The 55897-nt window shown below is 74.3% G+C and carries 57 protein-coding genes (2 of these 57 running past the window's edge); 31 read left to right on the top strand and 26 right to left on the bottom strand.

From position 1 onward, the window contains the following. Positions 1–13 carry the 5' end (the start) of an ATP-binding protein gene (locus OG617_RS08915; RefSeq protein WP_405100339.1) on the bottom strand. It extends 770 nt beyond the left edge of the window, so the window shows 13 of its 783 coding nt (coding positions 1–13); its start codon is at positions 11–13; the stop codon falls past the left edge of the window. Continuing rightward, the gene (locus OG617_RS08910) at positions 13–1011 is read right to left on the bottom strand and encodes an SDR family oxidoreductase (protein ID WP_405100337.1); all 999 of its coding nucleotides are present in this window, start codon (positions 1009–1011) and stop codon (positions 13–15) included. Before OG617_RS08910 ends, OG617_RS08915 begins: the two co-directional genes overlap by 1 nt. A gap of 191 nt (positions 1012–1202) precedes the next feature. Between OG617_RS08910 and OG617_RS08905 the strand changes: the two genes are divergently transcribed. Continuing rightward, positions 1203–2405 carry a glycosyltransferase gene (locus OG617_RS08905; protein ID WP_405100335.1) on the top strand — a complete coding sequence of 401 codons (1203 nt, stop codon included), beginning with the start codon at positions 1203–1205 and terminating at the stop codon, positions 2403–2405. Between the two features lie 62 nt (positions 2406–2467). On the opposite strand, the gene OG617_RS08900 is transcribed toward OG617_RS08905, so the two are convergent. The 4 genes from OG617_RS08900 to aroA form a co-directional block, all read right to left on the bottom strand. Further along, entirely contained in the window at positions 2468–3334 is an 867-nt protein-coding gene (locus tag OG617_RS08900; RefSeq protein WP_405103586.1) for a hypothetical protein, read from the bottom strand. 59 nt (positions 3335–3393) lie between these two features. Further along, entirely contained in the window at positions 3394–4242 is an 849-nt protein-coding gene (gene hisN / locus OG617_RS08895) for a histidinol-phosphatase (protein WP_405100333.1), read from the bottom strand. A 62-nt stretch (positions 4243–4304) separates the two neighbouring features. Beyond that, entirely contained in the window at positions 4305–5456 is a 1152-nt protein-coding gene (rsgA, locus tag OG617_RS08890; protein WP_405100330.1) for a ribosome small subunit-dependent GTPase A, read from the bottom strand. After that, positions 5426–6727, bottom strand: coding sequence for a 3-phosphoshikimate 1-carboxyvinyltransferase (gene aroA, locus OG617_RS08885; RefSeq protein ID WP_405100328.1), 1302 nt, complete (start codon positions 6725–6727; stop codon positions 5426–5428). The genes rsgA and aroA overlap by 31 nt, the downstream gene beginning before the upstream one ends. A 103-nt stretch (positions 6728–6830) precedes the next feature. On the opposite strand from aroA, the gene OG617_RS08880 reads away from it, so the two are divergent. The 5 genes from OG617_RS08880 to rsrA all read left to right on the top strand — a co-directional run bounded on the left by OG617_RS08880 (position 6831) and on the right by rsrA (position 10251). After that, positions 6831–7538, top strand: a complete 708-nt coding sequence (locus tag OG617_RS08880; RefSeq protein WP_405100326.1) for an SOS response-associated peptidase — start codon at positions 6831–6833, stop codon at positions 7536–7538. A gap of 199 nt (positions 7539–7737) precedes the next feature. Continuing rightward, the gene (locus OG617_RS08875) at positions 7738–8130 is read left to right on the top strand and encodes a WhiB family transcriptional regulator (protein ID WP_396676886.1); all 393 of its coding nucleotides are present in this window, start codon (positions 7738–7740) and stop codon (positions 8128–8130) included. 117 nt (positions 8131–8247) lie between these two features. Next, positions 8248–8865, top strand: coding sequence for an alpha/beta family hydrolase (locus OG617_RS08870; protein ID WP_405100324.1), 618 nt, complete (start codon positions 8248–8250; stop codon positions 8863–8865). 272 nt (positions 8866–9137) lie between these two features. Then, positions 9138–9962 carry a sigma-70 family RNA polymerase sigma factor gene (locus OG617_RS08865; RefSeq protein ID WP_405100322.1) on the top strand — a complete coding sequence of 275 codons (825 nt, stop codon included), beginning with the start codon at positions 9138–9140 and terminating at the stop codon, positions 9960–9962. 1 nt (position 9963) lies between these two features. Continuing rightward, positions 9964–10251, top strand: coding sequence for a mycothiol system anti-sigma-R factor (gene rsrA, locus OG617_RS08860; RefSeq protein ID WP_161685402.1), 288 nt, complete (start codon positions 9964–9966; stop codon positions 10249–10251). Positions 10252–10383: 132 nt separating this feature from the next. On the opposite strand, the gene OG617_RS08855 is transcribed toward rsrA, so the two are convergent. Further along, positions 10384–10458, bottom strand: coding sequence for a 50S ribosomal protein bL37 (locus tag OG617_RS08855; protein ID WP_386988480.1), 75 nt, complete (start codon positions 10456–10458; stop codon positions 10384–10386). A gap of 284 nt (positions 10459–10742) precedes the next feature. On the opposite strand from OG617_RS08855, the gene OG617_RS08850 reads away from it, so the two are divergent. Together OG617_RS08850 and OG617_RS08845 are read left to right on the top strand one after the other, a co-directional pair. Continuing rightward, positions 10743–10958, top strand: a complete 216-nt coding sequence (locus tag OG617_RS08850; RefSeq protein WP_405100319.1) for a biotin/lipoyl-binding carrier protein — start codon at positions 10743–10745, stop codon at positions 10956–10958. Beyond that, positions 10955–11476: a GNAT family N-acetyltransferase gene (locus OG617_RS08845; protein WP_405100317.1), complete on the top strand. Its 522-nt coding sequence runs from the start codon at positions 10955–10957 to the stop codon at positions 11474–11476. Before OG617_RS08850 ends, OG617_RS08845 begins: the two co-directional genes overlap by 4 nt. A gap of 38 nt (positions 11477–11514) precedes the next feature. Here OG617_RS08845 and OG617_RS08840 read toward each other — a convergent pair whose 3' ends face one another. Then, entirely contained in the window at positions 11515–12111 is a 597-nt protein-coding gene (locus OG617_RS08840) for a TetR/AcrR family transcriptional regulator (RefSeq protein ID WP_405100315.1), read from the bottom strand. A 77-nt stretch (positions 12112–12188) separates the two neighbouring features. Here OG617_RS08840 and OG617_RS08835 point away from each other — a divergent pair, with 77 nt between their 5' ends. Beyond that, positions 12189–13784 (top strand): MDR family MFS transporter, encoded by a 1596-nt coding sequence (locus tag OG617_RS08835; RefSeq protein WP_405100313.1) that lies wholly within the window; start codon positions 12189–12191, stop codon positions 13782–13784. A 96-nt stretch (positions 13785–13880) separates the two neighbouring features. Here the strand turns inward: OG617_RS08835 and OG617_RS08830 are convergent, their stop codons facing one another. Next, positions 13881–15710: a tetratricopeptide repeat protein gene (locus tag OG617_RS08830; RefSeq protein ID WP_405100311.1), complete on the bottom strand. Its 1830-nt coding sequence runs from the start codon at positions 15708–15710 to the stop codon at positions 13881–13883. A 257-nt stretch (positions 15711–15967) separates the two neighbouring features. Between OG617_RS08830 and OG617_RS08825 the strand changes: the two genes are divergently transcribed. Beyond that, the gene (locus OG617_RS08825; protein WP_405103583.1) at positions 15968–16999 is read left to right on the top strand and encodes an SIS domain-containing protein; all 1032 of its coding nucleotides are present in this window, start codon (positions 15968–15970) and stop codon (positions 16997–16999) included. 25 nt (positions 17000–17024) lie between these two features. Next, complete coding sequence (locus OG617_RS08820; RefSeq protein ID WP_405100309.1) at positions 17025–18683, top strand: histidine kinase N-terminal domain-containing protein; 1659 nt, start codon at positions 17025–17027, stop codon at positions 18681–18683. Positions 18684–18842: 159 nt separating this feature from the next. Here the strand turns inward: OG617_RS08820 and OG617_RS08815 are convergent, their stop codons facing one another. Then, positions 18843–20378 (bottom strand): glycosyltransferase family 39 protein, encoded by a 1536-nt coding sequence (locus OG617_RS08815; RefSeq protein WP_405103581.1) that lies wholly within the window; start codon positions 20376–20378, stop codon positions 18843–18845. A 404-nt stretch (positions 20379–20782) separates the two neighbouring features. Here OG617_RS08815 and OG617_RS08810 point away from each other — a divergent pair, with 404 nt between their 5' ends. The 4 genes from OG617_RS08810 to OG617_RS08795 all read left to right on the top strand — a co-directional run bounded on the left by OG617_RS08810 (position 20783) and on the right by OG617_RS08795 (position 24318). Beyond that, positions 20783–22495, top strand: a complete 1713-nt coding sequence (locus tag OG617_RS08810) for a nitrite/sulfite reductase (protein WP_405100307.1) — start codon at positions 20783–20785, stop codon at positions 22493–22495. A 76-nt stretch (positions 22496–22571) separates the two neighbouring features. Next, complete coding sequence (locus tag OG617_RS08805) at positions 22572–22730, top strand: hypothetical protein (protein ID WP_396676876.1); 159 nt, start codon at positions 22572–22574, stop codon at positions 22728–22730. Then, entirely contained in the window at positions 22727–23488 is a 762-nt protein-coding gene (locus tag OG617_RS08800) for a phosphoadenylyl-sulfate reductase (protein WP_405100304.1), read from the top strand. Before OG617_RS08805 ends, OG617_RS08800 begins: the two co-directional genes overlap by 4 nt. Next, on the top strand, positions 23470–24318 hold the full coding sequence (locus OG617_RS08795) for a sirohydrochlorin chelatase (RefSeq protein ID WP_405100302.1): 849 nt from the start codon (positions 23470–23472) through the stop codon (positions 24316–24318). Before OG617_RS08800 ends, OG617_RS08795 begins: the two co-directional genes overlap by 19 nt. Before the next feature lie 134 nt (positions 24319–24452). On the opposite strand, the gene OG617_RS08790 is transcribed toward OG617_RS08795, so the two are convergent. Both OG617_RS08790 and OG617_RS08785 read right to left on the bottom strand, forming a co-directional pair. Then, on the bottom strand, positions 24453–24710 hold the full coding sequence (locus tag OG617_RS08790; protein WP_161685375.1) for a WhiB family transcriptional regulator: 258 nt from the start codon (positions 24708–24710) through the stop codon (positions 24453–24455). 447 nt (positions 24711–25157) lie between these two features. Continuing rightward, positions 25158–26108 (bottom strand): diacylglycerol/lipid kinase family protein, encoded by a 951-nt coding sequence (locus tag OG617_RS08785; protein WP_405100300.1) that lies wholly within the window; start codon positions 26106–26108, stop codon positions 25158–25160. A gap of 43 nt (positions 26109–26151) precedes the next feature. Here OG617_RS08785 and OG617_RS08780 point away from each other — a divergent pair, with 43 nt between their 5' ends. Then, positions 26152–26538: a hypothetical protein gene (locus OG617_RS08780; protein ID WP_405100298.1), complete on the top strand. Its 387-nt coding sequence runs from the start codon at positions 26152–26154 to the stop codon at positions 26536–26538. A gap of 24 nt (positions 26539–26562) precedes the next feature. Here OG617_RS08780 and OG617_RS08775 read toward each other — a convergent pair whose 3' ends face one another. The 3 genes from OG617_RS08775 to sodN all read right to left on the bottom strand — a co-directional run bounded on the left by OG617_RS08775 (position 26563) and on the right by sodN (position 27948). Next, the gene (locus OG617_RS08775) at positions 26563–26970 is read right to left on the bottom strand and encodes an ATP-binding protein (RefSeq protein ID WP_405100296.1); all 408 of its coding nucleotides are present in this window, start codon (positions 26968–26970) and stop codon (positions 26563–26565) included. A 31-nt stretch (positions 26971–27001) separates the two neighbouring features. Further along, a complete protein-coding gene (locus OG617_RS08770) occupies positions 27002–27481 on the bottom strand; it encodes a GNAT family N-acetyltransferase (protein ID WP_405103579.1) in 480 nt (159 codons plus the stop codon). 62 nt (positions 27482–27543) lie between these two features. After that, on the bottom strand, positions 27544–27948 hold the full coding sequence (sodN, locus tag OG617_RS08765; protein ID WP_405100294.1) for a superoxide dismutase, Ni: 405 nt from the start codon (positions 27946–27948) through the stop codon (positions 27544–27546). A 25-nt stretch (positions 27949–27973) separates the two neighbouring features. On the opposite strand from sodN, the gene OG617_RS08760 reads away from it, so the two are divergent. The 3 genes from OG617_RS08760 to OG617_RS08750 all read left to right on the top strand — a co-directional run bounded on the left by OG617_RS08760 (position 27974) and on the right by OG617_RS08750 (position 30754). Next, positions 27974–28378: a S24/S26 family peptidase gene (locus OG617_RS08760; RefSeq protein WP_405103577.1), complete on the top strand. Its 405-nt coding sequence runs from the start codon at positions 27974–27976 to the stop codon at positions 28376–28378. A gap of 159 nt (positions 28379–28537) precedes the next feature. Further along, a complete protein-coding gene (locus OG617_RS08755) occupies positions 28538–29716 on the top strand; it encodes an NADP-dependent malic enzyme (RefSeq protein WP_405100292.1) in 1179 nt (392 codons plus the stop codon). A gap of 75 nt (positions 29717–29791) precedes the next feature. After that, positions 29792–30754, top strand: a complete 963-nt coding sequence (locus OG617_RS08750) for a zinc-binding dehydrogenase (protein WP_405103575.1) — start codon at positions 29792–29794, stop codon at positions 30752–30754. 39 nt (positions 30755–30793) lie between these two features. Here the strand turns inward: OG617_RS08750 and OG617_RS08745 are convergent, their stop codons facing one another. The 3 genes from OG617_RS08745 to OG617_RS08735 all read right to left on the bottom strand — a co-directional run bounded on the left by OG617_RS08745 (position 30794) and on the right by OG617_RS08735 (position 33445). Then, on the bottom strand, positions 30794–31762 hold the full coding sequence (locus OG617_RS08745; RefSeq protein WP_405100290.1) for an alpha/beta hydrolase family protein: 969 nt from the start codon (positions 31760–31762) through the stop codon (positions 30794–30796). 64 nt (positions 31763–31826) lie between these two features. Continuing rightward, entirely contained in the window at positions 31827–32384 is a 558-nt protein-coding gene (locus OG617_RS08740) for a nucleotidyltransferase domain-containing protein (protein ID WP_405100287.1), read from the bottom strand. A 62-nt stretch (positions 32385–32446) separates the two neighbouring features. Continuing rightward, positions 32447–33445, bottom strand: a complete 999-nt coding sequence (locus OG617_RS08735; RefSeq protein WP_405103573.1) for an alpha/beta hydrolase family protein — start codon at positions 33443–33445, stop codon at positions 32447–32449. Positions 33446–33611: 166 nt separating this feature from the next. On the opposite strand from OG617_RS08735, the gene OG617_RS08730 reads away from it, so the two are divergent. Then, positions 33612–33788 carry a hypothetical protein gene (locus OG617_RS08730; protein WP_396684053.1) on the top strand — a complete coding sequence of 59 codons (177 nt, stop codon included), beginning with the start codon at positions 33612–33614 and terminating at the stop codon, positions 33786–33788. A gap of 138 nt (positions 33789–33926) precedes the next feature. Here OG617_RS08730 and OG617_RS08725 read toward each other — a convergent pair whose 3' ends face one another. From OG617_RS08725 to OG617_RS08695, 7 genes are all read right to left on the bottom strand, one after another. Further along, positions 33927–35045, bottom strand: coding sequence for an acetate/propionate family kinase (locus tag OG617_RS08725; protein WP_405100285.1), 1119 nt, complete (start codon positions 35043–35045; stop codon positions 33927–33929). Beyond that, positions 35042–37111 carry a phosphate acetyltransferase gene (gene pta, locus OG617_RS08720; protein WP_405100283.1) on the bottom strand — a complete coding sequence of 690 codons (2070 nt, stop codon included), beginning with the start codon at positions 37109–37111 and terminating at the stop codon, positions 35042–35044. The genes OG617_RS08725 and pta overlap by 4 nt, the downstream gene beginning before the upstream one ends. A 67-nt stretch (positions 37112–37178) precedes the next feature. Continuing rightward, positions 37179–37358, bottom strand: coding sequence for a DUF6104 family protein (locus tag OG617_RS08715; protein ID WP_091078681.1), 180 nt, complete (start codon positions 37356–37358; stop codon positions 37179–37181). A gap of 118 nt (positions 37359–37476) precedes the next feature. Beyond that, positions 37477–41235, bottom strand: coding sequence for a multifunctional oxoglutarate decarboxylase/oxoglutarate dehydrogenase thiamine pyrophosphate-binding subunit/dihydrolipoyllysine-residue succinyltransferase subunit (locus OG617_RS08710; protein WP_405100281.1), 3759 nt, complete (start codon positions 41233–41235; stop codon positions 37477–37479). 267 nt (positions 41236–41502) lie between these two features. Further along, positions 41503–42327, bottom strand: coding sequence for an ABC transporter permease (locus tag OG617_RS08705; RefSeq protein WP_405100279.1), 825 nt, complete (start codon positions 42325–42327; stop codon positions 41503–41505). Beyond that, positions 42324–43262 (bottom strand): ABC transporter ATP-binding protein, encoded by a 939-nt coding sequence (locus OG617_RS08700; protein ID WP_405100277.1) that lies wholly within the window; start codon positions 43260–43262, stop codon positions 42324–42326. The genes OG617_RS08705 and OG617_RS08700 overlap by 4 nt, the downstream gene beginning before the upstream one ends. Positions 43263–43446: 184 nt before the next feature. Next, positions 43447–44103 carry a hypothetical protein gene (locus tag OG617_RS08695; protein WP_405103571.1) on the bottom strand — a complete coding sequence of 219 codons (657 nt, stop codon included), beginning with the start codon at positions 44101–44103 and terminating at the stop codon, positions 43447–43449. A gap of 134 nt (positions 44104–44237) precedes the next feature. On the opposite strand from OG617_RS08695, the gene OG617_RS08690 reads away from it, so the two are divergent. The 7 genes from OG617_RS08690 to OG617_RS08660 all read left to right on the top strand — a co-directional run bounded on the left by OG617_RS08690 (position 44238) and on the right by OG617_RS08660 (position 51876). Further along, positions 44238–45113, top strand: a complete 876-nt coding sequence (locus tag OG617_RS08690) for a DUF4097 family beta strand repeat-containing protein (protein ID WP_405100275.1) — start codon at positions 44238–44240, stop codon at positions 45111–45113. Beyond that, entirely contained in the window at positions 45110–45721 is a 612-nt protein-coding gene (locus OG617_RS08685) for a PadR family transcriptional regulator (protein WP_405100273.1), read from the top strand. The genes OG617_RS08690 and OG617_RS08685 overlap by 4 nt, the downstream gene beginning before the upstream one ends. An 85-nt stretch (positions 45722–45806) precedes the next feature. After that, on the top strand, positions 45807–46508 hold the full coding sequence (locus tag OG617_RS08680) for a response regulator transcription factor (protein WP_396684071.1): 702 nt from the start codon (positions 45807–45809) through the stop codon (positions 46506–46508). After that, positions 46505–48061, top strand: coding sequence for a sensor histidine kinase (locus tag OG617_RS08675; RefSeq protein ID WP_405100271.1), 1557 nt, complete (start codon positions 46505–46507; stop codon positions 48059–48061). Before OG617_RS08680 ends, OG617_RS08675 begins: the two co-directional genes overlap by 4 nt. A gap of 62 nt (positions 48062–48123) precedes the next feature. Beyond that, entirely contained in the window at positions 48124–49707 is a 1584-nt protein-coding gene (locus OG617_RS08670; protein ID WP_405100269.1) for a trypsin-like peptidase domain-containing protein, read from the top strand. A 242-nt stretch (positions 49708–49949) separates the two neighbouring features. Continuing rightward, entirely contained in the window at positions 49950–50621 is a 672-nt protein-coding gene (locus OG617_RS08665; RefSeq protein ID WP_405100267.1) for a BON domain-containing protein, read from the top strand. A gap of 196 nt (positions 50622–50817) precedes the next feature. Next, the gene (locus OG617_RS08660; RefSeq protein WP_405103569.1) at positions 50818–51876 is read left to right on the top strand and encodes a glycosyltransferase family 4 protein; all 1059 of its coding nucleotides are present in this window, start codon (positions 50818–50820) and stop codon (positions 51874–51876) included. A 61-nt stretch (positions 51877–51937) separates the two neighbouring features. Here OG617_RS08660 and OG617_RS08655 read toward each other — a convergent pair whose 3' ends face one another. Continuing rightward, on the bottom strand, positions 51938–53467 hold the full coding sequence (locus OG617_RS08655; protein WP_405100265.1) for a serine/threonine-protein kinase: 1530 nt from the start codon (positions 53465–53467) through the stop codon (positions 51938–51940). 154 nt (positions 53468–53621) lie between these two features. Between OG617_RS08655 and OG617_RS08650 the strand changes: the two genes are divergently transcribed. The 4 genes in view from OG617_RS08650 to OG617_RS08635 are tightly spaced (at most 47 nt apart) and all read left to right on the top strand, a layout consistent with a single transcriptional unit that may run on beyond the window. Then, positions 53622–54455 (top strand): patatin-like phospholipase family protein, encoded by an 834-nt coding sequence (locus tag OG617_RS08650; protein WP_405100263.1) that lies wholly within the window; start codon positions 53622–53624, stop codon positions 54453–54455. Next, a complete protein-coding gene (locus OG617_RS08645; protein WP_405100261.1) occupies positions 54455–55477 on the top strand; it encodes a 1-acyl-sn-glycerol-3-phosphate acyltransferase in 1023 nt (340 codons plus the stop codon). The genes OG617_RS08650 and OG617_RS08645 overlap by 1 nt, the downstream gene beginning before the upstream one ends. A 9-nt stretch (positions 55478–55486) precedes the next feature. Continuing rightward, positions 55487–55807 (top strand): divalent-cation tolerance protein CutA, encoded by a 321-nt coding sequence (cutA, locus tag OG617_RS08640; protein WP_405100259.1) that lies wholly within the window; start codon positions 55487–55489, stop codon positions 55805–55807. A gap of 47 nt (positions 55808–55854) precedes the next feature. Further along, on the top strand, positions 55855–55897 hold the 5' end (the start) of the coding sequence (locus OG617_RS08635) for an SCO7613 C-terminal domain-containing membrane protein (protein WP_405100257.1). It continues 3686 nt past the right edge of the window; 43 of the gene's 3729 nt are visible here — the first part of the coding sequence; the start codon lies at positions 55855–55857; its stop codon lies off the right edge, out of view.

Genomic DNA, 55897 nt, shown 5'->3' with positions numbered 1-55897 from the left:
CGGGGCGGTTCATCAGCGGTCCGTCCGGGCTCGGCGGTTCATCGCCGCCATCGTGCCGACCGCGGTGCCGGCGGCGGCGAGCCCGAACGCGGCGGTCATCCGGACGAGTTGCCGCCGCCGGCCGTGCCACCCACCTTCCCGCTCGGCCGCCGCGTCGGCGGTGAAGACGTTGCCGGTGCTGTCCGGCCGCCCGGCGGGCCCGAACTGGGTGCGGTGGGCGTACCAGCCGAGGGCCCGCTCGGCCAGCGCCGGGGCGAGCCGCCACTGCGCGCCGACCAGCCGGGCGGCACCCCCGGCGTACGCCTCCCGGCGGGGCCGGCGCAGCACCCGCACGATGGTCTCGGCCACCACCTCCGGCGGGTAGACCGGCGGCGGCGGCACCAGCTCCCGGCCGGTGTGGTTGGCGGCGTGCCGGAAGAACGGGGTGTCGATGCTGGCCGGCAGCACCGTGCAGACCGAGACGTTCCCCCGCCCGGTGACCCGCAGCTCCTGCCGGACCGTGTCGGCCAGCCCCCGGATCCCGTGCTTGGTGGCGTTGTACGCCGACTGGTAGGGCATCGCCACCTCGGCCAGCACGGAGACGTTGTTGACCAGCACCCCGCCGCCGGCCGCGTCGAGGTACGGCAGGGCCGCCTTCATCCCGTACGCGGCGCCGAGCAGGTTCACCTCCAGCACCCGGCGGAACTCCCCGGCGGGGATCTCGTCGAAGAGGCCCACCGCGCTGACCGCCGCGTTGTTGACCCAGGCGTCGATGTGGCCGAACTCCTCCGCCGCGCGGGCCGCGAGGCGTTCGACGGCCACCGGGTCCGTGACATCCGTGGGTACGGCCAGCGCCCGGCCGCCCAACTCGCGGCAGCGGGACGCCACCCGCTCCAGCGCCTCCTCGCTGCGCGCCGCCAGCACCACGGCCGCGCCGCGGCGGGCCAGCGCGTACGCGGTCGCCGTGCCGATGCCGCTGGAGGCACCGGTGAGCACGATGCTCGCGTCATCGAGACTGCGGGTGAGAGGCATTCTTCGCCCGTACCCTCGACGGGCCCGCTCATGCCATCGGCCCTGGTCGGATAGCAGCCGCGCCCGGTCACGCCCCCGGCCAGACCGGTCGTACGTTTCCGACTTGCCAGGTTTCGCACCCGGGGGTCGCGGTTAATGGGACCCTCTGACCGGGAGGAACCACCAGCTCGGGAAACGCGTGGAGGTGACCCATGCGCGTCGGCCTAGTGTGCGCGCACTCCGGACCGTCGCGGCCCATCGACGGTCCGGTCGTCGGCACGCGCGAGCACATCGCGCGGGTCGCCGCCGAACTGGCCGGCCGGGGCCATGACGTGCACGTGTACGAGCGCCGCGACGATCCGGCGCTGCCGGCGACGCTGGAGCTGGACGGCTACCGGGTGGAGCGGGCCGCCATCGGCCCGGCCGCCCCGACGCCCACCGCCGAGCTGGTGCCGCACGTGGCCGAGTTCGGCCGCTGGCTGGCCGACCGGTGGTCCGGCGAGTGGACGCCGGATGTGGTGCACGGGCACTACTGGGTCGGCGGGCTGGCCGCCGCGCAGGCCGTACGGGAGACCGACATCCCGGTCGTACAGACCTTCCACTCCCTCGGCGTGGAGCAGCTTCGCCACCTCGGCCCCCAGTACGACGGCCCGGGCACCCGGATCCCGCTGGAGCGGGCCCTGACCCGGGCGGTGGACATCGCGGTCGCCCAGTGCAACGACGAGGTCGACGAGCTGACCCGGATGGGGCTGCAACGCACGTCGGTGGCGATGGTGCCCGCCGGGGTGGACACCGAGCAGTTCCACCCCGACGGGGAGGCGGCCCCGCGCGACCAGCGCCACCGGATCCTCTCCGTCGGCGGTCTGTCGGCCGGGCACGGGCAGGAGGACCTGATCCGCGCGATGCGGCTGGTCGGCGACGCCGAGCTGGTGATCGCCGGCGGGCCGCCGGTCGACCAGCTCACCCACCACGTCGAGGCCCGCCGCCTGCGTGAGCTGGCCGAGCGCACCGGCGTGGCCGACCAGGTGAAGCTCGTCGGCGCGGTGCCGCACGACCAGATGGCCACCTGGTACCGCTCGGCCGACGTGGTGGCCTGCACCCCGCACTACTCCTCGGCCGGCCGGGTGTCGCTGGAGGCGATGGCCTGCGGCGTGCCGGTCGTCGGGTACGCCATGGGCGGCATCGCCGACGCCGTGGTCGACGAGGTCACCGGGAGGTTGGTGCCCCCCGGCGACGTCCGGGCCCTGGGGGTGACCCTGCGCCGGTTGCTCGCCGACAACGCCGGCCGGTTCGCCTACGGGCACGCCGCAGTGGACCGGGTGCGGTGCAGCTACACCTGGGAGCGGACGGCCGGCGCGCTGGAGCGGCTCTACGAGCGGGTGGTCGGCCGACGCCGGCCGGTCGAGGCGGCGTAGCGGCGGCTCAGTGGCGACGGCCCAATGGTGGCGGCCCAGTGGCGGCGATTCGGCGCGGCGGCTCAGCGGCGGGGGTGGGCCGGGGCGCCGGCGGGCAGTATTTCCCGGTCGCGTTCCCGGACCACCTCGTGGTGGTGCTGTGGCTCGGCGTACCTGGTCAGGCCGATCACCGCGGCCAGCGTGGTCAGGAAGCCGAGTGCGGCCAGCCACTCCCGGCCGGGCCAGATCTTGTCGTTGAGCAGCAGCAGCCCCACGATCGCGGCGGGCACCGCCCCGGCCGCGTCCATCGCGGCGACCGCCGCCGTGGTCGACCCGCGCTGCATGGCCAGGCCGAGCAGCAGCTGGCCGACCACCGAGTGGGCCACCAGCAGGTAGAGCAGCGGGTCCCGGACGAACCCCTCCACGCTCGTCACGGCGGCCAGCGGGCGGGCGGCCACCGCGGCGGCGGAGAAGGCCAGCCCGGCCAGCGAGCCGAGCGCCACCGACCCGGGTGCGCCGTGCAGCCGTACCGCGAAGAAGCCGACCACGGCGATCACCGCCAGCGCCACGGCGAGCGCGACCAGCCCGGCGGTGCCGAGCGGCCCGGACTGGGCCGGCTGCGCCGACAGCACCAGCCCCGCGATCCCGGCGAAGAGCAGCACCAGCAGCGCCACCTCGGCGGTGGGCAGCCGCCACTTCAGCACCAGCACGCCGAGGATGGCGGTCACCCCCAGCCCGGCCGCCACGCTCGCCTGGACCAGGAACAGCGGCAGGTCCCGCCGGGCCAGGAAGGCCAGCACGAAGCCGGCCACCTGGCAGCCCAGCCCGATCAGGTACGTGCGGTGGCCGGCCAGCCGCAGCAGCAGCCCGGGATCGAAGTTGTGGTGCAGGGTGGTCCGCGCCGCGGCGACGGACTGCAGAAGGTTGGCGATGCCGTACGCGACGATCATCGCCGCGAGGAAGCACCAACCGGAGGACACCACCTGGCGAGGATAGAGGCTGGCGGCGCTCAGCGCGCGGGGGGCCGACCCAGCCTCGCGAGGACGTCGGCGTGCAGCCGGCCGTTGCTGGCCACCGCGCTGTGCTCCCCGGACGCGTCGCCGCCGGACGCGTCGCCGCCGGACGCGTCGCCGCCGGGGGCGGGCCGGCCGGCCAGGTCGGTGAATGTCCCACCCGCCTCGGTGACGATCGGCACCAGCGCGGCGACGTCCCACAGGGACAGTTCCGGCTCGACCATCACGTCCAGCGCCCCCTCGGCCAGCAGCATGTAGCCGTAGAAGTCGCCGTACGCCCGGCTGCGCCAGGTGTCCCGCATGAGCTGGAGCACCGGCTCCAGCAGCCCGGCGTCCTCCCAGCCGGACAGGGACGAGTAGCAGAAGCTGGCGTCGGCGAGCCGGCCCACCCCGGAGACCCGGATCGGGGCGCCGTGCGCGGCGTCCGGGCCGGCGTACGCGCCCTCGCCGACCGCACCCCACCAGCGTCGGCCCAGCGCCGGCGCGGAGACCAGCCCGAGCACCGGACGGTCCTCCTCCAGCAGGGCGATCAGGGTCGCCCAGACCGGCACGCCCCGGACGAAGTTCTTCGTCCCGTCGATCGGGTCGACCACCCAGCGACGCCCGTCCGGCCCGGCGGCGGGCTGCTCGCCGTACTCCTCGCCGAGCAGGCCGTCGCCGGGGCGCCGCTCGGCCAGCAGCGCGCGGATCTCCCGCTCGACGGCCGTGTCGGCGTCGGAGACCGGGGTCAGGTCCGGTTTCGCCTCGACCCGCAGGTCGAGGGCGCGGAACCGGGCCGCCGAGATGGCGTCCGCCCGGTCGGCGAGCAGGTGGGCGAGGGCGAGATCGTCGGCGTACCCGGTCATGCCGCAGACGGTAACGGCGGCCGGGTCGGCCCCCGTCGCGCGGGTCGCGCCCGGCTCGCGGCTCACGACCCGGCGAGCGGGTCGCCGGGGTTGCGCTGGTCGGGCTCGCGCGCGTCGCCGTCCCCGGACCGGGAGGCCAGCAGCCGGCGGTACGAAGCCAGCCGGCGGGCGTCGGCCTTGCCGGCGGCCACCCAGGCGTCCAGTGCGCAGTCGGTCTCGTCGGCGGTGTGCTGGCAGTTCGCCGGGCAGTCGACCGTCCCCTCCACCAGGTCGGGGAAGCCGTGCAGCAGGCTGTTCGCCGAGACGTGCGCCAGCCCGAAGCTGCGCACCCCGGGGGTGTCGACGATCCAGCCCGTGGCGGCGGCAGACGCGCCGGACCGGAGTGCGCCCGGGCGGGGCAGCAGCCGCAGGGCCACCGCGCTGGTCGAGGTGTGCCGGCCCCGGCCGATCGCGCTGACCACGCCCACCGCCCGGTCGGCGTCCGGGACGAGGCGGTTGACCAGCGTCGACTTGCCCACCCCGGAGTGCCCGACCATGACCGACACCCGGCCGGCCAGCAGGTCGCGCAGCGCGTCGAGGTCGGAGTCGGGCCGGATCAGCACGTACGGCAGCTCCAGCTCGGCGTAGTACCCGAGCACCTGCTCGGGGCCGGCCAGGTCGGCCTTGGTCAGGCAGAGCAGCGGCTCGATGTCCGCGTCGTACGCGGCCACCAGGCAGCGGTCGATGAACCCGGTGCGCGGCGGCGGGTCGGCCAGCGCGCTGACGATCACGAGCTGGTCGGCGTTGGCCACCACGACCCGCTCCAGCCGCCCCTCGGCGGTGGTCTCGTCGTCGTCGGCGGTGCGCCGCAGCACCGAGCTGCGCTCGGCGATCCGGACGATCCGGGCCAGCGCCCCGGACGCCCCGGAAGTGTCGCCGACCAGGCCCACCCGGTCGCCCACCACCACGGACTTGCGGCCCAGCTCCCGGGCCCGCATCGCGGTGACGAGCGGGGCGTCCGGGCTGGGGTCGGGCAGCACGCAGGTGTAGCGGCCCCGGTCGACGGCGATCACGAAACCGTCGACGGCGTCGGCGTGCAGGGGCCTCGTCCGGGTGCGTGGGCGCGAGGACTTCCCGGGCCGGACCCGCACGTCGTCCTCGTCGTACTCCCGCCGTTTGGTCGCCAGGACGTCCCCCCGCCGTGTCAGCTCTTTCCGGTCACCATCGCCGACCATAGCGCCGGAAACTCCGGCATGGTCTTCGAGGTGCACGACACGTCGTCAAGTTCGACGCCGGGTACGGCGAGCCCGGTCACCGCGGCGGCGTGCGCCATCCGGTGGTCGTGGTAAGTGCGGAACATCCCGCCGCGCAACGGGCGGGGGCGGATCTCCAGCCCGTCGTCGGACTCGGTGATGTCCGCGCCGAGGCCGGCGAACTCGCGGGCGAGCGCGGCGATTCGGTCGGTCTCGTGCCCCCGGATGTGCGCGACGCCGGTGAACCGGGACGGCGAGTCGGCGAGCATGGCGAGCGCGGTCAGCGCCGGAGTCAGCTCGCTGACCTCGGAGAGGTCGGCGTCGATCCCGTGAACGGCGCCGGTGCCGCGCACGGTCAGGCCGGTGGTGGTGAGGGTCACCTCGCCGCCCATCCGGGACAGCAGGGCACGGAGCTGCTCGACGGGCTGGGCGCTGCTGCGCGGCCAGCCCCGCAGCGTCACCTCGCCGCCGGTGATCAGCGCGGCGGCGAAGAACGGCACCGCGCCGGAGAGGTCCGGCTCGATCTCCCAGCCCCGCCCGGTCAGCGGACCCGGCTCGACGACCCAGACGTCTGGGACGCTGTCGTCGACGGCAGCCCCGGCGGCCCGGAGCATCTGCACGGTCATCCGCAGGTGCGGCGCGGACGGGACCGGCGGGCCGACGTGCCGGACCACCACGCCCCGGTCGAAGCGGGGCGCGGCCAGCAGCAGGCCGGAGACGAGCTGGCTGGAGGCGGACGCGTCGATCACCACCTCGCCGCCGGTCACCCGGCCGGCGCCGAACACGGTCAGCGGCAGGCTGTCGGTGGTCGGGGTGTCGACGCGCACCCCGAGGGCGCGCAGCGCCCCGATCAGCGGGCCGAGCGGCCGGGTGCGGGCGGCCGGGTCGCCGTCGAAGGTGACCCGGCCGTCGGCGAGACCGGCGACGGGCGGCACGAACCGCATGATGGTGCCGGCCAGGCCGACGTCGACGTGCGCCGGGCCGGCCAGCGGGTGCGGCCGGACCAGCCACCGGTCGTCGTCCGCGATCGACATGTGCGCGCCGAGCGCCCGCAGCCCGCCGGCCATCAGCTCGGTGTCCCGGGCCCGCAGCGGCCCGGCCAGCGTGGAGGGGCCGCTGGCAAGCGCGCTGAGCACCAGCGCGCGGGCGGTCATCGACTTGGAGCCGGGCAGCCGCAGCGTGGCCACCACCGGGTCGGACGCGGTCGGAGCGGTCCACGGCCGTAGCGGCCGGGTCGCGGTCGGAATCCCCACGGGTCACATTCTGCCGCGTCCCGCCCCCGATGTGACGGGCCGGCGGGTCCGCTCCCGGTTGGCGGGACAGCCGAACGCGCCGAGGGGCGTTAGCGTGTGCCCCATGTGCGGGAGGTACGCGACGACCCGGAGCGCGGGTGACCTGAGCGGGCTGTTCGAGTCGTACGACGAGACCGACGACCGGGTCCGGTCGAGCCACAACGTGGCGCCCACCTCCGCCGTGCCGCTGGTCCGGCTCTCCGCCGAGGGGCACCGTGCCCTGTCCGCCGGCCGCTGGGGGTTCCTGCCGCCCTGGTCGCGTTCGCCGGGCGAGGGGGCCCGGATGATCAATGCGCGGGCCGAGACGGTGGCCACCAGCCGGGCGTACGCGCCCGCGTTCGCCCGCCGCCGCTGCCTGGTCCCCGCCGACGGCTGGTACGAGTGGGTCCGGCGGCCGGAGGGCGGCCGGCAGGCCTACTACATGACCCCGGCCGACGTCTCGGTGCTCGCCCTGGCGGGCATCTGGACGACCTGGGAGGGCCCGGCCGGGCCGGTGCTGACGTTCAGCGTGCTGACCACCGCCGCCGTCGGTGAACTTGCCGAGGTGCACGAGCGGATGCCGCTGCTGCTGCCCCGGGAGCGCTGGGCGTCCTGGCTGGGGCCCGTGGACGACCCGGCCACGCTGCTCACCCCGCCCCCCGCCGGGTGGCTGGCTGGCCTGGAGATCCGGCCGATCGGGCCGGCGGTCGGCAACGTGCGCAACGACGGGCCGGAGCTGACCGCCCGGGTGCCGGCACAGATCGCGCCGACCGGGGACATGACGCTTTTCTGACAGTCGACGAAGCGCATTGTCGCGTACTGATTCGCCAGGGTTGCGGTGAATCGTCGCCCGCTGTTTAGGCCTTCTTCACGCGAGGCCCTTGTCCCCGTGTCCCAAAGTGCGATACAACACAGCGCCGGTAGTGGACGACGATTCGCACGGTGCGAACGGCGTTCATCGATCATGCCGGTCCCACGGGGGAGGTGGGTGGATGACACGGGCGCGTATGCCCCGCCCGCATGAGGTGGCCGCCGCACGACGCGATCCGCGACTGCTGCGGGCGTTGCGTGAACGGCAACAGGACGAAGCCTGGCGAACCAGAGGGACCTGCCAGAGCGTGGACCCGGAGACATTCTTTCCGGCGCCCAACGAACCGGCCGACGCGGCGGTGGCCCTCTGTCGCAGTTGCGATGTGCAGGGGCCCTGCCTGGCCTGGGCGTTGGATGTCGGCGACTGCCACGGCGTCTGGGGCGGCACCACGCCGCGCGAGCGCCGGGCGATGCTGGTCGCCTGGCGCAGCGAGGTGGACCCGGACCCGGACGCGGTCGACGAGGCCGGCCCGCCGGTGCGGGACCGGCTGCTCACCCTGGTCCCGCTGAGCTGACCCCGCCGGCCGTCCTCCCGCCCGGGTGGGAGGACGGCCGCGCTCGGCGTACGGGGCCGGGGCGGGATCCGGGGCGGTCCCCGGGGCCGCCGCCCAGTGGACCCGCAGAATGGGCCCGTGCGGCATGACGAGGAGATCGGGACACCACGCGGGCCGGCCCGGGTCGACACCGACCTGCCGGCCGGTCCGCCGTTCGCCCTGCTGGTGCTCGGGCACGGGGCGGGCGGCGACGTCGACGCACCCGACCTGGTCGCGGTCCGGGACGCGGCGGTGGCCGCCGGGGTGGCGGTGGTCCGGGTGACCCAGCCGTACCGGGTGGCCGGCCGGCGTGCCCCGGCCCCCGCCGGGCACCTCGACGAGGCGTGGACGGCGGTCGTGGCCGAGGTGCGCCGGCGGCACCCCGCCGGGCCCGCGCTGGTGGTCGGCGGCCGGTCCAGCGGCGCCCGGGTGGCCTGCCGTACCGCCGTGGCCGTCGGCGCCGACGCGGTGCTTGCGCTGGCCTTCCCGCTGCACCCGCCGGGTCGGCCGGAGCGTTCCCGGGCGGCGGAGCTGGCCACCGGGCTGCCGACGCTGGTGGTCAACGGCGACCGCGATCCCTTCGGCGTGCCCGAGGCGGGCCCGCCGGTCCGGGTGGTGGTCCGCCCCGGCGAGCGGCACGACCTGCGCGACGATCCGGCCGGCACGGCTGGCGTGGTGGTCGACTGGCTGCGCGGGCGGGGCTGGGCGTCTCCCTGACCCCGCAGCCCCGGTCGCGGGCCGCGCCCCGGCCGCGGCGGGCGGGGCCGGGCGCGGCCCGTGACCGGGGTGCGGCCCGCGTCGTTGTCTCCGGTGGTGTCGGGTGTCGATCCGGGCGACCGACGCCGTCCCGCCCAGGCCCTTCCTGGTCCCAGCGCCGGCGTCTGCCGGGGCCGGGGCCAGGAATGGGGGCCGGTCGGCCGGAATGCCGGGCCCGGCGGTCCGCGTTACCTCCCATGGACGAAATTTCTGCTTCAGGGGGGGTGTGACCGGTGCCGACCGAGACACGGAGCCGGGAACGGGACGAACGGGAGGCCGGGCACCTCAGACGGCTGCTCGACGCACCGGAGTGGCCCGCCGCGGCGCGGCCGGACGGGCCTGCGGCGGTGAGGACCAGCACACCGGCCGGAACCGAATCTGCGCCGGGGTCCTGGCGCGTATCCTCGGCGGGAAAGCATCCGACGCGAGGGGATGTGCGGTTGACCACCGAGAAGACGGACGAACGCAGGGCCCGCTTCGAGCGGGACGCGATGCCCTTCGTCGATCAGCTCTACGCCGCCGGGCTGCGCATGACGCGCAATCCGGCGGACGCGGAGGACCTGGTCCAGGAGACCTACCTGAAGGCGTATGCGGCCTTCCACCAGTTCGAACAGGGCACCAACCTGAAGGCCTGGCTGTACCGGATCCTGACCAACACCTACATCAACTCCTACCGCAAGCGGCAGCGCCAGCCGATTCAGGCGCCCACTGAGGAGATCACCGACTGGCAGCTCGCCGCGGTCGAGTCGCACACCTCCAGCGGGCTCCGCTCGGCCGAGACCGAGGCGCTGGACAGACTGCCCGACAGCGACGTCAAGGAGGCCCTCCAGCAGTTGCCGGAGGAGTTCCGGATGGCCGTCTACCTCACCGATGTCGAGGGCTTCTCCTACAAGGAGGTGGCCGACATAATGGGCACCCCCATCGGCACGGTGATGTCGCGGCTGCACCGCGGCCGACGTAATCTGCGCAAGCTGCTCGAACGGTACGCCGGCGAGCGCGGCTTCTCCGCCGCGCAGCCGGCCAAGGGTTCGACCGCCGCCGCCGGCCGGGAGGTGTGACGTGAGCTGTGGGAAGCCGCACAGGACGGATTGCCGTGAGGTGCTCGCCGAGGTCTACCTCTACCTGGACCTGGAGTGCGCCGAGGAGCGTCGCCTGCTGATCAGGCATCACCTCGACGAGTGCGGGCCCTGCCTGCGCGAGTACGGCCTTGAGCAGGAGGTGAAGGCGCTGGTGGCCCGGTGCTGCGGCAACGAGACCGCGCCGGAGCAGCTGCGCGAACGGCTGCGGGTCCGCCTCACCGAGCTGGTCGTCTTCGAGACGAGCGAGTCGCGCGAGCTGGCCGACTGACCCGGCGGGGTACGCACGCAACGACACGACGGTGGCCCGGGTCGATCGACTCGGGCCACCGTCGTTCTCCGCCCCCCGCGCGGCGGGTCGGACCGGGCCGCTGGACGGTCGGCGGACAGGCCGCCGCGCCGGTCAGGAGTTGGGGCGCTTGCCGTGGTTAGCGTTGCTCTTCTTCCGGGCCTTCTTCTTCCGGGACTTCTTCGCCATGTCGACCTCCTCAGGTGCTGTGGTCACTTCCGCCCGCGCGAGAGCACGGCGGTGGTCGGATGCCGGCCCTCGGGCATCAGCGGGCCGACCCGCTGATGCTAGTGCGGGCGGCGTCCGCCGTGGTCCGCCGGGGCGGTGCTGGCGCCGCGCCCGTCCGGGCCACCCCCTGTTTCGTCGACTCGGCGTGCCGCGTGTCGCCCGCTCACGCCCGCTCCGGCCCCGGGACGGGCCGGTACATGATTGGATACCGATCGCAGAGACGCCGGTGGAGAGGGAGGGCCGACATGGCCGAGGAGATCCGCGCCGAGATGGTGGCCAACGTGTGGAAGATCGTCGTGTCGACCGGGGACGCCGTGTCCGAGGGAGACACGCTGGTGATCCTTGAGTCGATGAAGATGGAGATCCCGGTCGTCGCCGAGTCCGACGGTGTCATCGAGCGGCTCGCGGTCAACGAAGGCGACGTGGTGCAGGACGGCGACCTGATCGCGGTGATCGGTTGACCGGCCTGCTGGTCCGGCGGGCCGCCGCGGCCGACTTCGCGGCGGTGGCCCGGCTGACCGTGGCCGCGTACGAGGCCGACGGGCAACTCAAGGGGGAGAGCGGCTACGCCGTCGCGCTCGCCGACGTGGCGACCCGGGCGGCGAGCGGCGAGGTGCTGGTCGCCGTGGACGAGGCCACCGGCGGGCTGCTCGGGTCGGTCACGTTCGTGCTGTCCGGCACCCCGTACGCCGAGCTCTGCGGCCCCGGCGAGGCCGAGTTCCGGATGCTCGCGGTGGACCCGGCCGCGCAGGGCCGGGGCGCCGGCGCGGCGCTGGCGCGGGCCTGCCTGTCCCGCGCCGCCGAGCTGGGCTGCTCGGCGGTGGTGATCTGCCGTCGCGACGGGTTCGCCGAGGCCGGCCGGCGGCTCTACGAGCGGCTGGGCTTCGTCCGCACGCCGGAGCGGGACTGGTCCCCGCTGCCCGGGGTGGAGCTGCTCGGCCTGCGCCTGGAACTGCCCGTGGCGACCTCTGAGGGTTGATCCGCGACTGTCCGCCCGACGGGCTCGGGGCTGCGCGCTCAGCCCTCGCCGATCCTGGCGAGCAACTCGTCGGCCACCTCCAGGGCGAGCTTGCGCCGCTCGGCGTCGGTGACCTGCGGGCCGCGGATCGCGAACCAACTGCTGTGTACGGCGAACAGCGCCACCACGGCGCGTAGCTGGGCGCCCGGTGAGTCGTCGCCCCGGGCCAACGCCTGGGCCAGCCGCATCATCCGGTCGCGCATCCGCTGCCCTGCGGTGAGGCTCTTCAGCACGGTCTGGTTCTGCTCGAAGAAGCGCATCACCGAGTACTCCTCGGTGGCGAACATCGTGTCGGCGTACCGGGCGATCAGCTCCTGCCGGGTCGCCAGCGTGGCCGGCTGCCCCTCGGCCCAGGCGATCAGCGCGTCCATCCGGTCCAGCCGGTCGTGGACGAAGCTGCTGACGATCTCGTCCTTGCTCTTGAAGTGGTAGTAGAGGGCGGCTTTGGTCACGTTGAGTCGTTCGGCGATCTCGCGCAGCGACGTCTTCTCGTACCCGTGCTCGGTGAAGAGTTCCAGGGCCACGGTCTTGATGCGCTCCCGCGTGCCGCCTGTGCTCTCTTTCACCGGTTTACCACCCAACTCGCTTGACGTCATATCGCCGCCCAACCTACCGGGCGGCTAGTAAGCTGACCGGCCGGCAAGTAAGTCGGTCACACTCGGGGAGCCTACTGATGATTCAGGCGCACCAGCAGACTGCGGAGCGACAACCCAACATCCGGGTGGTGCTCTTCGGCCTGATGATCGCGATGATGCTCGCGATGCTCGACAACATGATCGTCAGCACCGCGCTGCCGCGGATCGTTGGCGAGTTCGGCGGGGTGGACCACTTCACCTGGGTGGTCACCGCGTACGTGCTGGGCACCACGGTCTCCACCCCGATCTGGGGCAAGCTCGGCGACATCTACGGCCGCAAGATCGTCTTCCTGACCTCGGTGGTCGTCTTCCTGGTCGGCTCGGCGCTGTGCGGCATGGCCGGCTCCGGGCTGTTCGGCGGGGCGGACAGCGGCATGATCGAGCTGATCGCCTTCCGGGCGGTCCAGGGCCTCGGCGCGGGCGGGCTGATGGTCGGCGTGATGGCGATCATCGGCGACCTGGTCCCGCCCCGGGAGCGGGGCCGCTACCAGGGCATGATCGCCGGCATCATGGCCATCGCCATGGTCGCCGGCCCGCTGGTCGGCGGGTTCATCACGGACAACCTCTCCTGGCGCTGGGCGTTCTACGTCAACCTGCCGCTCGGCGGAGTCGCGCTGGTGCTGCTCGCCGCCACCATGCACCTGCCGAAGTACCGCACCGAGCACCGGATCGACTGGCTCGGCGCGGGGCTGCTCTCGGTCGGCATCACCGCGATCGTGCTGATCACCACCTGGGGCGGCAACTCCTACGACTGGGTCTCCCCGCAGATCCTCGGCCTGGCGGCGCTGGCCCTGGTCACCCTCGTCGTGTTCGGCCTCGTCGAGCGCCGCGCCCCCGAGCCGATCCTGCCCCTGAAGCTCTTCGCCAACCGCAACTTCGCGCTGATCTCGGCGATCGGTTTCCTGCTCGGCTTCGCCATGTTCGGCGCGATGAACTTCCTGCCGCTGTACCAGCAGACCGTCCAGGGCGCCTCGGCCACCAACAGCGGCCTGCTGCTGCTGCCACTGATGTTCGGCATGCTGGTGGTCTCGCTGGGGGTCGGCCGGGCGATCACGAAGACCGGCCGGTACCGGATGTTCCCGATCGTGGGCGGCGTGGTGATGACCGCAGGCCTGCTGCTGCTGACCCGCCTGGACGTCGGCACCGGCAAGGTGGAGTCCTCGCTCTACATGATCGTCCTCGGCGTCGGCATGGGCTTCCTCATGCAGACCTCGATGCTGATCGCGCAGAACAGCGTCGAGCAGAAGGACCTCGGCGCGGCCAGCGGCGCGGCCACCTTCTTCCGCTCTATCGGCGGCTCGTTCGGCATCTCGCTGTTCGGCGCCATCTTCGCCAACCGGCTCGCCGACTCGCCCGCCGGGTCCGCGTTCAGCGGCGGGGGTGGCGAGGGTGGCCAGCTCGACCTGGACAAGCTCAAGGAGCTGCCGGCGCAGTCCCGGGAGCTGGTGCTCGGTGGCCTCTCCGGCGCCATCTCGCACGTCTTCTGGTGGGCGGTGCTGTTCACCGTCCTGGTGCCGGTGCTCGCCTGGTTCATCCGGGAGGTCCCGCTGCGCTCGACCAACGACACCCCGCCCGCCGGGGCCGCCGGGGAGGAACAGGCCGAGGTCGCCCTCGGCCGGGCCCCCGCGGCCTGACCACCGTCCGCCCGGCCCGGCCGCGCCCACCCTCCGGGGTACGGCGCGGCCGCGCCGCCGGCGGCCAGTCGTGGCCGGGCGGGCGAGCCGGGTCGGTCAGGGGCGCCGTCGGGACCGGGTGAGCCGGGCCCAGAGCCGGCGCAGCGGTCCCGGCCGGCGCGGTCCCGGCCGGGAGATCAGCTCGCCGGCCAGCGTGGCCGTGCCCGCGTCGAGGGCCGGGGTGGCCAGCGCCAGGTACGCCAGTGACACCGCGATCGGCACCGGCCGTTCCCGGGCCACCGCCGCCGCGTCGGCGAGCCGCTCGGCCACCACCCGGGCCACGTCGGCCCGGACGAGTGGGTCCACCCAGGCGGCGGTGACCAGGGCGAACAGGGCCGCCTCGGTGATCCAGTCCTCCACGCCCCAGACCAGGTCGACCAGCACCCGACGGCGGGTGGACTCCGGCCACGGCTCGTCGGTGCGGTGGTGCAGCAGGCCCAGGCACGCCCAGACCTGCACGCAGCGCACCCACAGCGACGGGTCCTGGCCGGCCAGCACCCGGCCCATCCCGGTGGCGGGCACCGCGGGCGGGTGCACCAGCAGCCCGAGCAGGTCGGTCAGGCTCAGGGTGGCCAGGCCGACCGCCGTGTCGTACGCCGCCGGGGGGTGCGGCCAGGCCGGGTGGGCGAGCTGCCGGATCCGGTCCGCGGCCTCGGCCGAGGGCGCCGGCACCGTCGGGGCGGGGACCGTGCCGTCCCAGCGCCACAGCGGCCGGTCGCTGGCCCACCGGGGCTCGCGCGGGTCCGGGTCGCCGACCGCGGCCACCTCGACCCGCAGCCCGGGCGCGGCCGTCGCCACGGTACGCATGGCGCTCGGCGGCTCCAGCGTCTCCAGCCGTACGGTCGCGCCGCGCCCGCGATTCTCCTCGGTGAGGGCGTGGCGCAGTACGGCCACCGCCGCCCCGGCGGCCGGGGTGATCTGCCCGAGCCAGGGCCGGCTGCGGCAGCCCTCGGCGAGGTCGCCGTGCTCGTGCGAGTCGTCGGGGTGGTCGCGGACGAAGTCGGCGAGCGCCACCAGGTGCGCCACGTCGCCGTCGCGCTGGAAGCGCAGCCGGTGCGCGGTGTGCACGGCGCAGTCGAAGGTGGGGTCCCGGGCCAGGGCCCGGTCGATCCAGTCCAGGGCCTCGTCGAGCCGGCCGTTGTCGGCCAGCGTGCCGGCGAGGTCGGCGTACACGGCGAGATCTGTCGGGTCGTGCTCGACGGCCCGGCCGAGCGCCGCGAGGGCGTCCCGGGTCCGGCCGGCGCTGCGGTAGGCGTACCCGAGCCAGACCTCGCCGAGCTTCGACGGCTGGACGCGTACCCCCCGGCTGGCCCAGTCGATCGCCAGCGTGACCTCGCCGAGGCGCCGGGCCAGCGCGGACGCCGCGCCGAGCAGCAGGCCGTGGTCGGGGTGGACGGCGATCGCGTTGCGGGCCAGCACGAGGTACGGCGACAGCGGCCCCCGGTCGGCGCGCGGCACCGGGTCGCCCACGGTGGCGCAGACCTGCATCAGGACCCGGGCGACGCGCTCGGGGTCGAGCCGTTCGGGCAGCTCGGGGGAGATCACCCAGGGCACCCCGGCCCAGTCGGCGCGGGGGTCGTGCCCGGTGGCGGCGGCCAGCAGCTCCAGCCCGTCGTCGGGCCGCCCGGTCGCGGCGAGCAGGTGCGCGCGGGCCACCACGACGCCGACGAAGGCGCGCTGGTGCAGCGGGAACAGGTCGACGCCCCCGCCGCTGGCGGCGGCGAGCCGGGCCAGCGTCTCGTGCACCTCGGGCAGGGTGGGCGCCCGGGTCAGCGCGCCGGCGACGTGCCCGGCGGCGTGCGACAGGTCGCCCTCGTCCAGCGCGAGCCGGGCCAGGGCCAGCTCCTCCTCCGCCGACAGCGGGGGATCGCCCCTTCCCTCGGACACGTGGGCCTCCCGCTCGTAGGTGCCTCGCCCGCCGGCGGGTTCGTCCGCGCGCAGGGCGCTCGCCGGAGGTGGGCGGGCCCCGCTCGTCGGTGCGACGCCGGGCTGGGCAAGCGTAGGTGATGTTGCGGCGACATGGTGATCCACTGCGCAATGCTGCTCGTTGGATTGCTCATGCCAGAAGAAACCTGCAAGACTGAGCAGGAAACGCGCGGCTATCGCGCAGGGATGGGGTATTCGTGACACGTGCAGGGGCCGGGATGGCCACCGACATCAGCGAGCAGCCGGCCGGCTACGAGCGGCTGCTCTCCGCCGAGCACGCCGGGGCGATCGCCCGGGTGGCCGCCGCCGTCGCCCAGCGCCGCCCCCGGCACGTGGTCTTCACCGCCCGGGGCACCTCCGACCACGCCGCCCTCTACGCGGCGTACCTGACCGAGATCCGGCTCGGCCTGCCCGCCGGGCTCGCCTCGCCCAGCGCGGTTACCCTCTTCGGCGCCCGGCCCGACCTGTCCGACGCGCTCGTCGTCGGGGTCAGCCAGAGCGGCGGCTCACCCGACCTGGCCGAGGTGCTGCGCAGCGCCCGCGCCTCCGGCGCGCTGACCCTCGCCGTCACCAACAACCCGGACTCCCCGCTGGCCGAGGTGGCCGAGCTGAGCGTCGACATCGCCGCCGGGCACGAGCGGGCGGTGGCCGCCACCAAGACGTACACCGCCGAGCTGCTCGCCCTGCTGATGCTCGTGGAGGGCATCCGGGCCGGCGACGGCGCGCTGCCCGCCGAGGAGCGGTCGGCGCTGGCCGCCCTGCCCGAGCTGGCCACCCGCACCCTGGCCGACACCACCCCGGCCCAGCTCGCCCCGCGCTACCGGTTCGCCGCCCAGCTCGTCACCACCGGCCGGGGATACGCGTACCCGACCGCCCGGGAGGCGGCGCTGAAGCTGATGGAGACGTCGTACCTGCCGGCGCTAGCCTTCTCCGGCGCGGACCTGCTGCACGGCCCGCTCGCCATGACCGACCCGGACGTCCCGGTGCTGGCCGTGGTCGGCTCCGGCCCCGGCGGCCGGTCGATGGGGGAGGTGCTGCCCCGGCTCGGTGAGCGCCGCGCCGACGTGGTGGTGGTCGGCTCCGCCGACGTGGAGGGGGCCACCCGGATGGCCGTCCCCGAGGTCGACGAGCGGTACGCCCCGCTGCTGGACATCCTGCCGTTGCAGCGGCTCGCGCTGGAGCTGGCGCTGGCCCGGGGCGAGGACCCGGACGCCCCGCGGGGCCTCAAGAAGGTCACCGCGACGATGTGAGATCCAGCGTGGCAGGCTGGTCAGCGTGTCCACGCTGCGCGACCTCGCCGAGGAGCACACCCAGCTCCGCCCCGCCGACATCGACCACCTGCACCGGATTGCCGGAGACTGGCAACTGCTGTCCGACCTGTCCTTCGCCGACCTGCTGCTCTGGGTGCCGGTGGACGCCGAGGGCAGCTTCCTCTGCGTGGCCCAGGTCCGCCCGACGACCGCCCCCACCGCGTACCAGGACGACCAGGTGGGGCGGATCGTCGGCGGGCCGGAGGTGTCCCACCTGGACGTCGCGTACGGGCAGGGCCGGATCTGGCGGGAGGGCGACCCGGTCTGGTACGGCGACGTGCCGGCCCGGCACGAGGCGATCCCGGTCCGGCTGCGCACCGCCGACGGGGAAGCCGGCGAGGTGATCGCGGTGGTCGGCCGGGACACCAACCTCTCCACCGCCCGCACGCCCAGCCAGCTCGAACTGAACTACCTCACCACCGCCGACGACCTGGCCCAGATGATCGCCGACGGCACGTTCCCGCCGCCCCGGCATCCCGGGGAGACCACCTCCGCGCCCCGGGTCGGCGACGGCCTGGTCCGGCTGGACGCGGGCGGCAAGGTCACCTACGCCAGCCCGAACGCCCAGTCCGCGTACCGGCGCCTCGGCTACGCCTCGCACCTGGGGGGAGAGGACCTGGCCAAGCTGCACCGCCGGCTGGCCGGCGACCCGCTGGAGGGCACCGACGCCGGCAACGCCATCCTGGCCGCGCTGCGCGGCGAGGCGCCGCCCCGGCGGGAGATCGACGCCCGGGGCGCGACCATGCTCACCCGGGCGCTGCCGCTGATGCCCGCCGGGGTGCCGATCGGCGCGCTGGTCCTGGTCCGCGACATCACCGAGGTACGCCGCCGCGACCGCGCCCTGATCACCAAGGACGCCACCATCCGGGAGATCCACCACCGGGTGAAGAACAACCTGCAGACCGTCGCCGCGCTGCTGCGACTCCAGGCCCGCCGGGTCTCCATGCCGGAGGCCCGGATCGCCCTGGAGGAATCGGTGCGCCGGGTCGCCTCCATCGCCCTGGTGCACGAGACGCTCTCCATGTCCAGCGACGAGGCGGTCGAGTTCGACGGCATCGTCGACCGGGTGGCCAGCGCTGCGACCGAGGTCGCGGCGACCGAGCAGACCGTCGGGATGCGCCGCCGGGGCAGCTTCGGGGTGTTGCCCGCCGAGATCGCCACCTCGCTGGTCATGGTCCTCAACGAGCTGCTGCTCAACGCGGTCGAGCACGGCTTCCCGCCGGCTGCGGAGGCCCCTGCGCCCGGTCCCGTCCCGCTGGCCGGGACCCCGCCGGCGGCCGGGACCCCTTCGACGGCTGCGGCGCCGGCGGTCGGGTCCCCGACGGCGGGCGGGACCGCGCGGCCTGAGGCGGACCGCGTCCTGCCGGTCGTCACGGAGCCCGGCCCGGTGGCCGCGCCGCTGGTGGTCGTCTCGGCGCACCGGTTCCGCAAGCAACTGCACGTCACCGTCGCCGACAACGGGCGCGGCCTGCCGGCCGAGTTCGACGCCGAGCGCGGCGGCCGGCTCGGCCTCCAGATCGTCCGGGCGCTGGTGACCGGGGAGCTGCGCGGCACCATCGAGCTGCGCAACGGCACTGAGGGCGGCACCGAGGCGGTCCTGGTGGTCCCCCTGGTCCGCTCCTGACGGGCCGGCTCGCCGGCCCCGGGCCACCGCGACCGGCCTCGGGCGGTCACGCCCTCACCCTTGCCGCTGCCGGGGTGGGCTCGCCGGCCCCGGGGCCGGCGCGACGGGCCTCGGGCCGCCCGGGAGGCCCACGACGCGGGTGACCGGGTCTTCTCCGGGTCACCGGGTGAGCAGCGCCACGGTCAGGCCCGGGCGCGGGTGGACCCGCTCGACGGTGAAGCCGTCGCGCAGCGCGTCCCCGGTCGCGCCGGGCACCGCGTCGACCGGGTCGGCCCGCCGGCCGGCGACCACCAGCCAGACCCGGTCGACCCCGGCCAGGCACTCGGCCGGGCGCGGGCACTCGTCGGCCCAGTAGTCCCCGCGCGCGTCCCGGTCCCGGACGACCAGGGCGTCCCGGGGCTGCCGGTCGCCGAGGTGGTAACGGACGCCAAGGTCGAGGAAGAGCCAGCTGTCCCGGGGGGAGAAGACGATCACGTCCCCGGGCCGGCGTCCCTCGTCGACGACCCGGGCCGCGCCCCGGTAGTCGACCAGCGCGTCGCGCGGCCACTCGTGGCTGCGCCGCAGCGCGGCCTGGTCGGGCAGGCCGAGCAGGCCGGCGAGGAGCACCACGCCCAGCGCCGCCGGCAGCGACACCCCGCCCCCGTCCGGTGCCCGCCCCGCCGGGCCCGATCTCGCCGCCGGGTCCGTTGCGCCCAGCGTCGCGCCGGCCAGGACGCAGGCGAACGGGACGGTGAAGAACAGGTAGCGCGGCACCCAGAGCGGCCCGGCCAGCCCGGCCAGGAACACCAGCAGCACCGGTAGCACCACGCACCCGGCCGGGAGCAGGGCACGCCGCCCCAATCGGGCGGCCCCGAGCGCGGCGAGCCCCAGCAGCAGCCCGCCCACCGCACCGCTCTGGGTCACCGCGCCCGGCAGGGCGGCCAGGTCGGCCAGCCGGGCGCGGTCGACCCAGTCGAGCTGCCGGCCACGCTGGCCGACGGCCAGCAGCACCAGAGGAGTCAGCGCGGCCAGGGCGGCCAGCACCGCGACCAGCCAGCCCCACGGCGGCCGGGGTCGACGGGTGTGCGCGGGGGCTGACCGTGGCGCCCCGGCCGGGTGCGGGGCGGCGGCCCGCTGGGCGTACGGCGCGGTCGCGGCGTGGGCGGCGAGCAGGGTGAGGGCGACCAGGTGGGCCAGGCCGAGCCCGGCGACGGCGGCGGCGTACCCGGCCCAGCGGCGCCACCCCGGCCGGTCCAGTGCCCGGGCCAGCAGCAGCGTCGCCAGCACGGCGAGGAGGGCGACGAACGCGTACGGGCGGGCCTCCTGGGCGTACCGGGACGTGCCGGGCAGGACCGCGAACAGCAGCCCGCCCAGCAGCCCCGCCCGCCGGCCGAACAGCCGGCATCCGAGGGCGGCGGTCAGCCCGGCAGTCCCGGCCGAGGCCAGCACCGACGGCAGCCGCAGCGCCGTGGGGGAGTCGCCGAACGCCGCCACCCAGCCGTGCATGAGCAGGTAGTACGGCCAGCTCGCCGCGTCGATGACGCCGGCCATCCGGGCCAGGGCGCCCAGCGGGCGGGTGGCCGCGCTCCAGGTGGCCAACTCGTCCCGCCACGGCTGGGCGGAGCCCACCCCCGCGCCGGTCACCGCCAGGGTCACCAGTGCCGGCCACCCCCAGACCGCACCGAACCACCCCGGCGAATGCCGCCTTCCGGGCAATTCGTCCACGCCGTCGAGCCTTCCACACGTCGGCCGCCCCGGGGACGCGTCAGGGCCGCTCCCCGGGGCGGGGACGAATTCCCTGATCGAGGGCGATCTTGGCGCCAGCTCCCATCGGCGGTCCGTGATGTGGGATCACCCACGCTGTCGTTGGTAGGGCCCCTTGGGGTGTGGGAGCATGGCCGCATGCTTGCCGCCGTCGTCCGTCGCTTCGTGGCCCGTCGCCACGTCGACTACGGCCGCATGCGCAGCGCCATCTGTCCGGCCTACTGACGACGCCCGACCCACTCGTCTCGGGCGCGCGTTCCCGCGCCGGCCGTCCGACATCGCTGTCCATGGCCCCGTCCCGCGGGCCGGCCGCGCGCCCGCGCCCTGAGGCACAGCAGACAACGGAGGACGCCGCGATGGCGGTCAGCAGCACCCCCGCCCGGCCCGACGCTCCCACGACACCCGCCGCCCGGGCCCCCCGCCGTCCGCGCGGGGAGGGCCAGTGGGCGCTCGGCCACCGCGAGCCGCTCAACGCCAACGAGCGGATCAAGAAGGACGACGACCCGCTGAACGTCCGGGCCCGGATCGAGAACATCTACGCCCACCAGGGCTTCGCCTCGATCGACCCCCTGGACCTGCGCGGCCGGTTCCGCTGGTGGGGGCTCTACACCCAGCGCAAGGCGGGCATCGACGGCGGGCGCACCGCCGTGCTGGAGCCGCACGAGCTGGAGGACGAGCTCTTCATGCTCCGGGTCCGGGTCGACGGCGGGCAGCTCAACCTGGCCCAGCTTCGGGTCATCGCCGACATCTCCCGGGAGTTCGCCCGGGACACCGCCGACATCACCGACCGGCAGAACATCCAGTTCCACTGGATCCGGGTCGAGGACATGCCGGAGATCTGGCGCCGGCTGGAGGCGGTCGGCCTGCAGACCACCGAGGCGTGTGGCGACTGCCCGCGCATCGTGCTCGGCAGCCCGGTCGCCGGGGTGGCCGAGGACGAGCTGCTCGATCCGACCCCGGCGATCGACGAGATCGTCCGGCGGTACGTCGGCGACAAGCAGTACTCCAACCTGCCGCGCAAGTTCAAGACGTCGATCTCCTGGCTGGTGGACACCCCGTACGAGACGAACGACATCGCGTTGCTCGGCGTCGACCACCCCGAGCATGGCCCCGGCTTCGACGTCTGGGTCGGTGGCGGCCTGTCCACCAACCCGATGCTGGCCAAGCGGCTCGGGGTCTGGGTTCCGCTGGCCGAGATCCCGGACGTCTGGGCCGGCGTGGTGGGCATCTTCCGCGACTACGGCTACCGCCGGCTGCGCAACCGGGCCCGGTTGAAGTTCCTGGTCGCCGACTGGGGCGTGGAGCGCTTCCGCGAGGTGCTGGAGAAGGAGTACCTGGGCCGCACGCTGCTCGACGGTCCCGCCCCCGAGCTGCCCGAGCGGCCGGTCGACCACATCGGGGTGCACCCGCAGCGCGACGGCCGAAACTACGTCGGGGCCGCCCCGGTGGTCGGCCGGGTCTCCGGCCCCCAGCTCGCCCGGTTGGCCGACGTGGTCGAGGCGCACGGCAGCGACCGGGTGCGGCTCACTCCGTACCAGAAACTGCTGGTGCTGGACGTGGCGGCGGAGCGGACCGAATCGCTGGTGGCGCAGCTGGGCGGGATCGGCCTGGCGGCCCGGCCGTCGGCCTGGCGGCGCGGCACCATGGCGTGCACCGGGATCGAGTACTGCAAGCTCGCCATCGTCGAGACCAAGGCGCGGGGCGAGGAGCTGGTGGCCCGGCTGGAGGAGCGGCTGCGCGACTTCGACGCGGACATCTCCATCCACATCAACGGCTGCCCGAACGCCTGCGCCCGCACCCAGGTCGCCGACATCGGCCTCAAGGGCCAGCTCGTGGTCGGCCCGGACGGCCGCCAGGTGGAGGGCTTCCAGGTGCACCTGGGCGGCGGCCTGGGCATGGCGCAGGGGCAGACCGCCGGCTTCGGCCGCAAGCTGCGCGGCCTGAAGACCACCGCCGACGAGCTTCCCGAGTACGTGGAGCGACTGGCCCGCCGCTACCTGGCCGGCCGGACCCCGGGCGAGACGTTCGCCAACTGGGTGATCAGGGCCGACGAGGAGGAACTGCGATGAGCGAGCACAGCGAGCGAACCGGCAGGCCCAGCGCGATCGAGCCTCGGCGCGATGCCGAGCGGAGCGAGGTGTCGCGATGAGCGAGACCCGATCGGCACCCCTGTACTGCCCGTACTGCGGCGAGGAGGACCTGCGGCCGAGCGAGGCGGGCCACGGCGCGTGGGAGTGCCACGCCTGCGCCCGGGTCTTCACGGTGAGGTTCACGGGGCTGCTCAGCCGGGCGGTGAACCGGTGAGCGTCGTGTCGGCGGCGGGCCTCGGGCTGGTCGGGCTCGGCGGCGCGGAGCCCGCCGACCCGGCCCGGGGAGGCCCGGAGGAGCTGCGCGCCCTGGCCGAGCGGGCCGGGCGGGAGCTGGAGGGTGCGCCGGCGCTGGAGATCGCCCGCTGGGCGGCCGAGACCTTCGGCGACCGGTTCTGTGTGACCAGCTCGATGGCCGACGCCGTCCTGGCCCACCTGGTCTCCCGGGTCGCCCCCGGGGTGGACGTGATCTTCCTCGACACCGGCCTGCACTTCCCGGAGACGCTGCGGGTCCGCGACGAGGTGGCCCGACGGCTGCCCGTCAACGTCCGCTCGATCCGCCCGCGGCTCACCGTGGGCCAGCAGGACGGCGAGTACGGCCCCCGGCTGTTCAACCGCTCCCCGGACGACTGCTGCGGGTTGCGCAAGGTCGAACCGCTGGAACGCGCGCTGACCGGGTACGACGCCTGGGCCGCCGGGCTGCGTCGCGACGAGTCGCCGACCCGGGCCAACACGCCCGTGGTGACCTTCGACGCCCGGCGCGGCAAGGTGAAGGTCAACCCGATCGCCGCCTGGCGGCAGGCCGACGTGGACGCCTACGTCGCCCGCCACGACATCCCGGTCAACGAACTGTTCAAGCGTGGCTACGGCTCGGTCGGCTGCTGGCCGTGCACCCGTCGGACCACGGCGGGGGAGGACCCCCGGGCCGGCCGGTGGGCGATGTTCGAGAAGACCGAGTGCGGCCTGCATCTCTGACCGTCTCCGGGGTCGTGGGGGCGTCGCCCGCGGCCCCGGACCCGGTGGTCCTGGTCGCGCACGGCAGCCGGGATCCCCGGGCGGCCGAGGCGACCCGGGCACTGGCCCGGGCGGTCGCCGCCGCCCGCCCCGGCGTGACCGTGTCGACGAGTTGGCTGGACCACACCGAGCCAGGGCCGGCTGCCGTGCTGCGGTCGCTGGCGGTGGCCGGTCATCCCCGGGCGGTGCTGGTGCCGCTGCTGCTCACCGCCGCGTACCACCGGCGGGTCGACGTCCCGGCGGCGGTCGCGGCGGCCCGGGACTGGGGCCCGCCGATCGACGTATGCGTCTCCGACGTGCTCGGCCCTGCCGACGGCGTGGTCGACGCCGCGCTGCTGGCCGGGCTGCGGCGCCGGCTGGACGAGGCTGAGCCGGGGCGCTTCGACGCGCTGGTGCTGGCGGCGGCGGGCACCCGGGATCCCCGGGCGCGCGGGTCGGTGGGGCGGGTCGCGGCGGCGCTCGGCGCCGAACTCGGGGTGCCCTGCCGGGTGTCGTACGTCTCGGCAGCCCCGCCGCTCACGGGCGCGGCGGTGGCCCGGCTGCGCGCGGCGGGCGCCCGCCGGGTGGCCGTGTCGGCGTACTTCCTGGCCGCCGGCCTCTTCCACGACGCCGTGGTGGCGGGGGCCCGGTCGGCCGGTGCCGTGACGGTGTCCGGGCCGCTCGCCGACGCCCCGGAGCTGGCCGCGCTGGTGCTGCGCCGGGTGGACGCCGCGGTGAGCGGCCGGCCTCGACGCCCGCAGCCGCGCACGGCGCACCGCCGTGGCGGCCTGCTGGTTCCCGGCCCTCGCTGACGCCGCCTGCCGGGGCCCGGGGCCCGCAACGGGGCCGTCCGTCGGATCTCGGGCCTCGCCGACGCCGCCCGGACGGCAGAACGCCCCGGCAGAGGGTTGCCCTGCCGGGGCGTGGAGCCTTTAGTTCGGTGCGGTCAGGCGGAGTGAGCGCGCAGCACCCGGAGGCCACCGCGACGCTTGACGGCGCGCCGCTCCTCCTCGCTCATCCCGCCCCAGACGCCAGCGTCCTGACCGGACTCGAGTGCCCACTGGAGGCACTGGTCGGTCACGGAGCAGCGCTGGCAGACGGCCTTGGCCTGCTCGACCTGCAGGAGAGCCGGACCGGACGTCCCGATCGGGAAGAACAGCTCCGGGTCCTCGTCACGGCAGACAGCATGGTGACGCCAGTCCATGGCGGCAACACTCCTCATTCTGGATGGGTGGCAGATTTGCTTTTGGTGCTTTTCTTATATTCGTCCGCACGTCGAATGGTGACGGTTCGCGTCCATCAATTCGGCGCTGCGTGAGCAGGCTCTTGCGGCCCCTGGGACCTGCTGGAACAGCTCAACACGGCGAGCATATCCAGGCAATGTCCCGGTAACTCAAGTTCGCTTGTGAATACTTTCACGAACTTACGCGATGTCAAGGGTGACGCTCGGAAAAACTCCGAGCGGTGAGCAAGCTCACGACCCTTTTGTCCGGGTTCTAGAGTGATCCAGCTACCCGCCGTGCCACAGTCGAGGATCAATATAGTACAGTACGCGTGACATTGCTGACATTTCCGGCACCTCGCCCTCGGTGTGCGGCCACCGTGTCGGCACGGTGTGGGGGACCGCTTGACCAAGGGCTGTACCCGAGACCTAACAGATTACTCTCAGTGCGGCCGGAACGGATGCAAATCTAACTTTCTCTCGCTCGCCGAGGTAGTCCCCGTCCAGCTGGAAGGCCTGCGGGCGGCTCGTGAACAGGGTGAATTCGTTCACGTCGTGCAGCCGCAGCACCTGGCGGCCCCGGGGATCAGGGGCCCGGGAGAGCGCTTGGGTCACTGTGCGTGCGGTGCTCGCCACGTGGAGCTGACGCATCGCCAGCACGTCCAGCCCGAGATCGAAGGACGCCTCCGGGTTCGGGTTGATCTCCCGCTCGCCCAGGTACGTCCACGGCGCGGTGTTCTGGATGATGACGGTGGCCAGCTCGCCCTCGGCCGCCGCCCCGGGCCGCTCCAGGGTGATCGCTGGATGGCGCCGGTCCGAGCGGAGGAAGTACTGGTTCACCGTCGACCGAAGGTAGAGGGCCGGGGTGGAGACCCGGCCCCGCCGGCGGGCCTGCTCCACCCGGTGGATGACCGCCGCGTCGATGCCGAAGCCGGCGCAGAAGGTGAAGTAGCGGTCGTCGGCCCGCCCCAGCCCGACCGTCCGGGACCGGCCCAGCCGCAACCCCTCCAGGATCATGCTGGTGCCCTCGGGCCACTCCCGGGGCAGGCCCAGCGCCCGGGCGAACACGTTCGTCGAGCCGCCCGGGACGGTGGCCAGCGCCGGCAGGCGCTCGGCGAGCGTCCTCCCGGTGCGGATGGTCGGCGGGTCGGCCGTCATCAGGCCGTTCACCACCTCGTTGACCGTGCCGTCACCGCCGAGCGTGACCACCAGGTCGACGCCCTCCTCGGCGGCCTCCCGGGCCAGATCCGTGGCATGGCCCCGCCGGCGGGTGTACCGCACCGACAGGTCGACTTCGCTGCGCAGCGCCCGGACCAGGACGTCCCGGCTGCGCTCGCTGGTGGTGGTGGCCTTCGGATTGACGACCAGGACGGCCCGCATGGGCGGCACTGTACCGCGATCCACCACGGGTATCGTGTCGCGCGTGACCATCGACTCGGACCGGAATCCGACCCCGCTGCAATGGGCGGTCCGGCTGCTCCGGGCGGAGGCGGTCGCGCTGGCTCTGGTGGCCGCCTGGCTGGTCTGGGCCGACTTCACCGCCGAGACCACCGACCTGCCGTCGGCGTTGCTGGTGACCGCGTTCGCCCTCGGCGGCACTGCGGCGCTGTGGGTGCTCGCCGGCGCCTTGAACCGGCGCCGGGCCGGGGCCCGTGCCCCGGCGATCGTCCTGGAGCTCATGCTGCTGCCGGTCGGCTGGTACATGATCCAGGGCGGCCTGGGGTGGCTGGGCCTGCCGCTGATGGCGCTCGGCCTCGGGGTGTCCGCCCTGTTGGTCAGCCCGCCGACCACCCGGGCCCTCGGCTACTAGCCGGCCCGCGGCAGGTCGCGGGGGTCAGTAGCGGGACGCGCGCCGGGTGAGCAGGGAGATGGTGGCCCGGCCGTTCGCCGCGTTCGCCGACGCGGTCGTGGTCAGCGCGGTCAGCACCTTCCAGGCGAAGGACGACTCCGAGGGCAGCGTCGCGCCGCGCACCGTCGGCACGGTCACCTCGACGGTGAGCGCGTCGTCGGTCACCGCGAACCGGCACTCCAGCTCGGCGTCCCTGGTGGCGATCGCGAGCAGCATGGCGCACGCCTCGTCCACGGCGATCCGCAGGTCCTCGATCTCGTCGAGGGCGAACTGGAGACGGGCGGCGAGGCCGGCCGTGGCGGTACGGAGCACGCCGAGGTAGCCGCCGTCGGCGGGCACGGTGAGGTGCACCACGTCGTCGTCGGTCGCTGGCTGGCCGGTCAGTTGAGTCACGCCTCATCCCCCCGGCGGGGACTCTACCCCGTCAGGCCGATGGGTGCTGGGGCGCGCCGCCGGTTGTGGCCGGGGCCCCGCCGTCCGCCTGCGCCGCCAGCGCGTGCAGGGCGGGCCCGGCCAGCCGGTACGGCACCCACTGCGCCAGCGGCGCGGCGCCGACCGCGGCGTAGAACCGGGCGGCCGGATTCCAGTCGATCATCGACCAGTCGAGCCGGCGGTAGCCCCGCTCCACGCAGATCGCGGCCAGGGTGGCCAGCAGCAGCCGGCCCGCGCCGCTGCCCCGGGCCTCCGGGCGGACGTACAGGTCCTCCAGGTAGATGCCGTGCGTGCCGGCCCAGGTGGAGAAGTTGAGGAACCAGAGCGCGAAGCCGAGCGGCCGGTCGGCGTCGTCCACCGCCACGTGACCGAACAGCGCCGGTGCCGGGCCGAAGAGGGCCGCGGCGAGCTGCTCGGCGCTCAGGTGGCACTGGTCGGGCGCCCGCTCGTACTCGGCCAGCTCGTGCACCATCGCGACGACGGCCGGCACGTCCTCGGGACGTGCCGGCCGTACGGTCAGGGTGAGGCCGGCGGTCACGCCTGCTTGGTCTCCCAGAAGATCTTCGAGATCTCGTCGATCTTCGTCAGCAGCTCGTCGGCCTTGGCCGGGTCCACGCTGCCCTTGGCGCCGCCTGCGCCGGCCAGCTTGGTTGCCTCGTTGAACAGGGTGTGCAGGTTCGGGTACTTCTCGAAGTGGGCCGGCTTGAAGTAGTCCGTCCACAGCACCCACAGGTGGTGCTTGACCAGCTCGGCGCGCTGCTCCTTGATGATCAGCGCCCGGGTGCGGAACTCGGGGTCGGTGTTCGCCTGGTACTTCTCGGCGATCGCCTTGACCGACTCGGCTTCGATCCGGGCCTGGGCCGGGTCGTAGATGCCGCACGGCAGGTCGCAGTGGGCGCTGGCGGTGACGCGTGGCGTGAGGATGCGTGGAAGTCGCATCGGGATCCTCCATGTGAAGTTTGCGATGATCCAAGACGACATTACTCCTGGACATGCTCCCCAACGGGGCGGAGGTGAAACCCGGGTGCGTCCCGACGAACCCCGGGCCGCGGACCGGCTGCGCGGGCCGCTCGCCGCCGTGCTGGTCGCCGGTCCGTCGATGGTCCCCACCCTGCGCCACGGCGACGCTGTGCTGGTCCGGCGGGGCGGCCGCCCGGTCCGCGCCGGCGACGTCGTGGTCGCCGTCTTCCGCAGTCGCCCGGAACTGCTGGTGGTCAAGCGCACGGTCCGTCCACAGGACGGCGGCTGGTGGGTACGTGGCGACAACGACCTGGTCACCGACGACTCCCGGGTGTACGGCGTGGCCGACGTGCAGGGCCGGGTGGTGGCCCGGTACTGGCCCCGGCCGGGCCGCCTGCGCAGCCCTTGAAGCTACTCCCGAGTATGACCCTACTCACATCCGGGGTGCGCGGCCGACACTATGCTCGGCGGGTGCCCGGGTGACCCCCCGCACCGCGTACCGCCGCTCGTCGCCTCACCTCGCGCCCGAGCCGGACGCTCCATCTGCTCGACAGATCCTGGAGTCACCATGCCTTCGTCCATCGTGGATCCCGCCGACCCTATCTTCCGACTGCACGCCGGCGGCAAGATGGCCGTCGCCTCCACCGTCCCGCTGACCAGCCGGGAGGACCTCTCCCTCGCCTACACCCCCGGGGTGGCCCGGGTGTGCGAGGCGATCGCCGCCGACCCGGCTCTGGTCGACGACTACACCTGGGTGGGGCACACCGTCGCGGTCGTCACCGACGGGTCGGCCGTGCTCGGGCTGGGCAACATCGGCCCGCGCGCGGCGCTGCCGGTGATGGAGGGCAAGGCGGTGCTGTTCAAGCAGTTCGGCGGCGTGGACGCGGTGCCGGTCTGCCTGGACACCCAGGACGTGGACGAGATCGTCGCGGTGGTGAAGGCCATCGCCCCCTCGTTCGGCGGGATCAACCTGGAGGACATCAGCGCGCCGCGGTGCTTCGAGGTGGAACGCCGGCTCGACGAGGCGCTGCCCATCCCGGTCTTCCACGACGACCAGCACGGCACCGCGATCGTCGTGCTCGCCGCGCTGCGCAACGCCGCGACCCTGCTCAACCGCAAGCTGGGCGACCTGCGGGTGACGGTCAGCGGCGCGGGCGCGGCCGGGGTGGCGGTGACCCGGATGCTGATCGCCGGGGGAGTGGACCCGGCGCGGGTGGTGGTCTGCGACTCGAAGGGGATCATCGGCCGGCACCGGGCCGAGCTCACCGGCACCAAGGCCGCCCTCGCGGCCGACACCAACGCCGCGGGCCGCCAAGGCGACGTCACCGAGGCGCTGCGCGGCGCCGACGTGCTGATCGGCGTCTCCGGCGGGCAGATCCCGGAGGAGGCGGTGGCCGGGATGGCCCCCGGCGGCATCGTCTTCGCGCTGGCCAACCCGACCCCGGAGGTGCACCCCGAGGTGGCCGGCCGGCACGTCGCGGTGGTCGCGACCGGTCGCAGCGACTACCCCAACCAGATCAACAACGTGCTGGCCTTCCCCGGCGTGTTCCGGGGCGCGCTGGACGCCCGGGCCACCCGGATCACCGAGGGCATGAAGGTGGCCGCCGCCGACGCGATCGCCGGCGTGGTGGCCGAGACGCTGACCGCCGACGCGATCGTGCCGTCCCCGCTGGACCCGCGGGTCGCCCCCGCGGTGGCCGCGGCCGTCGCCGAGGCAGCCCGCCGCGACGGCGTCGCCCGCGCCTGAGGTGGGACGACGGGCCCCTTCTCATGCCCGATGGCAGCGAAGGGGCCCTTCTTGACACGCCCGCTCCTTGCTACGGTGCGGACCATGCGTGCCGCCTTCGCGTCGAGCTTCGACGCCGACAACCCGCTCTCCGCGCTGACCGTCGGCGAGCGGCCCGAGCCGACCCACCCCGAGGACGACTGGGTCACCGTGCAGCTGCGGGCCAGCTCGCTCAACCACCACGACCTGTGGTCGCTGCGCGGCGTGGGGCTCGGCGCGGACCGGCTGCCGATGATCCTCGGCTGCGACGCCGTCGGCACCGACCCGGACGGCAACGAGGTCGTGGTCTACCCGCTGGTCGCCGACCCGGGCGACCCGCGCGGGATGTCCATCCTCTCCGAGAACTTTCAAGGGACCCTCGCCGAGCGGGTGGCCGTACCCCGGATGAATTTGCTGCCCCTGCCGGGCGGCGTGTCCGCGACGGACGCCGCGTGCCTGCCCACCGCGTGGCTCACCGCCTGGCGGATGCTGACCACCAAGGGCCGGGTGGAGGACGCCGAGTCGGTGCTGGTCCAGGGCGCGGGCGGCGGCGTCGCCACGGCGGCCGTCGCGCTCGCCGTCGCGCTTGGCAAGCGGGTGTACGCGACCAGCCGCGACCCCGGCAAGCGGGAGCGGATCACCGAGCTGGGGGCGACCGCGCTGGAGCCCGGCTCCCGGCTCCCGGAGCGGGTCGACGTGGTGGTCGAGACGGTCGGGGCGGCCACCTTCGACCACTCGCTGAAGTCGGCCGCGCCGATGGCCCGGATCGTGGTCTCCGGGGCGACCGCCGGGCACGAGCCGAAGGTCAACCTGCGCCGGGTCTTCGCCATGCAACTGGAGATCCTCGGCACCTCGATGGGCACCCCGGGCGAGCTGACCGAGCTGCTGGCGTTCTGCGCCGAGCACGACGTGCGCCCGGTGGTGGACAGCGTGGTGCCGTTCAGCCGGGTCGAGGACGCCTTCGCCCGGCTGCACTCGGGCGACGTCTTCGGCAAGATCGTCATCGACCACACGGCCTGATCGACTCTCCGGCCGGGAGGGGCCCCGCCGGGAGGGGCCTCACAGCCGGTCGTCGAGGGTGGCGAGGCCGCCGCGGGCGGCCTCGGCCGGCAGCCGGCCCTTGGCTGCCGCGTCGCCGTACAGGGTCCAGCGGAGGAACTCGACGGTGGTGTCCGAGACCACCCGCAGGGCCGCGCCGTCGGTGAGCAGGGCGCGGCCGTGGTCGCCCTTCGGCAGGCTCAGCATCGCCTTGGGCCAGGGCACCCTGTCGTACGCCGCCCGGCCCGACGCGTAGCCGACCACCTCGTCGGCCTCGCCGTGCACGAAGAGCTGCGGCGCGGCGGCCCCGGCGAACGCCGTGCCCACGCCCAGGGCGGTGCCGGCGAAGACCACCCCGGCGTCCAGCCGGTCGTCCCGCCCGGCGGTGAACAGGCCGATCGTGGTCACCCCGCCGGCCGAGTGCCCCGCCGCGGCCACCCGGTCGGTGGCCAGCCGGCCGCGCAGCGGGTCGCCCGTCTTCGCGTCCAGGGCGAGCACCCGGGTCAGCACGTACGACACGTCGGCGGGCTGGTTGAGCACGTCCAGCACGTTGCCGTCGCCGCCCCGAGCGGTGTGCGGGAAGGTCGGCGCGGCCACCACGAGGCCGGCGGCCGACCAGCGGGTGAGCAGGGTCGCGTAGTCGTCCGGCCGACCGTTGAGGCCGTGGCTGAACATCACCACCGGGAAACGGCCGGTCGCCGCGGGCGCGGACCGCTCCGCCGAGCCGCCGGCCGATCCCCGGGCCGGGTACCAGATCGTGACCGGCAGCGGCCGGTCGCCGTCGCGGTTCAGCTTGAGCTGGCGTACGCCGACCGCGAAGGACCCGCTCGGCGCGGTGCCGGCCGGGACCCGCGGCGCCGGGGTGGTCGCCTTCGGCGGCTCCGTCGGCGCGGCGGTGCGCCGGCCGGGCTCCGGCTCGCCCGAGCAGCCGGCCACGCCGAAGGCGAGGAGTGCGGCGGCGAGCAGGGCGGCGATGCGGCGACGGGGCATGAACCCGATTGTGCCTCGCGGAGCGCGGCCGTCGGCCGGCATCGCACCGCAGGCGGGCGGCCGGTCACCCGGGGTACGGGGGCGGGGCCGCCGGGCCGGTCGGCCCTGCCGGACGCGTGGCGGCGGCGCGGAGGCGGGCGATGTCGGCGACGTCCTTCGAGCGACGGGGCCGCTGCGGCATCCAGATCGGGTACATCTCCTTGAACTCGATCTGGGCGGCCACGGAGATGATCGGCGCGGTCAGGTCGCCGATCCGGCCGGGCGGCCCGTCGAGCATCCCCTCCGGCAGCGGCGTACCCGCCCAGGGCCCGCCGCCCACCACCACCCGCCCCGACGCGTCCCGAGCCAGGTACGCGAAGCTCAGCTCGACGTCGTCCCGCAGCAGGTCGAGCTGCGTGTCGACGGGCACCCGGGGATCCACCCGCCAGCCCCGGCCGAGCAGCGCGGCGGACAGCCGGTCGACGTCGTCGCGCCAGCAGTACCAGTCGACGTCGAGGTGCGGCCGGGTCACCTCGCCGAGGTGGAAGTCCATCGCCCACCCACCTCGCAGCCACACCCCCATCCCACCCTCCAGAGCCACTTCCAGCACCTCGCCGATCGCCCCCACCTGCCGTCCCTCCACCCCCACCCCTCCCACCACCCAACCCCCCCACCCACCCCACCCCCACCCCCGTGATCTTGCACTTAGGGCCCGCGATTCGCGCCTTCCGCCCGAAAGGTCGGGGCAGCAACTGCAAGATCGCGGGCTGGGTCAGGGAGGCCGGGGTCGGGGGTCAGGTCACCAGGGGGCGGGGGGCGGGGTGGGAGGCGGGAGAGCCAGGTGGTGGCGGGGGAGCGGGCGTCGATGGGGAGGCGGTGGAGGGCGGTGGGGTCTCCGTAGAGGGCCCAGCGGAGGAAGTCCGTGGTGGCGGCGAGGACCTGGGGGAAGCCGGGGTGGCCGGGGACCAGGTACGCGCCGTGGCCCTGGCCGGTGACGGTGAGGAACGCGGCCGGGCCGGGTGTGCGGGCGTACGCGGCCCGGCCGACGGTCACCGGCACCACCGGGTCGGCGTCGCCGTGCACGAACAGCACCGGCGCGGAGGGGCCGGCGAACGCGCCGGCCAGGCCGCCCCCGGCGATCACGACGCCCGCCCGCAGCCGGGGGGAGTGCCCGGAGGTGAGCATCCCGGCGCTGGTGAACCCGCCCGCCGAGTGCCCGGCCGCGGCGAACCGGGCGACGTCCAGGTGGCCGGCGAGCGGATCGCCCCGGCGGGCGTCGAGGCGGACCAGGTGCCGGATCAGCCGCCAGCCGTCGGCCGGCTGGTTGCGCACGTCCGCGCGGGTGAACCGGGCCGCCCCGCGTCGGGTGTGCGGGTACGCCGGAGCGGCCACCACGAACCCGGCGGCGGCCCACCGGGTGGTCAGCGGGGCGTGCAACTCGGGGAGGCTGCCCAGCCCGTGGCTGAACACGACGACCGGGAACCGGCCCCGGGCGACCCCGCCGGTCCCGGCCGGGTACCAGACGGTCACGGGCAGCGGGCGCGCGCCGGCCGGGTCGAGCGTGAACGTCCGCACCCCGACCGGGTACGCCCCGGCGGGCGCGGACCGGGCGGGCGGCTCCCCGCCGGGAGCGGCGGCGGTGGCCGGGCCGCAGCCGACCAGCAGCGCCGTCATCAGCACGGCGACCAGCCGTCGCACCCCCATGCCCCCCACGCCACCACGGTAGGCGGCCCGGGGCCGGCGGGGCCCCGCCGTCCGGACCGGTCGGCGAGGCCACCCGGCGGGGGCGGCTCCCCCGATCCGGCGGTCCTGCGGCGATTCGCCCGCACGGGGACGGTTCGGCCGGGCCGCCTTGGTTATGGTCTGGCCCATGTCTGACAAGTACCTGGACCCGAGCGGCAACACAGAGCAGTTCCGGGCGTTCGCCCACGCGCCGGAGGCCGGTGCCCCGACCGCCCCGGCGGCATCCCGGGCGCCCCTGGTCGCGGTCGGCGCGGTCGTCGCGGTGGTGCTGGCGGCCGTGGTCGCCTGGCTGGCCCTGGCCTGACCGACCCCGGCGAGCCGGCCCGGCGGAGGCTCGGCTGGGCTTGATCGGTCGGGGCCGGCACCTGGCCGCTCGGGGCCGGCACCTGGCCGCTCGGGGCCGGCGCCTGGCCGCTCGGGGCCGGCGCTTGGCCGGTCGGGGTCAGTGGGCCGTCCCGGCCACCGCGCGGGTCTCCCGGGCGATCTCGCGCTCCTCGTCGGTGCCGATCACGCAGACGGCGACCTCCATGCCGTCCGGGGAGATCACCCGGTCGCCGCTGCCGGCGTTGCGCCCCGGGTCGACGGCGATGCCCAGCCGCTCCAGGCCGGCCAGCGCGGCGGTCCGGACCGCGGCGGCGTGCTCGCCCACCCCGGCGGTGAAGGCGACCGCGTCCACCCGCCCGAGCAGGGCGTAGTACGCCCCGACGTACCCGGTGATCCGGCGGCGGTAGACGTCGAAGGCGAGCGCGGCGGCCGGGTCCCCGGCGTCGCGGCGGGCCAGCACCTCCCGCATGTCGTTGACCCCGGTCAGGCCGAGCAGGCCGCTGCGGTGGTTGAGCAGGTCGTCGATCTCGTCCACCCCCATCCCGGCCTCCCGGCGCAGGTGGAAGATGATCGTCGGGTCGAGGTCGCCGCTGCGGGTGCCCATCACCAGTCCCTCGAGCGGGGACATCCCCATCGAGGTGGCCACGCTGCGCCCGCCCTGCACGGCGCAGGCACTCGCCCCGTTGCCCAGGTGCAGGGTGATCGTGTTCAGCTCCTCGTACGGCCGGCCCAGCAGCTCGGCGGTGCGCCGGGAGACGTACGCGTGCGAGGTGCCGTGGAAGCCGTACCGGCGGATGGCGTACCGCCGGGCGGTGTCCCGGTCGATCGCGTAGGTCGCGGCGGCCTCGGGCAGGGTGTGGTGGAACGCCGTGTCGAAGACGGCGACCTGCGGCACGCCGGGCAGCGCCTCGCGGGTGACCCGGATGCCGGCCAGGTTCGCCGGGTTGTGCAGCGGGGCGAGCGGGACGAGGTCCTCGATCGCCGAGAACACCGCGTCGTCGATCAGCACCGGCTCGGCGAAGCGCTGCCCGCCGTGCACCACCCGGTGCCCGACGGCGGTGAGCCCGGCCAGGTCGAGCCGGCCGAGGATCTCCCGGACCGCCGTCTCGTGGTCGGCCGGGCCGCCCCCCGGCTCGCCGACCCGCTCCACCGTCCCGGAGTCGCGGACCTCGTCGCCGTCGTACAGCCGGTACTTCACCGACGACGAACCGCAGTTGAGGACGAGCACCCGACTCATGACGACTCCCCGGCGGCGGCCTGGATGGCGGTGATCGCGACGGTGTTGACGATGTCCGGGACGGTGGCCCCCCGGGACAGGTCGTTGACCGGCCGGCGCAGGCCCTGCATCACCGGGCCGACGGCCACCGCCCCGGCCGAGCGCTGCACCGCCTTGTACGTGTTGTTGCCCGTGTTCAGGTCCGGGAAGATGAACACCGTGGCCCGTCCGGCGACCGCGCTGTCGGGCAGCTTGGTGGCCGCGACCTTCGGGTCGATCGCCGCGTCGTACTGGATCGGGCCCTCCACCAGCAGCTCCGGGCGGCGCTCGCGGACCAGCCGGGTGGCCGCCGCGACCTTCTCCACGTCCGCCCCCGCCCCGGAGTCCCCGGTCGAGTACGACAGCATCGCCACCCGCGGCTCGATGCCGAACCGGGCGGCGGTGTCGGCCGAGGAGGTGGCGATGTCGGCGAGCTGGGCGGCGTCCGGGTCGGGGTTGACCGCGCAGTCGCCGTACACCAGCACCCGGTCGGCGAGCAGCATGAAGAAGACGCTGGAGGCCACCGAGAGACCGGGCACCGTGCGGATGATCTCGAAGGCGGGGCGGATGGTGGCTGCGGTGGTGTGGGTGGCCCCGGAGACCATCCCGTCGGCGTGCCCGGTGTGCACCATCATCGTGCCGAAGTAGTTCGGTTGGGCGACCACGTCGTGGGCCAGGTCGAGCGTGACGCCCCGGTGGGCGCGCAGCTTCGCGTACGCCTCGGCGAACTCGTCGCGCCACTCGCTGGTCGCCGGGTCGACCACGGTCGCCCCGGCGATGTCGATGCCCAGCTCCCGGGTGCGCCGGGCGACGTCGTCGGTGCGGCCGAGCAGGGTCAGGTCGACGACGCCCCGGCGCAGCAGGATCTCCGCCGCGCGCAGGATCCGCTCCTCCGTGCCCTCGGGCAGCACCAGGTGCCGGCGGGTGGCCCGGGCCCGGTCGATCAGGTCGTACTCGAACATCAGCGGGGTGACCCGCTCGGACCGGCTGACCCGCAGCCGGCGGGCCAGGTCGTCGGTGTCCACGTTGGCCTCGAACGCGCCGAGCGCGGCCTCCACCTTGCGCGGGTTCGCGACGCTGGGCCGCCCCTCGATCCGGCTGGACGCGGCCACCGTGTCGTAGCTGTCGCTGGGCACCGACAGCACCGCCAGGCCGGTGTTCAACCCCTCGACCAGGCGCATCGCCCTGGGGTCGGGCTGCTCGCCGAGGGTGAGCACCAGCCCGGCCACGGAGACCTGGCCGGCCACGTGCGCGGCGCTCGCCGCCACCAGCAGGTCCGCCCGGTCGCCCGGGGTGATCACCAGCGCGCCCTCGGTCAGGTGGTCGAGCAGCGTCGGCACGTGCGCCGCGCCGACCACGTAGTCGAGCACGTCGCGGCCGAGCGCGGCGTCGTCGCCGGCCAGCAGGGTGGCGCCGAGCGCCGCCGCCACCTCGGCCACCGTCGGCGCCGACACGGTCGGCACCTCCGGGATGGCGTACGCGGGGACGGGCAGCTCGGGCAGCGTCATGGCCCCCGGCACCCGGTTGGCGATCACCGCCAGCACCGTCGCGCCGAGGTCCTCCAGGTCGTGGTACGCCCCGCGCGCCGCCGCCGCGATCGCCTCCGGCTCCTGCCCGAAGCCGTCGATCACCGGCACCACCACACTGCCGAACTCGGTGGCCAGCCGGGCGTTGAAGGCCAGCTCGCGGGGGCCCGCGCCGTCCCCGCCGTCGGCGAAGTCGCTGCCCACCACCACCATCGCCGGGCAGCGCCGCTCGACGTCCCGGTACCGCTCGACGAGCCGGGAGATCAGCTCCTCGCGCCGGCCGTCGGCGACCAGCTCGGTGGCCTCCGCGTAGGTGGCGCCGTGCAGGTCGGCCATCGGCAGGGCGATCCGGTAGCGGTCGGTGAGCAGGGCGAGGATCGGGTCGGGGCCCCTGCCGGCGACCAGCGGCCGGAACGCGCCGATCCGCTCGACCTGTCGGGAGAGGAGCTCGGCGAGGCCGAGCGCGATGGTCGACTTCCCTCCGCCGGAACCCACACTGGTCAGATATACGCTCCGGGCCACGCCCCCACGCTACAAGATCGCGCCCCGGCCCGCCCAGGTCCTACTACCCGGGCCGAAGGTCGCGACCTCAGTCGTCGTCGGGGTCGTCGAGTCGGGCCAGCCAGGTGGCGAACCGCTCGATCGGCGTCTCGAACTCGGGGTTCAGGTCGACGAAGTCCCGCAGCCGTTCCCCGAGCCATTCCACGCTGACCGATTCCTCGCCCCGGCGCTCGACCAGTTCCTCGATCCCGCGGTCGGTGAAGTACATCCGTACGTCCTCATTCCTGGGCCCGGCCGGCGGCCGGGTCGGGTGGTCCGCCGACGCGAGCGGGGCAGCGGCCCGTCGTGGTGACGGTCGCTGCCCCGCTGCGCGCGGTGCGGTCAGGTCACGGGCGGGGCAGCGCCGCCTCGATCAGCGCGTTCTGCTCGACCTCGTGCGTCTTGGCCGAGCCGACCGCCGGGGCGGCGGCGGCCGGGCGGGAGATGCGGCGCAGCCGGATCTCGCTCAGGTGCTCCAGCAGGTTGAGCGCGACGAAGCTCCACGCGCCCTGGTTGGCCGGCTCCTCCTGCACCCAGGCGTAGTCCTCGGCGTTCGGGTACTGCGCCAGGGCGGCCCGGATCTCCTCGACGGGCAGCGGGTAGAGCTGCTCCATCCGGATGATCGCGGTGTCGGTGACGCCCCGGTCGGCCCGGGCCTGGAACAGGTCGTAGTAGACCTTGCCCGAGCAGAGCAGCACCCGCTTCACCTGCTCCGCCGCCGGGGCGGCGGTGTCGGGCAGCACCGGCCGGAAGGTGCCGGTGGCGAAGTCCTCGACCGGGGACACACACAGCTTGTGCCGCAGCAGCGACTTCGGCGTGAACACCACCAGCGGCTTGCGCTTGGGCGACAGGGCCTGGCGGCGCAGCAGGTGGAAGTAGCTCGCCGGGGTGGTCGGGATGGCCACCCGCATGTTGTCCTCGGCGCAGAGCTGGAGGAACCGCTCCGGGCGGCCGGAGGTGTGGTCCGGGCCCTGACCCTCGTGGCCGTGCGGCAGCAGCAGGGTGACGGCGGAGCGCTGGCCCCACTTCACCTCGCCGGAGGAGATGAACTCGTCGATCACCGACTGGGAGCCGTTGACGAAGTCGCCGAACTGGGCCTCCCAGCAGACCAGCGCGTCGATGTTCTCCACCGAGTAGCCGTACTCGAAGCCCATCGCCGCGTACTCGCTGAGCAGCGAGTCGTGCACGAAGAACCGGGACCGCTCGCCGTCGGCGGTGAGCGACTGCAACGGCAGGTGGTCGGCGCCGGTCTTGGCGTCCACCACGGACGCGTGCCGCTGCACGAACGTGCCACGGCGCGAGTCCTGCCCGGCGAGCCGGACGGTGACCCCGTCGTGCAGCAGCGCGCCGAAGGCGATGATCTCGCCGAAGCCCCAGTCGATGTTGCCCTCGACGGACATCCTGGCCCGCCGGTCGAGCAGCTGCTGGATCCGCTTGTGCGGCGTGAAGCCCTCCGGCAGGTTGACGTGGGCGTCGCCGACCGCCTTGACCACGTCGATGCTGGTGGCGGTCTCCACCTGCGGCTCGGGCTCGTCCGCGCGGCGCTGCCGGGCGGGCTGCTTCGGCGCCGAGGCGGCGTCCCGGGTGGCCTTGAAGACCCGCTCCAGCTGCGACTGGTAGTCGCGCAGCAGCTCCTCCGCGTCCTCCACGGTGATGTCGCCCCGGCCGATCAGCTCCTCGGTGTACAGCTTCCGGACGGACCGCTTCGAGTCGATGATCTGGTACATCTGCGGGTTGGACATCGACGGGTCGTCGCCCTCGTTGTGCCCGCGCCGGCGGTAGCAGACCATGTCGATCACGACGTCCTTGTTGAACGCCTGCCGGTACTCGAACGCCAGCCGGGCGACCCGGACCACGGCCTCGGGGTCGTCGCCGTTGACGTGCAGGATCGGCGCCTCGATCATCCGGGCCACGTCGGTGCTGTAGAGGCTGGACCGGGAGTGCTCCGGTGCGGTGGTGAAGCCGACCTGGTTGTTGACCACCACGTGCACCGTGCCGCCGGTGCGGTAGCCGCGCAGCTGCGACAGGTTCAGCGTCTCGGCGACCACGCCCTGGCCGGCGAAGGCGGCGTCACCGTGCACCGCCAGCGGCAGCACCGTGTACCCCTCCAGCTTGAGGTCGATCCGGTCCTGCTTGGCCCGGACGATGCCCTCCAGCACCGGGTCGACGGCCTCCAGGTGCGACGGGTTCGCCACCACCGACACCTTGACGGCGTGCTCGCCGTCCGGGGTGGTGAACTTGCCGTTCTGGCCGAGGTGGTACTTCACGTCGCCCGAGCCCTGGGTGGAGCGCGGGTCGAGGTGCCCCTCGAACTCCGAGAAGATCTTCTCGTACGGCTTGCCGACGATGTTGGCCAGCACGTTGAGCCGGCCGCGGTGGGCCATGCCGATGACGACCTCGTCGAGCCCCGCCTCGGCGGAGGACTCCAGCACCTCGCCGAGCAGCGGGATCAGCGACTCGCCGCCCTCCAGCGAGAAGCGCTTCTGGCCGACGTACTTGGTCTGCAGGAAGGTCTCGAACGCCTCGGCGGCGTTGAGCCGGTTGAGCACGTGCTTCTGCTCGTCGGTGCTGGGCTTCTCGTACTTGCGCTCGATCCGCTCCTGGATCCAGCGCCGCTCCTCCGGGTCCTGGATGTGCATGTACTCCACGCCGACCCGGCGGCAGTACGAGTCGCGCAGCACGCCGAGGATGTTCCGCAGCTTCATCCGCTGCTTGCCGGCGAAGCCGTTGACCGGGAAGACCCGGTCGAGGTCCCACAGGGTCAGCCCGTGCTGGAGCACGTCCAGGTCGGGGTGCTTGCGGATCTTGAATTCCAGCGGGTCGGTGTCGGCCATCAGGTGGCCGCGCACCCGGTACGCGTGGATCAGCTCGTGCACCCGCGCGGTCTTGTTGATCTGGCCCTCGGAGTCGACCGCGACGTCCCGCATCCAGCGCACCGGCTCGTACGGGATGCGCAGCGAGGTGAAGATCTGGTCGTAGAAGGCGTGCTCGCCGAGCAGCAGCTCGTGCATGACCTTGAGGAACTCGCCGGACTGCGCGCCCTGGATGATCCGGTGGTCGTACGTGCTGGTCAGGGTGATGATCTTGCTGACGGCCAGCTCGGCCAGGGTGGCCTCGCTCATCCCCTGGTACGGCGCCGGGTACTCCATCGCGCCGACGCCGATGATCGCGCTCTGCCCGGTCATCAGGCGCGGGATCGAGTGCACCGTGCCGATGCCGCCCGGGTTGGTCAGCGAGATCGTGGTGCCGGAGTAGTCGTCCATGGTCAGCTCGTTGCGGCGGGCGCGACGGACCACGTCCTCGTACGCCTGCCAGAACTGCCGGAAGTCCATCCCCTCGCAGCCCTTGATCGACGGGACCACGAGGTTGCGGGAGCCGTCGGGCTTGGCCAGGTCGATCGCGATGCCCAGGTTGACGTGCTCGGGGCGGACCACCGCCGGCTTGCCGTTGACCTCGGCGAAGGAGTTGTTCATCTCCGGGTGCTCGACGAGCGCCCGGACCATCGCGTACCCGATCAGGTGGGTGAAGCTGGCCTTGCCACCCCGCCCGCGGGCGAGGTGGTTGTTGATCACGATGCGGTTGTCCACCAGCAGCTTGGCCGGGACGGAGCGCACGCTCGTCGCGGTCGGCACGCTGAGCGAGGCGTCCATGTTCTGGACGATCTTCGCGGCGACGCCGCGCAGCGGGGTGGTCTGCGGGCCGGAGACGGCCGGCTTCGCCGGGGCGGCCTTGGCTGCCGGGGCGGGCTGCGCCGGCGCGGCCTTCGCCGGGGCCGGCTGCGCGGCGGGCTTCGTGGCCGGCTCGGCCTTCGGCGCGGCGGCCTTCGCCGGGGCCGGTTCGGCCTTCGCGGCCGGCCGGGCGACGGTGGCGGTGGCCTCCTGCTGCCCGGCGGGCTCCGGCTCGGCGGCAGCCGCCTTGCCGGCCTGGCCGTCGGGGCGTGGCGTGGCGGCGCCGGGCGCCGGGCGGTAGTCGGCGAAGAAGTCGTGCCATGCCGAATCGACGCTGCTTGGGTCGGCGAGGTAGCGCTGGTACATCTCCTCGACGATCCACTCGTTCGGGCCGAAACCCGCCAGTGGGTTCTCCTGCGAAGTCTGCTGGGTCGACACGGCCGGTAATCGCCTCTTTCACGCGGGTTTGGTGTGTCACGCGGTGTCAGCCGCCGCCCCGATGTGCGGGTGGACGGGAGACGGCTCCCAGGCTACGCCGTAGGAATACGCTAGGCATTTCCGGCTCCGGCGCGTGGTCCGTTTCACAGAAGATGCAGAAGTCCGGTCGACGCCGCGTGTCCCGTTGACCGCAGGCCGGAACGGGACCGGCCCCGGGGCGTGATCACGATCACGCCCCGGGGCCGGGTGCCACGTCGGCCGTAGGCGTCAGGAGATGTCCCGCCGCCGGATGGTGAGGGCGCCGATCACGCCGGCCAGCACGGCGTACCCGATCAGCACCGCCGCCCCCGCCCAGCGGGGCGGGTTGCCCGGAATCTCGGCTCCGCTGACCATCAGCGACGAGGCGAGCGACGGCACGGCCACCTGGAGCTTGTTGATCCACTCGCCGTAGCGGGCGGCCAGGATGCTCAGCACGGCGATGGCCCCGATCGAGCCGCCCAGGTAGAGCAGGATGCCGGTGACCGTCGCGCCGATCTGGCTGCGGATCAGTACCCCGATCCCGACCCCCAGCACCGACCAGAGCAGGTACGCCAGCGCGTTCAGGCCGATCGCCCGCCAGACCGCGCCGCTGCCGAACTGGGTGCCGACGTCCACGTTGTTCAGGACCAGCGCGCCGAACACCAGGTTGAGCACGGTGGTGACCAGCCAGAACAGCATCGCGATCACGGCCCCGGCGACCAGCTTCGCCACCATCACCGCCGTACGGTGCGGCACCGTGAGGAACGTGGTGGTCACCGTCTGGTGGAAGAACTCGCTGGTCACCACGATGATGCCCAGCAGCATCATGATGAGTAGCCCGAAGAACTGGCCGTTGGTGTAGATGTTGGCGGCCAGGCTGTCCGCCGACTGTATGGCCTGGATCTGGTCGGCCTGCTCGGCCGGCACGTCCTCGAAGCCCCCGCTGGCCAGCGCGTCGGTCTGCAACCAGTTGAACAGCAGGGCGAGGATCCACAGCGGTAGCGAGATGAGCCCGAATATCCACCAGGTGCTGGTGGTCCGGATCTTGAGCAGCTCGGATCGGACGAGGTTCATCGGATGCCCGCCTTTCCGGCCGTCAGTTCCAGGAAGACCCGCTCCAGGTCGGGTCGCTCCGGGGTCAGTTCGTGCAGCTCCACCTTCGCGGCCAGGGCGACCTTGCCGATGGCTGGGGCGTCCAACCCGCCGACCAGGAGCACGCCGTGCTCGCCGGTCTCCACCGTCGCGGACTGCTCGCGCAGCGCCACGGTCAGCTCCTCGGCCTGCGGGGTGCGCACCCGCACCTGGCCGCCCTGCGCCATCGAGCCGAGCACCTGCTCGACCGGCCCCTGCCGGATCAGCTTGCCGGCCGCGATGATCACCACGTCGTCGGCGAGCAGCTGCATCTCCGACAGCAGGTGGCTGGAGACCAGCACCGTGCGGCCCTCGTGGGCCAGGCCCTTGAGGAAGCCGCGCATCCACCGGATGCCCTCCGGGTCGAGCCCGTTCGCCGGCTCGTCGAGGATCAGCACCTGGGGGTCGCCGAGCATCGCGGCGGCGATGCCGAGGCGCTGCTTCATGCCGAGTGAGTAGCCCTTGAACTTGCGCTTCGCCGCCGGGGTCAGCCCGACCAGGGCGAGGACCTCGTCGGCCCGCTGCTTCGGCAGCCCGGCCGCCGCGCAGATCACCCGCAGGTGGTTGATCCCGGTGCGGCCCTTGTGCGCGCTGGACGCCTCCAGCACCGCGCCGACGTGGCGCAGCGGGTCGGCCAGGTCGACGTACCGCTGGCCGCCGATGGTCGCACCGCCGCCGCTCGGGGTGACCAGGTTCAGCAGCATGCGCAGCGTCGTGGTCTTGCCGGCGCCGTTCGGGCCGAGGAAGCCGGTCACCCGCCCCGATGCGACCGTGAACGACAGATTGTCGACCGCCCGGACGTTCTTGTACTGCTTCGTCAGGCCGGACACCACGATCTGACCGCTGCCGATGGTGGGGCTTCGCTGCCCGTCAGACATCGTTCTCCTCCCGTGCTTGGCGCGTGGACGCGCCGACGTGTGCGGCGCTGTTGCGGATGCGCCGTCGCACAGCGTGGCAAGACGGCGCAACCAGGTCAATCAGGCGCGACACCTACATCCGGCTCCGTCTCAGGCAGGAGAGCATCCTCCTCAGGGACGAGACCGTCCGCCCCGCCCCCGCCCGTCACGCCCCGGGCAGCGCGATCCAGGTGGCCCGGGCGCGGCCCAGCAGGCGGCCGCCTGGGCCGTACAGGGCGGTGCGGACCAGCGCCTTGCGCCCCCGGGCGTCGTCCGCCACGCCGGTGACCACGCACTCGTCGCCGGGGGCCGGCAGCGCGTCCAGCACGACGGCGATCCGGCCGAGCACGTACGGGCGGCCGGGGCCGATGACGGCCCAGCCGCCGGAGCAGTCCAGCGCCGCCCAGACCGTCTCGGGGGTGACCTCGGCCGGGGCGGTGAACGGCGCGGCCGTCCGCCCGTCCGGCAGCCGGCCGGGGAAGATCCGCAGGCCGTCGACCCGGTCCGGCCCGCAGACGTAGCAGCCGGGGAAGGGATGCTCCACCAGCCCGGGGTACGCCGCCGCGGCGGCCCGCGCCGTGCCGAGGTCCACCGGCGGCACCGCCTCCGGGGCGTCCCCGGCCGGCCGCATCTCGGCGATCAGCCGGCCACCGGGGTCGCGGACCTCCCAGCCGGCCACGGTCAGCGGGGTCTCCAGCGGCGGCGGCTGCCGCAGCGTCACCTCGACCGGCCCGTCGTGCCCGGCGGCGGCGGCCAGGGCGGCGGCGGTCCAGCCGCCGTTGCCCGAGCCGGGCGGACCGTTGAACCGCACCGGAATGATCACTGTCATGGACGGTCCCTCCTGGCGCTCCGGTGACGTGGACCACCATCTCATCCCGCCCGGCGGTGTCCACCCGGACGCCTTCCCGACACGCGACAGTCTTGGACAGTCGCGATGTATCGCGTTATGCTCTCCTCGTGGACGCACCGCTCGGGCGCGTCCGGGCCGGGGAGGAAACCATGGCCAGTTGGACCGTCGACAACCCACAGCGGCTCACCCTGGACGAGCCGGTCACCTCGCTGAAGGTCCACCTGGTCTCCGGGCGGCTCAACGTGGTCGGCACGGACGGCCCGGCCCGGGTGGACATCACCCGGATCGGCCGTCGGCCGGTGATCGTCGAGCACCGGGACGGCGTGTTGATCGTCCGGCACGAACGGCACCCGAGGATGCCCGGGATGCTCTGGTGGCTCGGTCAGCTCGGTCGGCGCTTCCGGGCCGACGTCTCGATCGCCGTCCCCGCCGACGTGCCGGCCGACCTGACCCTGATCGACGGGGCGCTGGTCGCCTCTGGCCTGAGCCGGCAGACCCGGGCCGACGTCACGGCGGGGCAGATCACCCTGATGGGGGTCCGGGGCCACACCACCGCGAAGATCGTTTCCGGGCCGGTGGAGGCGCTGGGGGTCACCGGCGACCTGAGCCTGGAGACCGTCTCCGGCGAGGTGGTCATCGCCGACAGCGCCGCCGCCACGGTCCGCGCGCACACCGTCTCCGGCGAGATCACCTGCGACCTGGACAACCCGCGCGACGGGGAGATCCAGCTCAACACCATCTCCGGCGCCATCACCGTCCGGGTCCGCCGGGACAGCGACCTCGCCGTGCACCTGCACACCACCGCGGGCCGGATCACCAGCGGGTTCCCCGAGGTGCGCGACCGGGCCGGGCTGGGTGGCGTGCGGGACAGCGCGGGGGTCATCGGCACGGGCGCGGGTAAGCTCTGGGCGTCCGCGACCTCCGGCGGCATCGCGCTGCTCGCCCGCCCCGTCGACGACGAGAAGGAGGAGGAGTTGCCGTGACCGCCGTGTTCAGCCACGGGCGGCTCCGGCTCTACCTGCTCAAGCTCCTCGACGACGGCCCCAAGCACGGGTACGAGCTGATCCTCCTGCTGAAGGACCGCTTCCTCGGCCTGTACGCGCCCAGCGCCGGCACCATCTACCCCCGGCTCCAGCGGCTGGAGGTCGAAGGGCTGGTGACCCACACCGCCGCCGGTGGTCGCAAGGTCTACGAGATCACCGGGCCGGGCCGGGCCGAGCTGCGCCAGCGGGCCGGCGAGCTGGCCACCCTGGAGTCCGACATCAGCGCCTCCGTGGCGGACCTCTCCGCCCTGGCCGGCGAGATCCGCTCCGAGGTGCGCGGCTCGGTCCAGGACCTCAAGCGGGAGTTGCGCGAGGCCACCCGGCAGACCGGGCGTACCAGGTGGGAGCCGCCGCCCCCGGGCCCGGCGCGGCCCGCCGCCCCGGCGGGGGAGTCGCCCCTGCTGACCGAGTTCGACCAGCGGCTGGCCGCGTTCACCGTCGAGGTCGGCGGCCTGGTCCGCGCCAGCCGGCCCAGCGACGCCCAGCTCCGCACGGCGATCCGGGTGCTCGACGGCGCCCTGGACGGGCTGCGCCACCTGCTGCGCTGACCGGCCCGGGGCGGGGCGGCCGTTCTCAGGATTTTTCCAGCAACCGCCCAGCGTGAGCGCAGCCATGTCACGGATGATGGTCGGCATGGCCGCTACCCACACCGAGGCGCGACTGCTCGTCGTCGAGGACGACCCCAACATCCTCGAACTGCTCTCCGCGAGCCTCCGCTTCGCCGGCTTCGACGTCGCCACCGCGACCAGCGGGAGCGCCGCGCTGAGCGCAGCCAAGGACCACCGCCCCGACCTGGTGGTCCTCGACGTGATGCTGCCCGACCTCGACGGGTTCGAGGTCATCCGGATGCTCCGCGAGGGCGGCACGCGCACCCCGGTGGTCTTCCTGACCGCCCGCGACGCCACCGACGACAAGATCCGCGGGCTGACCCTCGGCGGCGACGACTACGTCACCAAGCCGTTCAGCCTGGAGGAGTTGACCGCCCGGATCCGGGCCGTGCTCCGCCGGACGGCCAACGGCGAGCAGGCCCCGTCCCGGCTCACCTTCGCCGACCTGGAACTGGACGAGGAGACCCACGAGGTGCACCGGGCCGGGCAGCGGGTGCAGCTCTCGCCGACGGAGTTCAAGCTGCTGCGGTACCTGATGCTGAACGCCAACCGGGTGCTGTCCAAGGCGCAGATCCTCGACCACGTGTGGAACTACGACTTCCGGGGCGACGACAACATCGTCGAGTCGTACATCTCCTACCTGCGGCGCAAGGTCGACAACACCCAGCCCCGCCTGATCCACACCCTGCGCGGCGTGGGGTACGTGCTGCGCAAGCCGGCGGCGTGAGCGTCGTCGCCCAGGCGAAGGGGCGGCTGCGAAGCGTACCGCTGCGGGTGAAGCTGGTAGCGGCCGTGCTGACGCTGGTCGCCGTCGCTCTCGTCGTGATCAGCTCGCTGACCACGTACTTCCTGCGCAACTACCTGATCGCCCAGGTCGACGGCGAGCTGGAAGGCGCGGTGAGCAACATCAGGACGACGCTGATCACCGCGCAGGAGACGAAATCGATCATCCCCACCGACTACCTGCTGGTGGCCACCGACGGGCGGACCGGGGTGGCGGAAATCGTCGCGTACGACACGGGCCGGTTCCACGCCGACGACCTGCCGTCCTGGCCGAGCGACGCGGCCGGCTTCGCGGCCCAGGCCAGCGGGCCGAGGACGGTCCCGGCCCGCAACAGCGGGGTGCGCTGGCGGATCATCTACGCGGAGCTTCCGAACGGGCAGATGGTCGCCATCGCGCAGAACCTCACCGACGTGGACCGGGCGGTCAAGCGGCTGGTCTGGATAGACCTCCTGGTCGGCGGGGCGGTGCTGATCCTGCTCGCCTCCATCGGCGCGGCGATCGTGCGGACCAGCCTCAAGCCGCTGGTGGACATAGAACGCACCGCCGGGGCCATCGCCGGCGGCGACCTGACCCGGCGGGTGCCCGACCCGGAGGAGGGGCAGGCCTGCCCCACCTCGGAGCTGGGGCGGCTGTCCCGGGCGCTGAACACGATGCTGGCCCAGATCGAGGCCGCGTTCACCGCCCGCGCCGCCTCGGAGATCGCCGCCCGGTCGGCCGAGGCCGGCGCCCGCGACGCGGCAGCCGCCGCCCAGGCGTCCGAGACCAGGGCCCGGCGCTCCGAGGAGCGGATGCGGCAGTTCGTCGCCGACGCCTCGCACGAGCTGCGTACGCCGCTGACCACCATCCGGGGCTTCGCCGAGCTGTACCGGCAGGGGGCCGCCCGGGCCCCCGAGGAGACCGCCGGCCTGCTGCGCCGGATCGAGGACGAGGCGTCCCGGATGGGGCTGCTGGTGGAGGACCTGCTGCTGTTGGCCCGGCTGGACCGGGAGCGCCCGCTCTCGCTCGCCCCGGTGGAGCTGCCACTGCTGGCCGGCGACGCGGTGCAGGCCGCCCGGGTGGTGGCCCCGGACCGGCGGATCGAGCTGGAGATCGAGCCCGGCTCCGGGCCGCTGGTGGTGCTCGGCGACGACGCCCGGCTGCGCCAGGTGATCGGCAACCTGATGACCAACGCGCTCACCCACACCCCGCTGGACGCCTCGGTGACCCTGCGGCTGCGTACCGAGCCGGGGAACCTGGCGGTGGTCGAGGTCGCGGACACCGGCCGCGGGCTCTCCCCGGAACAGGCCGAGCGGGTCTTCGAACGCTTCTACCGGGCCGATGCCGCCCGCACCCGCCGGGCCGGCGGCGCCACCGGGACCGGGCTGGGCCTGGCCATCGTGGCGGCGTTGGTGGCCGCCCACCACGGCGCCGTCGAGGTCGCCGAGACCCCCGACGGGGGTGCGACCTTCCGGGTCCGGCTGCCGCTGCTGCCGGACATCGACGATCCGGGCGAGTGACTTTCAGGCAACTTCCAGGCTGGTTCCAGGCTGATCGCAGTGGCAGGAGAGAAGGTGGACACATGACCGAGTACGAGACCGACCCGCAGCGGCGGCCGGCGCCCTCCGACGCCGAGCCGTCGTACCCCACCGCCGAGCTGTCCCGCGTCGAGCCCGGGCAGTCCGACTCCCCGGCCGTCGAGCCGCACGCTCCTCCGGCCGCGCCGACGGCCCCCACGACCCCATCCCCCGCCTCGGCTGACGCGCCCGCCACCTCGGCTGACGCGCCCGCCGTCTCCCACGCCCCAGGCGCCGCGCCCGGTCCCGCCGCCCCGGTCTCCGGCCCCGGCCCGTACCCGTACGGCGGTTACGCCCCGCCGGCCGCCACCCCGTCCGCCCCGCCGTACCCGGTCGCCGGGCAGCAGCAGCCGGCCGGGCAGTACCCGACCAGCCCCTGGCAGCCCGGGCAGCAGTCCGGCTGGTCGGCGGGGGACCAGCACGGGCCGGCGACCTCCGGGTACGGCCCGCCCGCCGGGGGTCCCGCGTACCCGGGCGGCCCGGTGCCGCCGCAGCACCCCGGCCAGCAGGTCCCGCAGTGGGCGCAGGGCCCGGCCCCGAAGCCGAGCCGGGTCGCCAAGCTGGCCGGCGCGGGCGTCGCGGTGTTCGCGCTGATGCTCGGCTCCGGCGTCGCCGGTGGCGCGCTCGCGCTCGCCGTGGACGGCGACTCGGGCGGGATCACCCGCACCTACTCCGCGGCGCCGGTGATCAACAGCGCCGACCTGCCGAAGATCGCCGCCGCCGTGCAGGACAGCGTGGTCTCGATCACCACCGGCAGCGGCGAAGGCTCCGGCGTCATCCTGAGCGCCGACGGCTACGTGCTCACGAACAACCACGTGGTGGCCTCCGCCAGTGGCGAGACCGTGCGGGTGGTGTTCGCCGACGGCAAGACCGCCGAGGCGAAGATCGTCGGCACCGACCCGAAGACCGACCTGGCCGTGGTGCAGGCCACCGGGGTCAGCGGCCTCAAGGCCGCCAAATTCGGCGACAGCGACGGCATGCAGGTCGGTGACCAGGTGCTGGCCCTGGGCAGCCCGCTGGGTCTGCAGGGCTCGGTCACCTCGGGCATCATCAGCGCCCGGGACCGCACCATCCAGGCCGGCGAGGGCCAGCAGCAGGATCCGAGCCAGGGCGTCAGTTCGATCGCCGGGCTGCTCCAGACCGACGCCCCGATCAACCCGGGCAACTCCGGCGGCGCGCTGGTCAACACCCGGGGCGAGGTGATCGGCATCAACACCGCCATCGCCACCTCCGGGCAGAGCACCGGCAACATCGGCGTCGGCTTCGCCATCCCGAGCAACAAGGCCAAGGACGTCGCCGGGAAGCTCCAGCGCGGCGAGAAGGTCAGCCACCCCTCGCTCGGGGTGAGCGTGAGCCCGGCCGAGGACAAGGGCGCGGTGGTCGCGGCCGTCACCCCGGGCAGTGCCGCCGAGAAGGCCGGCCTCCAGCGGGGCGACGTGATCATCAAGTTCGGCGACACGGTGGTCAACGACTCCAACGACCTGATTGGCGCCGTCCAGGCCGGCAAGGTCGGCGATCGGGTCGAGGTGCAGTACCAGCGAAATGGATCGGCGGCGACGGCAACCGTAACGCTCTCCGAGACGTCGTAACACCAGCAGACCTACCTCCTCCGGGGCGGTGGGTGGCGGAGCCAAGGGGGTTGGCTCCGTCACCCGCCGCCCTTTTCCCTGCTCCAGCCCGCCCTGTTCCCGTCCGCCCGCCCCGGCCAGGCCCGGCCGACCCCGCCGCCGGGCGGTGCCGGCCGCCGCGTCCCCCACCCGATCCGGGTGAGCCGGTCTCACCCCCTCGCCGGGCACGGTGACCACGCGCGGGTGGCGCGGGAGGGGGAACCATGGACACGGCGACGAGCACCCGGACCGATCCGGAGATCCACCGCGATGTCCTCGCGGAGCTGGACTGGGACCCACAGGTCCCGCCGACCGTGGTCGGGGTGGCCGTGCTGCACGGCGTGGTCACCCTCACCGGCTCGGTGGACAGCTACGCCCACCGCTGGGCCGCCGTGCGGTGCGCCCAGCGGATCCGCGGCGTCCGCGCGGTCGCCGACGACATCGAGGTACGCCCGCCGGACCTCCCCGGGCAGACCGACACCGAGCTGGCCCTCGCGGCCGGGCGGGCCCTGGAGTGGGACAGCTTCGTGCCGGCCGAACGGCTGGACGTCACCGCCGCCAACGGGTGGCTGATCCTGCGGGGCGAGGTGGAGTTCGGCTGGCAGCGGCGTACCGCCGAACGGGAGCTGCGCCGGCTGCGGGGCGTGCGCGGGGTGACCAACCTCGTCGAGGTCCGCCCCGCGCGGCGGCCGATCGGCGAACGCGCCCGACACGACGTGCAGCGGGCCGTGTCCCGGATCCTCGGCACCGAGCGGGTGCAGGCCCGGGTGCGCGGCGACACCGTGGTCCTCAGCGGCGTGGTCCGCTCCTGGCGGGAACGGGACGAGGCGGAACGGATCGCCTGGTCGGCCCCGGGGGTGCGGGCCGTCGACGACCGACTCGTGGTGGCCGGCTAGGGGCGCGGGTGACCGGCTGGTGGGACCAGCCGGGCCGGGCGACCGACGCGGGCCGCGCCCGCCGTGCGGCCGGTTTGGCCACCGTCCCAGGCGGGAAAGCGTCGCCGATCACGAGCACTGGGACCAACGGGGAGGACTCGTGGCCGTGAACGACCTGCCGTCCGACCGCTCGGGGGGGCACCCGCTGAGGATCGCGATGGTGGTCCCGCCGTGGCTGTCCGTGCCACCGCCCGGCTACGGCGGCTTGGAACAGGTGGTCGCCGGGCTGGTGGACGCGCTGGTCGAGCTGGGGCACACGCTGACGGTCTTCGGGGCCGGCCCGCATCACGGCACCCGCGCCGGATACGTCTCCACCTGCGACGACCTCCAGTACGACCGGCTCGGCGAGTCACTGCCGGAGTTGGCCCACCTGGCCCACGTCGACCGCCTCGTCGGGCCGGACGACTTCGACCTCGTGCACGACCACACCACCATCGGGCCGCTGGTGGCCGGCCGCCGGGCGGTGCCCACCGTGGCCACCGTGCACGGCAACCCGGTCGGCGAGTACGGCACGGTGCTCGGCAACACCGACCACGGGGTCGGGCTGGTGGCCATCTCACACACCCAGCGCCGGCTGAACCCGGGGCTGCCGTGGGTCGGCACCGTACACAACGCGCTCAACATCGGGGACCTGCCGCACAAGGCCGTCCCGGGCCGTGGCCCGGTGCTCTGGCTGGCCCGGTTCAGCCCGGACAAGGGCCCCGACGTGGCGATCCGGGCCTGCCGGTCGGCGGGCCTGCCGCTGGTGCTCGCCGGCAAGTGCAACGAGCCCGCCGAGCGCCGGTACTACGAGCAGGTGGTCGAGCCGATGCTCGACGAGGACGTGACCGTGGTGTTCAACGCCGACCGGGACGCCGCCCTGCGGATGCTCGTCGACGCCCGCTGCCTGATCATGCCGATCCAGTGGGAGGAGCCGTTCGGGATGGTGATCCTGGAGGCGATGGCCACCGGCACGCCGGTGGTGGCGCTGCGCCGGGGGGCCGTGCCGGAGCTGGTCCGCCCCGGCGTGACCGGTCTGGTCTGCGACCGCCCCGAGGACCTGCCGGGCGCGCTGCGGCAGGCCGGACGGCTGGACCCGGTGGCGTGCGTGGCACACGTGGCGGAGAACTTCTCCACCTCCCGGATGGCCCTGGGCTACGAGGCGGTGTACCGGGACTTCCTCGGCACCTGCGGGCACGCGGCGACCCGCCGGCCGGTCCCCGTCACCGCCCGCTGACCGGCGTCGCCCCGAGCCCCACACCGCCCGGTCGGGCCGCCCCGGTCCCGACCCCGACGGGTCAGACCCGGGTCGCGCCGAGCTGCTGGAAGGCCGTGTCGAGCTGGCGGGCGTACGCCGGGGTGATGCTGCCCTCGCGCTGCCGGTCGGCGACCTTGTCGCGGGCCCGCCGCACCGCGACGGCCAGGTCGCCCCGGCCGCCTGCGGCGGTGGCGTGGCCGAGCAGGTTGCGCAGGTCCGTGCCGACGTCGGCGCGGATCCCGCCGTCGGCCACCCCCGCCTCGATGAGCTGGTCGATCCGGCTGGCCGCCTCGACCAGGCTTCCGCCGCCCGGGTCCGGCGGCGTGGTCGTCGCCGCCGACGGGGTGGGCCGCGTCCGGCCGGGCGGCCGGGGCGTGGCGGTCGGGGACGGATCCGGGGCGGGCGTCGACGCCGCCACCGTCGGGGCGCCCGTCGGTGCCGCCCCGGGCGGCGGCGGGTCCGCGTCCCGGGTCAGCGTCGGCAGGAGCAGCGCGAGCCCGGTGACCACCACGACCCCCACCGCGATCACCGGCACCAGCACAAGCCGGCGGCGACGATCGGCCCCGACGCGCCGCCGCCCGCCCCCGACCGGCGGTGCCGAGTCCGGAGTGGACGCGACCGGCCCGGCGGCTGGTGGGCCGGCGGGGCCGGCGACCGGGGCCGGCGGCGGCTCGGGCGGGCCGACGATCGACGGCAGGGTCATGGTCGGGGCGAGCATGGTGGCGGCCTGCGGGTCGGCCGGCAGGAGCTGATCGCGCAGCGCGAGAGCGACATGGTGCGCGGTGGGCCGGTCCCGCGGCTCCCGGGACAGGCACCGCAGGCAGATACGGGCCACCTCGGTCGGTAGCCCCGGCGCCTCCAGCGGGGGCGGGGCGCCGCCGGTCCCCAGCGCCACGCCGAGCTGCTCCCAGGTGTCCGCCGGGTACGGCACCCGCCCGGTCAGCATCTCGTACAGCAGCACCCCGAGGGAGTAGATGTCGGTGGCGGGCTGCGTCGGCGCCCCGTCCAGCCGTTCCGGGGCGACGTACGCGGGGGTGCCGAAGGTGCCGCCGTCCTCGTCCTCGTCCGGTGCGCCGATGTGGGTGGCGATCCCGAAGTCCAGCACCTTGGCACCGACCGGGGTCATCATCACGTTGGCCGGGGTGATGTCCCGGTGCACGATGCCGAGCCGGTGCGCCGCGGCCAGCGCCTCCGCGACCTGGGCGCCGATCTCGACCGCGTCCGGCCAGGGCAGCGGGCCCTCGGTCAGCCGGTACTCCAGCTCCTCCCCGGCGAGCAACTCCATCACCACGAACGAGGTGATGCTGCCGTCCGGGGCGAGCGTCTCGCCGTAGTCGTGCACCGCCGTCACGTGCGGGTGGACGAGCTGGGCGGCGCTGCGCGCCTCCTCGCGGACCATGTCCCGGAACCGGGCGTCCGCCGCCAGCGAGGGGGCGAGCACCTTCAGCGCCACCGTACGGTCCAGCACCTCGTCCCGGGCACGCCAGATGACCGACATGCCACCGGCGCCGATCTGGTCGATGAGCCGGTACCTGCGGGCGAGCAGCCTTCCGGCGTGCAGTGTTGCCATCACGGAACGCACCTGTCTGGTGTCGGGGCGGTATCAGGTTGCGCGAATGTGTCCAGCGTGTCAACGGCCGCCCGGTTCCACCCGTCCGGCCCGTGGCCGGTGGCAGTTCGGGCGGTGGATGGCCGACCGGACGGGCCGTGCCAGGATGGACGGCATGGTCAGCGGTCCGGTGGCGTTCGTGCTCGGCGGCGGGGGAGTCCTCGGCGCGGTCGAGGTGGGCATGTTGCGTGCCCTGTTCCGCGCCGACGTCCGGCCCGATCTGGTGCTCGGCACCTCGATCGGCGCGGTGAACGGCGCGCTGGTCGCCGCCGACCCGACCGAGGCGGTCACCGACCGGCTGGTCCGGCTGTGGGCCTCACCCGAGGCCAGCGAGGTGTACGGCGACTCGGTGGCCCGGCAGCTTCGCCGCTTCGCCGCCCGCACCCACCTGCACTCGCCCCGGCCGCTGCGCCGGCTGCTGGAGGCGGAACTCGGTGAGGGGACCACGTTCGCCGACCTGCGGGTGCCGTTCCGGTGCTGCGCGGCCAACATCGAGCGGGCCGCCGAGCACTGGTTCGACAGCGGGCCGCTGGTGCCCGCGGTGCTCGCCTCCGCCTCGGTGCCGGGGCTGCTGCCGCCCGCCGAGATCGACGGGCAGCACTACATCGACGGCGGGATCGTCAACTCCATCCCGATCGGCGAGGCGGTGGCCGCCGGGGCGCGGCAGATCTTCGTCCTCCAGGTGGGCCGGATCGAGCGGGAGCTGACCCCGCCCCGGCGGCCCTGGGAGATCGCCCAGGTGGCGTTCGAGATCGCCCGCCGGCACCGGTTCGCCCGGGAGATGGCGGCGCTGCCCGAGGGGGTGCGGGTGCACGTGCTGCCGACCGGGGGGCCGGGCCCGCGCGAGGACAGCCCGTGGGCGTACCGGGACATGGCTGCGGTGGGGCGGCGGATCAGCCGCGCGTACACCGCCTCCCGCCGCTACCTGGCCACCCACCTGGAACGCTGATGCCGCTGCCGCCCCGGTGGGTACGCCGATTGCTGCTGGCACCCGGTGTGGTGCTGCTCGCGGTGCTGGTCGTGACCACCCTGCCGGTCTGGGCGTTCGCCGCGCTCGCGCTGTCCCCGCTGGTGCCGGGCCGGCTCCGGCCGCTGCGGCTGCTCTGGATCGGCTGCGTCTACCTGATCTGGGACGCGGCGGCGCTGCTCGCCCTGTTCGTGCTCTGGCTGGCGTCGGGCGTCGGGGTGTGGAAGCGCACGCCGCCGTTCCAGCGGGCGCACTACGTGCTCGCCGGGTGGTTCCTCCGGGTGCTCTTCTGGCAGGCCCGGTGGACGCTGCGGCTGAGCATCGACGTGGTCGGCACCGACCCGGACACGGCGCTGCCCGGCCGCCCCGAGCTGGTGCTCTGCCGGCACGCCGGGCCCGGCGACTCGTTCATCCTGATCCACGCGCTGGTCAACTGGTTCCACCGGGAGCCCCGGATCGTGCTCAAGGACAGCCTCCAGTGGGACCCGGCCATCGACGTGCTGCTCAACCGGCTGCCGAACCGGTTCCTGGCCCCGGCCCGGAACCGGGACGGGTCGGTGGCCGAGCAGATCGGCCACCTCGCCACCGGACTGGACGACAACGACGCGTTCGTGATCTTCCCGGAGGGCGGCAACTTCACCCCGCGTCGCCGGCTGCGGGCCATCGCCCGGCTGCGGTCCCTGGGGCTGGAGCGGATGGCACTGCGCGCCGAACGGATGCAGCACGTGCTCGCGCCGCAGCCCGGCGGGCTGCTCGCCGCCCTGGACGCCGCCCCGGAAGCCGGGGTGATCTTCGTCGCGCACACCGGGCTGGACCGGATGCTCACCGTCGCCGACGTCTGGCGGGAGCTGCCGATGGACAAGCGGATCGTGATGCGGTTCTGGTCCGTGCCGCCGGAGGAGGTTCCCGTCGGCAAGCAGGAGCGCATCGACTGGCTCTTCGACTGGTGGGCGCGGATCGACGAATGGATCGCGGCGCACCACGACGGGGTCGACGCCGCGTAGGGTGCGGTCGTGGAGCAGATCAGCGTGGTGACGACGGTGGTGGACAGCCGCTCCGTCGCGGACGTTCTGGCGGCCGCCGCGGTGGCCGGCCGGCTCGCCGCCTGCGCGCAGGTGGGCGGCCAGGTGGACAGCACCTACTGGTGGCGGTCCGCGGTGGAGACCAGCTCGGAGTGGTCGGTGCTGTTCAAGACCGCGCCGGACCGGGTGAACGCGCTGGTCGACCAGATCCGCGCCACCCACCCGTATGAGGTGCCGGAGATCCTGGTCACCCGGGCGGAGAGCGGCAACCCCGACTACACGGCCTGGGTGCACGCGCAGACCCGCCCCTGAGTACCCGCACTCTGGGCGGGGCGGCTCACGGTCGGCATGATGGCCGGGTGGACACCACTGGCTACCCCTGCCCGGGGTGCGGCACCCCCG

This window comes from Micromonospora sp. NBC_01412 (assembly GCF_045040215.1).
Taxonomy (GTDB): domain Bacteria; phylum Actinomycetota; class Actinomycetes; order Mycobacteriales; family Micromonosporaceae; genus Micromonospora; species Micromonospora rubida.
Note: the sequence above shows the minus strand (reverse complement) of the source record. Positions and strands in the feature narration are given on the sequence as shown.

What these genes read in the sequence shown, in the direction of transcription:
- OG617_RS08910 (WP_405100337.1), bottom strand. Translation starts at nt 1,011, where the DNA reads ATGCCTCTCACCCGCAGTCTCGATGACGCGAGCATCGTGCTCACCGGT.
- OG617_RS08905 (WP_405100335.1), top strand. Translation starts at nt 1,203, where the DNA reads ATGCGCGTCGGCCTAGTGTGCGCGCACTCCGGACCGTCGCGGCCCATC.
- OG617_RS08900 (WP_405103586.1), bottom strand. Translation starts at nt 3,334, where the DNA reads ATGATCGTCGCGTACGGCATCGCCAACCTTCTGCAGTCCGTCGCCGCG.
- hisN (WP_405100333.1), bottom strand. Translation starts at nt 4,242, where the DNA reads ATGACCGGGTACGCCGACGATCTCGCCCTCGCCCACCTGCTCGCCGAC.
- rsgA (WP_405100330.1), bottom strand. Translation starts at nt 5,456, where the DNA reads ATGGTCGGCGATGGTGACCGGAAAGAGCTGACACGGCGGGGGGACGTC.
- OG617_RS08880 (WP_405100326.1), top strand. Translation starts at nt 6,831, where the DNA reads ATGTGCGGGAGGTACGCGACGACCCGGAGCGCGGGTGACCTGAGCGGG.
- OG617_RS08875 (WP_396676886.1), top strand. Translation starts at nt 7,738, where the DNA reads ATGACACGGGCGCGTATGCCCCGCCCGCATGAGGTGGCCGCCGCACGA.
- OG617_RS08850 (WP_405100319.1), top strand. Translation starts at nt 10,743, where the DNA reads ATGGCCGAGGAGATCCGCGCCGAGATGGTGGCCAACGTGTGGAAGATC.
- OG617_RS08840 (WP_405100315.1), bottom strand. Translation starts at nt 12,111, where the DNA reads ATGACGTCAAGCGAGTTGGGTGGTAAACCGGTGAAAGAGAGCACAGGC.
- OG617_RS08835 (WP_405100313.1), top strand. Translation starts at nt 12,189, where the DNA reads ATGATTCAGGCGCACCAGCAGACTGCGGAGCGACAACCCAACATCCGG.
- OG617_RS08825 (WP_405103583.1), top strand. Translation starts at nt 15,968, where the DNA reads ATGGCCACCGACATCAGCGAGCAGCCGGCCGGCTACGAGCGGCTGCTC.
- OG617_RS08810 (WP_405100307.1), top strand. Translation starts at nt 20,783, where the DNA reads ATGGCGGTCAGCAGCACCCCCGCCCGGCCCGACGCTCCCACGACACCC.
- OG617_RS08805 (WP_396676876.1), top strand. Translation starts at nt 22,572, where the DNA reads ATGAGCGAGACCCGATCGGCACCCCTGTACTGCCCGTACTGCGGCGAG.
- OG617_RS08790 (WP_161685375.1), bottom strand. Translation starts at nt 24,710, where the DNA reads ATGGACTGGCGTCACCATGCTGTCTGCCGTGACGAGGACCCGGAGCTG.
- OG617_RS08785 (WP_405100300.1), bottom strand. Translation starts at nt 26,108, where the DNA reads ATGCGGGCCGTCCTGGTCGTCAATCCGAAGGCCACCACCACCAGCGAG.
- OG617_RS08770 (WP_405103579.1), bottom strand. Translation starts at nt 27,481, where the DNA reads ATGGTGCACGAGCTGGCCGAGTACGAGCGGGCGCCCGACCAGTGCCAC.
- sodN (WP_405100294.1), bottom strand. Translation starts at nt 27,948, where the DNA reads ATGCGACTTCCACGCATCCTCACGCCACGCGTCACCGCCAGCGCCCAC.
- OG617_RS08760 (WP_405103577.1), top strand. Translation starts at nt 27,974, where the DNA reads ATGATCCAAGACGACATTACTCCTGGACATGCTCCCCAACGGGGCGGA.
- OG617_RS08755 (WP_405100292.1), top strand. Translation starts at nt 28,538, where the DNA reads ATGCCTTCGTCCATCGTGGATCCCGCCGACCCTATCTTCCGACTGCAC.
- OG617_RS08745 (WP_405100290.1), bottom strand. Translation starts at nt 31,762, where the DNA reads ATGCCCCGTCGCCGCATCGCCGCCCTGCTCGCCGCCGCACTCCTCGCC.
- OG617_RS08735 (WP_405103573.1), bottom strand. Translation starts at nt 33,445, where the DNA reads ATGGGGGTGCGACGGCTGGTCGCCGTGCTGATGACGGCGCTGCTGGTC.
- OG617_RS08730 (WP_396684053.1), top strand. Translation starts at nt 33,612, where the DNA reads ATGTCTGACAAGTACCTGGACCCGAGCGGCAACACAGAGCAGTTCCGG.
- OG617_RS08725 (WP_405100285.1), bottom strand. Translation starts at nt 35,045, where the DNA reads ATGAGTCGGGTGCTCGTCCTCAACTGCGGTTCGTCGTCGGTGAAGTAC.
- OG617_RS08715 (WP_091078681.1), bottom strand. Translation starts at nt 37,358, where the DNA reads ATGTACTTCACCGACCGCGGGATCGAGGAACTGGTCGAGCGCCGGGGC.
- OG617_RS08705 (WP_405100279.1), bottom strand. Translation starts at nt 42,327, where the DNA reads ATGAACCTCGTCCGATCCGAGCTGCTCAAGATCCGGACCACCAGCACC.
- OG617_RS08700 (WP_405100277.1), bottom strand. Translation starts at nt 43,262, where the DNA reads ATGTCTGACGGGCAGCGAAGCCCCACCATCGGCAGCGGTCAGATCGTG.
- OG617_RS08680 (WP_396684071.1), top strand. Translation starts at nt 45,807, where the DNA reads ATGGCCGCTACCCACACCGAGGCGCGACTGCTCGTCGTCGAGGACGAC.
- OG617_RS08670 (WP_405100269.1), top strand. Translation starts at nt 48,124, where the DNA reads ATGACCGAGTACGAGACCGACCCGCAGCGGCGGCCGGCGCCCTCCGAC.
- OG617_RS08665 (WP_405100267.1), top strand. Translation starts at nt 49,950, where the DNA reads ATGGACACGGCGACGAGCACCCGGACCGATCCGGAGATCCACCGCGAT.
- OG617_RS08660 (WP_405103569.1), top strand. Translation starts at nt 50,818, where the DNA reads ATGGTGGTCCCGCCGTGGCTGTCCGTGCCACCGCCCGGCTACGGCGGC.
- OG617_RS08655 (WP_405100265.1), bottom strand. Translation starts at nt 53,467, where the DNA reads ATGGCAACACTGCACGCCGGAAGGCTGCTCGCCCGCAGGTACCGGCTC.
- OG617_RS08650 (WP_405100263.1), top strand. Translation starts at nt 53,622, where the DNA reads ATGGTCAGCGGTCCGGTGGCGTTCGTGCTCGGCGGCGGGGGAGTCCTC.
- OG617_RS08645 (WP_405100261.1), top strand. Translation starts at nt 54,455, where the DNA reads ATGCCGCTGCCGCCCCGGTGGGTACGCCGATTGCTGCTGGCACCCGGT.